Below are 52,062 nucleotides of genomic sequence, written 5' to 3' on the forward strand. Positions count from 1 at the left end.
ATTTGAGCCCAACTTAATCTACATCATCCACATTAACTCTACCCTCAAGCGATCTCCCCAGCGTCGCCATATCCGTATATTCGATATTTCCACCCATTGGAATACCACTTGCAATTTTAGAAATTTTGATATTTTTTTCCTTCAGGAATTTTGTCAGATATAGGCTTGTGGTTTCCCCTTCCAAATCAGGATTTAAAGCTAATATAACTTCCTTAATATCTCCATTTAACCGATTCATTAGTTTTCTTAAATTCAAATCTTCAATTGTAACTCCATTTAACGGATCAATCTTGCCACCTAAAACGTGATAAAGCCCATTATATGTTTCAGATTTTTCAAAGGCAATCACATCTCTTACACCTTCAACAACACAGATTACCTCCTTATCCCTTTTCTCATTGGCACAAATCTCACAAATGTCATTTTCAGATAAATTTCCACAAATCTCACAATGTTTAATATTTGTATGTGAATCTTTTATTATTTCCAACATTCTATCAATTTCTGCCTCACTTTTGTCTAAAACATCAAATGCAATTCTTGCTGCACTTTTTCTCCCAATTCCCGGCAATTTTGCGAACACATCTATCAAATCATCAAGTTTTTTCATATCTTTTATTTCACCCCTTTCTTTAAATATACTCAAATCTCTTTAAATTTAAACTGACAATTCAGATATTAACTTTCAAATTTAATTTTAAAATATTACTCTGCACTATTTTAAAAAGGGAAAGGTATAAAACCATTTCCCTCATAAAAATATTTATAATTGCTTGTTGTGTGTGCAAGTGTCAAATAATTAATTTTGTAATTATTCTCCAACTCTTTCTACTCTAAATGTATTAGTTGTTCCTTCTTTAGAGATTCCAGTTACCATTACTACTAAGTCACCTTTATTAGCTTCTTCGTGGTTAGCTGCAATTTCTCTTGCTCTTGCGAAGAAATCATCTGTTTTATCCAGTCCTTTTTCTACGTAAGCTCTAACTCCTCTTACTAACGCCAATTGTCTAGCAGTTTGTTCATTGTCTGTCAAAGCGATAATTGGTACAACTGGCCCATATTTTCTAATCATTCTTGGTGATCTACCAGTTTTTGTCCAACATACGATTAATTTAGCATCCAATGCTTTAGTTGTGCTTACTGCACCACTTGAAATTGCTTCTGTAACAGAAATTTCTGATCCGTCTGGAGTTTCAACTGTTTTGAATTTTTTAAATTCATCTGTTCTTTTTGAAATAGTAGCCATCATTTTAACGGCTTCTACTGGATATTTACCTTTTGCAGATTCTCCTGATAACATAACTGCATCTGTACCATCCAAGATAGCATTAGCAACGTCTCCAGCTTCTGCTCTTGTAGGACGAGGGTTTCTAATCATTGAATCTAACATTTGAGTTGCTGTAATAACTGGTTTTCCAGCTTTATTACATTTTCTAATCATCATTTTTTGCATGAATGGAACTTCTTCTGCAGGTACTTCTACCCCTAAATCTCCTCTGGCAACCATGATTGCATCACTTAATTCCAAGATTTCGTCAAAGTTGTCAACACCTTCTTGGCTTTCAATTTTTGAAATGATTTGGATGTTTTTTCCACCATTATCATCTAATACTTTTCTTACTTCAGCAACGTCAGATGCTTTTCTTATGAATGAAGCTGCTACAAAGTCAACACCTTGTTCACAACCAAATTTCAAGTCAGCAATATCTTTTTCAGCTAATGCCGGCAATCCAACTGAAACATCTGGCAAGTTTACACCTTTAGTTTCTCCTAATTCTCCAGTATTTGTAACAACACAGTGAACTTCTCCAGCTGCTTTATCAACACTTTCAACTTTTAATCCAACTAAACCATCATCTAATAAAACTGTAGTTCCTTCATATAAGTCATCAACAATTCCTGGATAAGAAACTGAAAATTTTTCAGCATTTCCAACGAAAGAATAATCAGTAGTAATAGTTACTTTTTTACCAGTTTCCAATACTACATCTTTTCCACCTTCTAATTTTCCAGTTCTGATTTCAGGCCCTTTAGTATCCAATAAGATTCCTATTTCCTTACCTGTATTTTTCATTACTTCCCTAATATTTTTAATTCTTGCTCCATGTTCTGCAAAATCACCATGAGAAAAGTTCAATCTCATTACGTTCATTCCGCTTTCCACTAATTTTGTCAACATTTCAATACTTTCAGTTTTTGGACCAATGGTACAAACAACTTTAGTCATTTTAATTTTCATTTTTCCTCCTAAAATTTAATTTAAAATTTTCATTGTCTTAAATTATCAATGAATTCTTACTTTAATGTAAGAGAGTTCATTTATTTTTTAAAAATTGTCAAACTTATAAAATTTATTATTTAACAATTATAATTATAATGATAACATATTTGCTATTGCATAATCAGATGCAGATGCTTTTGAATAATTTTCCCAAGCGTAAGATAATTTATGAGTTGTTACTTCTTCACTTTGAATTCCAACCATCAATCCACCTTTTCCTTCTTCAATTAATTCAACTGCTTTTACACCAAGTCTTGTTGCCAAGATTCTATCAAATGCTGTAGGTGCTCCACCTCTTTGAATATGCCCTAAGATAGTAACTCTTATACTTGTATCAACTTTTTTTGACAACTCATCTTTAATTTGTACAACATTTCCTACACCTTCAGCAACAACAATTATATCGTATAATTTACCTTCGGCACGTCTTTTTCTAATTACTTCGGCTATATCATCAATTGAGCTTTCAGTTTCAGGAATCATAACTCCACTTGCACCTCCAGCTATCGCAGAATAAAGAGCCAAATCTCCACAGTTTCTTCCCATTACTTCTACTAAGTATGTTCTTTCATGAGAAGTAGCAGTATCTTTTAATTTTGAAATGGCATCCAGTATAATATTTAATGCAGTATCATAACCAACTGTGTAATCAGTTCCAGCTACATCGTTATCAATAGTTCCTGGTATTCCAATTGTCTTAATTCCGTGTTCTTCATACAAATAATGTGCCCCATGGAATGAACCATCACCACCGATTACAACTAATCCGTCAATTCCATACTTTTTCAAATTAGCCGCTGCTTTTGCCCTAACTTCAGGATCTTTAAATTCCGGCAATCTTGCTGATAATAAAATTGTCCCTCCCTTATCAGCAATTCCACTTACATCCAGCAATGTCAATGGAAAGATTTGATCTTCAAGCATACCTTTGTATCCTCTTTTTATACCATAAACTTCCATTCCTTTGTTTATAGCAGCTTTAGTGACAGCTCTTATCGCTGTATTCATACCTTGTGAATCTCCTCCACTTGTTAAAATTGCGATTTTTTTCATCGTGTTTTTTCTCCTTCTATACATTATAATTACAAATTTATTAACTATAAAAATTCTTTATAAATCTTACATTTTTATATTAGCATTTTTAATTTCCATTGTCAAATAATTTTTAAAATTAATTTTATCTAAGCCTATTTTTAAATATCCTTATAATTTTTCAACTCATCAAAATATTATTATTTGCATATTATTAAAAATTAAACAAATATGACAGTCATTTCCTATGTATGGAGCACAATATCATCCATACTCATTCCATCTTGAACCACCCATTCCAGTGCCAGTCTACTAAAATATAAAATGCTCTCATTTACAATTCTTTCATATCCATCCAGTTTTATTTCAACATTTGCCCAATTTAACCTGTATGTATAGTCAAGCATATCCATAATTTTATTTTTGGAACGGATTTCACATTTTCTCGCAAATGATTTTAAATTTTCATTTTTTATTCCACTTATCAAAGCTGAAATGTCGCAAAATGTGTTAAAATCCTGAAATTCAATATCTATAACTGACAAAACCCAAAGTAACATTTTTGCTGCTTCAAGTCTAAAATAAAACTCTGCATTCATCTCCTTATCATCACTCGGATTTTCAATAAAGTCTTTTTCCCGCTCTGATAAAACTTGCTTAAACTGGTACCTCTTTTCAAAAATATCTACTATTGTAGCCAGTTCTTTTTGTCCATTTTCTTTTTTTTCAAGGTGTGTTTCTGCAGCAAGCCGTGTTATTACTACTGCTACAATTCTTCTTATAATATCCCATTTCTTGTGTATTTTCACATCTTTTTCGGATATATTCACTTCCATTTTTTCATCATACGGAAGTCCATTTCCCTTCAATATTTCAATATTTCTTTTTATTCTCCCAGTATCATCATCTGTCATTTCAATCTCATATTCAGAAAACATTTTTTGGGAAAGGGGCGGAATAAAATCTGAAATTTGCCATTTTTTCTCGTCCTGAACCATCCTTCTCCCATTATAATGATAATGATTCAAATTTTTTTGTATAATGAATCTATGGAATTCTCCTAAAAAATCTGCAAGCTGCTCCACCAACTTTGCTTCATCCTTCTCTTCTTCCTTATTTACTGCCTCCAAAATTATAAATAGATTGTTATATTCCAGGAACTCCTTTTCATCTATATTCTTAAAAGTTTCCGAATTTAATTTTTCCAGAAATATTTCCAGTGCTATTTGCTGCTTAAGAAGAAAATCCCGATTTGAATTTATCAATACAGTTATTTTTCTCCCATCCTTTAATTCAAGAAAAAATTTTTTCGTATTTTCAGTTAATTTTTCTCCATTTTCTGTCGTAACCGTTTCAATTTTATCAGCATTAGTTTCCAAAAAGTTTTTTAAAAGTTCCTCTATCGACTTCTCCTTTGAAAAGCATATTCCTGATTTTGTTTTTTTCTTTCGTTTAAAAAAATTCCACAGATTCATTTTTTTCCCTTTCTTTAAGTTTATTTTTTATCGCTTGAAATTATCCAGTTCCCTTTCAATAATCGAGACAACTGTCGTTTCCGCAGGTATCATACTCAAAATTTTCTGATACAGCTCTTTTCTTTTTTCCCTGCAAACTTGTAAAAACAATAGACATTCCCTTTTTTTCCTTAATTTTAAACTATATCCATCATTTAAATAGATATTGAAATTTATTATCCTAAAAGTTCCTTCACGAATAAGTATTCTCGTTAAAAGACACATTTTTACCTCGTCAATATTAAAATAAACTTCCTCCTTCCTTATTCTTTTTATAAAAGTAAATATAAATTCCCCATCCAGTTCTTCCAAATTTTCCACATTAAATCTAATTTTTCTCATAATTATCGCAAAAGTTATGTAAACTATATAAAAAATTAATATTATAACAGGTAATGGCAAATAAAATTTATTCATATTCTCCTCCCTTCATAAATTTTTGTTTACCTAAAATTATCTTTATTAAAGTGTTCTTCGTAACATCAAGTGTGTTTTTTCTTGTAATTAAATCTCAGCTATCTTTTATTTCGAAAAATATGTTACTGCCAATATTGTTTTCATATCACTTGACACTTTTGTAATATCCTTCACATCAACCCATACCACTTCCACTTCTTCCCCGTGATCAAGCGACTGTTCTATTGGTTCAATGCCATCAGATTTTAGTCTTGCACTAAAAAAGTATAATTTCTCAGTAGTATAACCTGGCGATACATATAACCCTTGCGGCAACTCCTCAATATCTGTAACGTCCTTTTCCAGATACCCAGTTTCTTCCCTTAATTCCCTGAAGGCAGCTACCCTAGGCTCCTCATTCCCATCAATCAGCCCAGCACAAGCCTCAATTTCATAATCCTTCGGCCCTGGCCTAAACTGCTTCACCAAAATAACCTTTTCCTTAGTTTCATTAAACAGTACAAAACAAACCGCATGAGATTTGTCCAAATACTCCAAGGTTATTCCTGTCGTAGGATGTATCATTTTTGCTCCTTTTAAAAATTTAAAACTATTGTCCATTTATTTATTGTATAGTAATAAAAAATACTTACCATACACTCCTTTCTTTAAAATTTTTAACATTCAGTAAAATTATTTTCTCTAGCTATTTTTTTAGCCAATTTTAAATTACTATTTGTATGAAAAATTAAATTTTGATATGTATGAAACTCCAAAACATAGTAACTATTATTATATTTCTTATACCATTCTTTCTTATAAGACACTTCGGCACTACAAATATTTTCTTTTCTAGTGACAGCATGAAATTTTATTTCTAATTCTTGATTACCATAAACGAGCCTCCCTTTATCATCTATTGTTGTATTTTCTGGAATTATCAATTCTATTTCATTCCACACTATTTTTTGTGTATTTTTTTCTAAAAGTTCTCTTCCTATTTTATCTTGTTTTCTTTCAGATTTAGTTACTTCTCCATATCCTTTAGCATTACGATGTGCCTCACGAATTGATTCGGCAATCATGTCACAAGAGTTTAATCCTAATAAAATACAAATAAATAAAATTATTTTTTTCAATTTAATTCCTCCTGTTAAACCTTTTAATTCTAAAAAATACTCTCAATCACAGTCAACCCAATTTCCTTCGCAAATTCCCTTGCAATTTCCATTTCCTTATCTTCCATCCTATTAAAATCGTGCGTATCTGAGCCAATTATGGCCCTTACATTGTACTGCTTCACAATTTCCCAAAATTCCTTGTATGGATACATATATCTGTCCCAGTCAGGATGTCGTTCAAATGTTTTTCTTATTCCATTTGCATTCACTTCCAGTGGTACATTCATTTTTTCAGCCGCTTTTGAAATCATATGTGCAGCTTTTTCACAACTTTCATCCCAAGTCCGATAATTTATTACATACAAATCCGGGTGTGCAATGTAATCAAATTTACTGCTTTCTATCGCTTCAACCATATATTTTGCATAAGCCAGCACATCTTCTCCTGTCTGTATCTTCCAAGCGTTATAATTTGTACTATCTTCGTCTTTTCTAAAGGCATGCAGTCCCAAAACAAGATAATCCAGTTTCTCCCTGTATTTATCATATTTTTTAATAAATTCTGGAAAATATTCAATTTCTAATGATTTATAAATCTTGATTTTATCTCCATATTTTTCCTGTGCTTCCTCTATTTCCTTCAAATATCCGTCAAAATCTTCTTCTTTCATTCTATTGTTTTCGTAATATTCAGGCATTGGAGCGTGATCTGAAATTCCCAGCTCTGTGTAGCCTTCCTTAATTGCCACTTTTACATAATCTTCCACATTTCCAACAGCGTGTTCACATCGGTAATTGTGAGTATGAAAATTTGTCTTATTCATAGTTTTCCCCGTTCTGCATTTTTTAAATTTTTTCCTTTGGTATATTTTACCAATTATTTTGAAAAAAATAAAGGTTTTAAATAAATTTATTTTGTTTTTAGTGAAAATTTTTGATATAATGTAAGTAAATTTTAAATATTTAAGGAGGAAATTTTTTGATTTCAACAAGTAATTTATCTGTCCAGTTTGGTGGACGAAAACTTTTTGATGAAGTGAATATTAAGTTTACAGAGGGGAACTGTTACGGTATTATTGGGCCGAATGGAGCTGGAAAATCAACATTTTTAAAAGTATTGACTGGAGAGCTTGATTCTACTTCTGGAGAAGTTATTGTAGAAAAAAATAAAAGATTGTCATTTTTAAAACAGGATCACTTTGCTTATGAAGATGAAGAAGTGTTAAATGTAGTAATGATGGGACATGCAAAATTATACGATATTATGCTGCAAAAAAATGCTTTGTATGCAAAAACTGAATTTACAGAAGAAGATGGAAATTTAGCAGCTGAACTCGAAGGAGAATTTGCAGAGTTAGATGGCTGGGAAGCTGAAACAAATGCTGAAAAATTCCTTATCGGATTAGGAATTCCCGCCGAATTACATCACAAACTGATGAAGGAATTAACAGAGCCTGAAAAAGTAAAAGTGTTGCTTGCACAGGCTATTTTTGGAAATCCTGATATTTTATTATTAGACGAGCCTACAAATGGACTTGACTTACATGCTGTAAAATGGCTTGAAGACTTTCTGATGGATTTAGAAAACACAACTGTGCTTGTCGTTTCACATGATAGACACTTTTTAAACAAAGTTTGTACTCACATTGCTGACATTGATTACGGAAAAATTAAAATGTTCGTTGGAAACTACGATTTCTGGTACGAATCAAATCAATTAATGCAGGAATTAATTAGAAACCAGAATAAGAAAATGGAGCAAAAGAAAAAGGAATTACAAGACTTTATCGCCCGTTTCTCTGCCAACGCCTCAAAATCAAAACAAGCTACGAGCCGTAAGAAACAGCTGGAAAAATTGCAATTTGAAGATATGCAGGTTTCTAATAGAAAATATCCATACATTGAGTTCAAGCCTGAAAGGGAAGCCGGAAACAATATGTTAAAAGTTGAGAACTTGACAAAAACTGTTGACGGGGAAAAAATTCTTGACAATATTTCATTTACAGTCAATACTGGAGACAAAGTTGTTATTTTATCCAAAAATGACATTGCCAAGACTACTCTTTTCCAAATTTTGGCTGGAGAGCTGGAGCCAGACTCAGGAACTGTCGAATGGGGAGTTACAACTTCACAAAGTTATTTCCCAAAAGATAACTCAGAATTTTTTGAAGATGTTGACTTGTCACTGATTGACTGGCTAAGACAATTTTCAACTGATCAGCACGAAGAATACGTACGTGGATTCCTAGGAAGAATGTTATTTTCAGGAGAAGAGGCAAGAAAAAAAGCTAAAGTCCTTTCTGGAGGGGAAAAAGTCCGTTGTATGCTTTCAAAAATGATGTTATCCAACGCAAACGTCCTATTATTAGACAACCCAACAGATCACTTGGATCTTGAAGCAATTACATCACTTAATAAATCACTAGAAAGATTTGACGGAACAATTTTATTTACAACACACGATCACGAATTTATCCAGACAATCGCAAATAAAATAATTGAAATTACACCAAAAGGCATTTTGGAAAAAGAAATGGAATATGATGATTATTTAAACGATGAAACTGTTGAAGCAAGACTGAATGAAATGTATAGTTAATACTATTTTCCGTTTAAAGAGCAGAAATAAAAGATTATGAAATTAAAGTTATTTTTTTAAAAGATTATGCTATTAAAATACCCTTTAATTAAATTTATCATTAAGTATCCATCTTAAAAACTTTTATAATTTTATTTATAAATATTATGATTAATAATGGTTTTTTCTATTTTTTTATTCAATTTTTTTTAACGTAAGGGCATCAGACGCCATGCCCTTACAACCCCGCTTAACGCAAAACTTTCTTATAAAGAAAAAATAAAACTCGCTCCGTAAAAACTACGCTCAGACAGTTATTTTTCCTTTAACGAAATTTTGCTTATTTAATATTTTCCAAATGTAAAAGCCTAAAACTTAAATATAATAATCTTTATAATTTAATATATAATGTCGTGATTTTTTTGGAATGAAAATGACTAAACACATTTATGTGTTTCTTTCGCCAGAACCTTTATAACAAATATGTTTTATAGAGTTGTTCTAATCTTTATTTGCGAAAGTGAGTGTCAGCGAGTTTCGTTTTCGTAGTAATCAAGGTGTATCCAAATAATAAATGTTTAGACTACTTTCCCAAATAAAATTTGGGAATATTTCAAAAAAATGCTTAGACGAGCCAGGGATAGTGCGTAGCACTTTCGCTATTCTCTTTAGTATGTCATTATTTAAATATACTAAAATAACTGTTATTGCGAAATAAAGGGAAATGGCGACTGATTTCCCTTGCTTTATAAAAAGAAAAAACATAAAAACTATAGGAAAAATATTTATTATAAGCAGTTTCTTTAAATGAAAGTCCCTTATCTGGATACTTAAGAATTAAATTTGATTTTTTTTAACGAAGTTATCAAATTAATTTTTAGCAAATTTTACTTCTATTTTTTAAATAAATTTTTGGATATAAAAATAGCAGGATTATATTTATTAATATTTCCTGCCATTTTTTTATAATTTATTCAAAGAAAGATATTTAACTCTTTTATTTTTTAGCCACTTGATTACCATAAATATAACCATATTCGTTCCCATTGTATCTTATGTAATACCAGTCATCATCTGTCTTGCTTATTGCATAAACTGTTTGTCCTTTTTTTAATCGAGTTTTTATTGTAGATTTTGTTGTAGGTTTTTCTCTTATGTTACTGTATCCTTCGCTTGAAGTTATAACAAGTTTTCCAACAATTTCTTTTAATTGGCTGTTGTGAATATAACCAGTAAATGATTTTTTAATATCACTGTCATAATACGTTACTTTGTACCATTCTCCAGATTTTTCATTGCTTTCCATTATATGCCCGTTTTTAACAGTTTCAATGACTTTGGAATCTGTAGTAGCAGATTGTCTTATGTTAATCGCATTATCTTTTGACGAAGTTATAAACGTAGTTCCCATTGAAATTGCACTAAAAATTACAGATAAAATTGAAATTAGAAATACTTTTTTCATAAAAAATCACTCCTCGGAATTCAAAATTTTTATTTATACATAACACTTGTTATTCTTAATAATATTATAACCTGTTTTTCAAATTTTGCAAGTGAAAATTGTAAAAAATTTAATATTTTTAAAATAAATTTCAAAAAATAATATAATATAACCCAAAATAAGCAATTTTGCTTTTTTTTACAAATCTTCCGGCCCAAATGAATGTGGTAACAATTCCTCCAATGAAGTAATTCTATACTTTCTATTCCTGTTTGTCAAAATTATAACTGTATCTTTATCTGAAAATTCTCTTATTACCTGCCTGCACGCTCCACACGGACTAATCGGCTCAGGTGTATTCCCAGTTACAACAAGCAGTTTTATTTTTTTCATACCGTGCGTAACCGCCGTTGTAATCGCATTACGCTCTGCACAAAGTGTAAGTCCAAAAGAAGCATTTTCCACGTTAATTCCTTTATGCTTATTTCCATTATCGTCAATTAGCAGTGCAGCAACAGGAAATTTAGAATAGGGTACATATGCTTTTTCCAATAAAAGATTTACTTCATCAACATAATCTAATATTTCTTTTTCACTTAAAATCATTTGCTTCCACTTCCCATCTTAAATAATTTTTTACCAAAATTTTATTTTAAATCATCAAACGACAGCTGAACTACATTACTTTTTAAAATTGAACTCAACTGTACTCCAATGAGCCGTACTTCATCCTTTTTTTCAAAAAATTCCAAATTTTCAAGGGTTGCTTCATATATTACGTTTACATCGTTTGTCGCACTTTTCAAAGTCTTTGAGCGGGTATGTGTTACAAAGTTGGAATATCGGATTTTTATTGTAACAGTTTTGGCAAATTCATTCTTTTCAATAAGTTTGTTACTTAATCTCTCAGACTGTTTTTTTAATTCAGCGTGCAATGCCAAAATATCATTTTCCGCCTGATGAAAAGTAACTTCATGCCCATAAGACTGTCTTTTCCTGTCCATATTTATTTCAGAAGAATGTAAGCCACGGACAGCATTATACAAATACTCTCCTTTACTTTCCCCAAATCTTTTAATCAGTTCATTTTTCTCAATTTCATAAAGCTGAAAAACATTTGTTATATTAAACAATTTTAATACTTCCCTTGTCTTTCTCCCAATTCCTGGAATTATTCCCAGCTCCTTGCTATAAATATAATCCAAGAAATGTTCACGGCTTCTAAATATGAAATAACCATTTGGCTTATCAATATCGCTCGCAATTTTAGCACTTATCTTGCTAAAACCTATCCCAACTGAACAAGTAAGCCCAGAATTGTCATAAATAAATTTTTTAAATTTTTTTATAAATCTTTCGATTTTTAAAATTTCATCCCTTTTATCAAGTTTTATATTTTTATTCCGAATAAATTCTGTAATATCAATGTAACCTTCATCAACAGAGGTAAATTCACACTTTTTCAAGATATTCCTTATTAATCCCTGTATCCTTCTGCCCTCTTCAAAATAAACACCTTTTCTAAGGCTTACAATAATAAGGTTGGGGCATAGCCGTTTAGCCTGAACTGTCGGCATAGCAGATTTTACACCATATTTTCTGGCTTCATAACTTGCCGTTGTAACAACTCCATGCCCTATTGCGATAGGCTTTCCTCGAAGCTCGCTGTTATCCCTCTGCTCAATTGCCGCAAAAAAGGCATCCATGTCATAATGTAGATAAATCTTTTCTTTTTCCATTATCAAAATTTCCTAAAATTGTATTGTTGGTAAAATCATATTAAATTCGCCATTTTCAATTTTATATTTGTAGGAAGCTAGATTTGCCAGCTCCAAACTGTGAGTAACTATTATTATCGACTGGTTTCTTTCCTGATTTATTTTCATAAACAGCTCATTTATCATATTACTTGTTTCTGTATCCAGATTTCCAGTCGGCTCATCAGCCAATATTATATCAGGATCGTTAATCATTGCCCTTGCTATTGCCACACGCTGCTTTTCCCCTCCTGAAAGCTCCATTGGCTTATGTTTTACACGATTTGCCAAACCTACAAGCGAGAGCAGTTCCTTTGCTTTTTTCTGTGCCTTATTTCTATTCATATTTTTATTCACAAGTGCAGGCATCATAACATTCTCAAGTGCCGTAAACTCATTTAACAGATAATGAAACTGGAAAACGAATCCTATTTTTTGATTCCTTATAGCCGTTTTTGCTTTTTCATTTTTATAATGAATTTTTTCGCCACCAATATAAATTTCTCCATCAGTCGGCTCATCCAGAAGTCCCAGTATGTTTAGAAGTGTCGTTTTACCGTTCCCTGATTTACCCTGAATTGAAACGAAATCTCCCTTGTTAAATGCCAAATTTACATTTTTCAGTACATGAATATTTTCAACTTTTGTCTTGTAGATTTTATTAACATTTTTTAATTCTATTATCTTATTCATACTTCAATGCCTCCACAGGTTTTAATCTGGCTGCTCTGGTTGCCGGGAAAATTGTTGATAGAAATACAACTATCAATGTTACCCCATAAATAACAAAAAGTTCTATCTGTGAAATATATAACGGCAGTTCCTCTAAATAATACGTTGTTACGTTTTTTATATAAGCTTTGAACAAAATTTTCAGCCCAATTAATACAAGTGGCGACAATCCGCTTGCCAGAAGCATTCCAAAAATACCGATTATTAATCCTTCTATTGTAAAAATTCTACGGATATTTTTATTTGTATAACCAATAGACTTCAAAATCCCAATATCCTTTATTTTTTCCCGCACAATCATATTTAAAATTACTGACACAGCAAAACTTGCGATGACTAAAAGTAAACTTAAAATGGCAATTAATACAAATTTTTCAAACTGTACAGCACTCAAAAGATTTTGGTTGATTGTTTTCCAGCTTATAATTCCATATTCTTTTTGATTAACTACATTTTTTACTTGATTTAATACCGTTTCCACTTTTTGCGGGCTGTCAACTTTTATTCCGATTTCTGTTGCAGCCGTATCTTGTTCTGCTAAAATTTGCATAGTTTCCAATGGAACAACAACAAGATTTGAATCATAGTCTAAAAATCCTGTTTTAAAAATTCCTCTTACAATTAATTTTAACTCTTTATTTTCAGCCGAAACAAGACTAATTTGCTGCCCAACCTTTAATCGCATTTCATATGCTAATTGTTCCCCGATTAAAACCGAATCAAGCTCTGCAATATTATCCTTCCCTTCCACAATTTTTAAATTCAACCCGTGCTTTACATCTTCAGGGCTAATCCCATTAGCAAGAACTCCTTTTGCAAAGCCCTCAAATCTTATTATAGACTGACTATTCATTTGTGGAATAACAGCTTTCACTCCTTGTATTTTCTTTATGTTATTTACAATTTGACTATAATTTTGAAAAAAAGTTTTTTGTTTATTTTTTATCAAAATATGCGGGCTCATTGTAAGCAATGAATTAATCATATTTTTTTCCAGTCCATTTGAAACAGTAAGCGAAACAATAAAAACTGTTACTGCAATAGCGACTCCAAGCACAGAAAATATACTTTGAAATTTTCTTTCAACAATATGCCTGAAAGCAATAAAAAATTCAACCATATTTTATTTTTTTCTCCTTTCACATAAATAAGTATCTTTTTATTTTATATCATTTGACATTTCACGTGAAATGTTGTAATTTTCCATCAATTCTGATTTCTGAGCCTTAACTTTCACCACATCCAGCACTATTTCATTACTATCTTCGTCCTCAAAAACAATAAATTCACTGTTTGTACTTCTAACTTTCTGCACAAAATCGTTAAAATCCTTATATTTTTGCCCATTAACCTTTGTAATTATCTTATTTTCAAGATCAGAATACCCAAGATTCACGTCAAATGGAAGAACTCTCACTAAAATCACCAATCCATTATAATCCTTAAACAGCTCTTCCCTATCATAAATTGCAGCAAGCGTATTTGTTGGACGGGCTTGTGAAAGTGCCGTAATATAATTTGTTGTAAGAGGCTCAAATATCAACCCTCCATATACATAATATGACGGTGCATCCTGTAATTTTGTACTTTTTACAACACTATATTTTATATCTGTTTTCTTTAATGTAACTTGCCCTTTTTGAACTTTTTTATCTCTTATGATTTCATAGCTCAAACTTTGTCCATATTTCTTTTCCTGATTTATAAAATTAAAGTCCGTTTTTTCATTTTTACGAAATTCAATCGTTCCATCCGATTCAATATCCTGCCCATCTAATTTTAATAATACATCATTTCTTTGTAAAATTCCATAAAATGGTGAATTTGTGAAAACTTTTTTTATAATAATACCTTTGGAATCGTTTTTTAATCCTAACATTTGACGTTGTGATGTACTTTCCAGTTTTGCCCATTGTATTCCTAATTTTGGTGGCCCGTCATAATTTCCATCTCTTACGTCCTCAAGGAAGTTTTCAAGTATATTGACAGGAATAAAATATCCGATGTTATCAGCTTGTGTAAGTCCGGCAAATGCCACACCCACAACTCTACTATTACTTAAAACTGGCCCTCCACTGTTTCCACTGTTAATCGCAGCATCAGTTTGTCCAATTAAAAATTTCTGATTTGTCAACGTATATGTATTATGCTCCATTCTCGACACAATACCTCTAGTCGTGCTTAGTTTATCCCCTCCAAGCGGATACCCATACACTGTCAAATTATCCTGAATTTGTGGCAATCTTCCTAATTTTAATGTAGTTGTTCCGTTAAAAAATGATTTATCTTCCACATCAATCATAGCCAGATCATATTCTTCCGATACAAATTTCACATTTGCCTTGTATTTTCGTGAATCCCCTTCTTTTCTAACTTGTAAGAATTTTTCATTCAATACGGCATGAGCATTTGTAATAATTCTGTTTCCATCAATTATAAATCCTGTCGCCGTCGAATTGTAGTCCTGCCCATTTTGCCAAGGTGACGCATAATTATACATCTGATGAGCTGCATAAACCTTTACAAGTGCCTTTTTTACCGAACCATCATCTGCAAAAATAAAACTGCACAAAAATATATTAAGTATTAAAATAATTTTTTTCATTTTAATCATTCCTTTCTAAAATTTTCAAATTATACTTGAATCTGCTTAAAATCAAACTGATAAAATTAAATAAATATATAGTCTAAGTGACATAATCATAACCTACAAATACGATTTTAAAGTAGCTTTGCAATTAAATGTCCAATTTTTCTCCAATCTGATTTTGTATTAATTTAAAAAATAATAATTCATTATTTATATTTAGTCTAATTTGTATTCTTTTTTTATCCTTCGTTATTATCTCCAAAACTTTATCCGCTCTTGTTGCACTAATTCTTCCAACTTTTACACTGGCTTTGTCAATATCTGCCATTTTTACACGTAATTTTTTCATTACTATTTCATTATTCTCAACAACTATTTTATAGCTAAATAGTACAAATGAAGCTGTAAAAACATATATAAGAAGAATTGCTATTAAAATAACTTTTATATGAGTCAGCTTTTCAATCCCGGTAATTCCTTTATATAGTGAATATACTGCAATAAACGCAATCACTATAAAAAAAATAGATGATGAAAGCATATATTTCCAGTTTGCCTTAAAAATATATTTATTTCTGTCATCTTCTATTTTATATTTTTCTAATCTGTCTTTTAATTGTTCTGTATTATTAAAATTGTTCATTGTTCTATAACTTATAAAATTAACTAAAATCTAGTCAACAATTTTATAAGTATCTTCTCCTTTTTTCTTCAAATTTAAATTATTTCTTGCAAATTTATCAGTATTATCATCATCATTAATACTTTTAGCCTGCTCTAATAATTTATTTTTTTTATCAGTAAGTTCCTTTATTTCTTTATCAGTCTTTTCCATCTTAGCTTGCATATTGCTTTTTCCTGAAAACACTTTTACACTTTGCCCGACAAAATGTATGACTAGGCATGCAAATACAATATTCCCAATAACAACAAGTTTTTTCATTGTTTCTCCTTTTTAAAATTTTTGATTTACTTTTTTTTATCATTTCTTATTTTTTCAATTTCCTTTACAAAACTGTCTAAACTGTCAAATTTTTTATAAACAGAAGCAAATCTGACATAAGCAATTTCATCTAAGTCAATTAAATATGAAAGTATCTTATCTCCCAGCTCACTGGATTTTATTTCGCCAGAATATTCAGTCAAAATTTCACGTTCAACCTTATCCAATGTTTCTTCAATTTTTTCATTATCAATATGCCGCTTTTCAAACGCCCTGATAATTCCATTATAAACTTTTTCACGTGAATACGGCTGTTTCCCTCCATTTTTCTTTATTACAAAAAGTGATAATTCCACCACTTTTTCATGAGTTGTAAATCTCTTTCCACATTTTTCACATTCACGTCGCCGTTTTATCGAATTCCCCTCAAAATAAATACGGCTGTCAACAACTTTGGTATTTTCATAACCACAAAATGGACATCTCATAATTTCTCCCTATCTTTTTTTAATATTAAAATAACTCTAAACTATTACAATAAAAATTAAAAATAATAATATTTAGAAATTTAAAGTTTGATTATTTTATTTAATTAAAGAAAAAATTTTTTTTATGGAGTTTAAATATATTTATTTGTTTTGACTTATTAATTAACCTCTTATTTCCTCGCTTCTAATAATTTCTAGAATTTCTTCGTTTGTAGCTGCTTTTAATAGACTTTCAACAAATCTGTCCTCTCTTATTAATCTTGAAATTCTTGCCAGAACTTTTAAATATTCCTGTGTTTTATTTTCCGGACATAAAAACATAAAAAATATATTCACATTTTCGTCATCTATCGAATTGTATGCAATCCCATTTCTCGAAATTCCAAATGTTATCATCAACTCATCCACAGCTTTTGTCTTTGCATGCGGCAATGCTATTTTTTTCCCAATTCCAGTTGAACCCATTTCTTCCCTTGCGAAAATGTCATTTAATCCCTGTTCTTCATTTTTTATTAAGTTTGTTTTTTTTAAATTGTTGTACAATTCTCTAATCACCGCATTTTTATTTTTTGATTCCAAGTTTAAATTTAAAGTATCAACTTTGATATAGTCTGCAATATTTTTAGCTTCCATAAAATTCCTCCATAATAAATTTCTTTATTTTTATTTCAACTTGTAAATTTCTATTTATGAAATTTTCAAAAATTATAGCCATTCTTCTCAAAAAGTCAGTATAATCCTCTAATTTTTCCTGAATTTCAAGAATATCTGAACTATTTTTTACAATTTTCAAAATCTCTTTATATTTTTGTAAATTTTCTTTTTTTTCTTTTTTCATTATCAAACTAATTTCCTCAATATCATAAATACCCTGTTCTATCATTATTCTTCGTAAAAATGATAACACAACATAATATTTATATCCTCTTTTCATATATGGAAGAATATCAATAAAGCTTAATATCTCCAGCAACTTATCAAAAAAATCTCCATTTTCATCTGTAATATAATAAATTTTATCTATGCTATCTAATACATACAGCGAAATTTCCAATTTTTCAATACTTTTCAAAATATTTTTAAAATTTTTTAAAATTTCAACATCTTTTACTACATAAAAATTATTTTTTTGTAAAAGTGTTATTTCAACTTCATTTAGCGGATTTAAAGAAACAATATTTCTTTTTTTTGATTTACGGATTCCATAGGCTGTTGCCATAATTTTCCCGTATTCCTTGCTAAAAAGTGTTACTAATAAATCCGCCTCTTTCATTTCTTTTTTTTTCAGAACAATGCAATTTGTCTTTATTATTTTCATATTTTATTTCACATTTACTCATTTACTTAAATTTATGTTACAAAATTTATATTTTTAAATTATCTGAAATTTGATAATCTGTAAATTATTTGGGAACTTCCGTCTGATACAGAAATTTTTGTTGGATAGCTGTATCCGTTTGAAGTTTTATAATCACTGAAGTTTACTGTGTTTCCACTACTTTTTATCGCTGTCAGCCAGTTATTTGAAAATGTGAATGTATTTCCATTTCTAGTTTGTGTTTTTTTAGATGTTATACCACGTAATTTATTAAATACTGCCAATATATTTGCTTCACTTTTTTCAACTTTCTGTGTTACAGTCTGTTTTAGTCTTGGATAATAAATTGTTTTTTTACTTCCACTAAAAGTATAAACTTCCCCTTTATTTGTTTTTGGTGCCGTGATTGTCAATTTCATTGTCCCTGAACTATATGACATCACATAGCTCTTGCTTCTTCTGTTTCCATTAATATTAGCGTCCTCAGTAACATTTACCGTAAAACTTCTCTTTTCCCAAAAATCCTTGGAAAAAGAAAACACTGATACCAATAAAAATAATAATATAACTTTTTTTGTTAATGTTAATTGTTTTAACATAACTAAACTCACCTCTTTTTTATTTTTTATAGCTCCTTTTTATATTGCTATTCTTTTATATACTAATACAAATTTCTTTAATTTGTTTGTGAATTTGCTTGGTTTTCCTGTTCCGCTTCTGCTTTTACCTGATTTTGTATTTGTGTATTAATAACATCATTGACACTCCATTTATAAACTAATACACTTTGAATATCAAATATATTGAAGTTTGATCTGAATCTAATTTCTTTCATTTTGTTAAAAGCATTTACGTCTGTTGTTCTGAATTTTCCTATTTTTATTCCTCTTGGTAAAACATCACTCACCCCAGAAGTTTCTATGTTAAATATTGTGTTTTTGTCTACCTTACCCTCATTATAGTTCTGTACGGAAAAAGTTCCGTTGCCGTTTCCACGCAATATTTGCTGATCAGTTCCATTTAACACAACACTTAATTTAGAAGTTTTACTTGTCAGCAATGTAACTTCTGAATATTCATCACTGACTTTTGAAATTTTACCGATAAGATAACCGTCAAACATTACTGGCAGATTTACTTTTATGCCTTGTGAAGCACCTTTGTTTATATACATCTTTTCTGAAGAATTTCCATTTTCCACAAGTGCCACATCTGCAGCTATAAATTCAGCGGGATTCTTTTGTCGCATTTCCAGCATTTGACGTAATTTTTCATTTTCCTGCTTTAAATATGCAAGTTCCATATTCTGAACTTTATTTTTTTGCAGTTCAAAATCCCTAGTTTTATTATTTTCAACATAATCTTCAATATAACTTATGTCATTAACTCTTGATTTCAATTTTAAAACTTGTGTGTACAGCATACTTTTTACTTTTACCAATCTAAAATTCACTGCCTGTGTTATTCCGTCAAGAAATGTAAATGAACTTGTAATCCTATTTTTAAAGGCAAATAGGACTATTATTATGATTACTATTATTAAAAGTGTTCTACCTGTGCTTTTTTTCTCAGAAAAATTATCCAAACTCATTATTATATAATCCTCTCGTTTATTATTTTAAAATTATATTTAAAAACCTCAGAAAAATCAAACTAATCATAGCTAAATAAGTCTAGTTTACTTAAAGTTGCTATAGCTTTTAAGTTTGGCTTTAAAGTGGTATTACTATAATAGCACATAACCTACATTATATCAAGTTTTTTTATAATTAATTTTTTTATACAATTTTGAAGTTTTAAAACATGCAAAACACTTTTAAAATTTATTTTCAAAAGAATAAAAACAAAAAAAAGACACTTTTGTTTGTGCCTTTCTTTTAATTAATTAAATATTATTCTTGCCCTACAACTGCTCTATAACGTCTTTGAAGTTTTGCATTTTTTTCAGGATTATTTTGTAAATAGAAGTTTACTTTTTCGATTACATCGTCAGTAGTGTGTGTTCTACCGTCATCTACATTTTCTACAACTTCTTCTACTGTTACTTCCTCTACAACTTCGTCAACTGGTTGAAAAGTCATTTTTTTGCTAGGTTTCTTTTCAGGTTTTACTTTTACTTCTTTTTCAACTCTTGACTGCTCCATAAGAGCTTCCTTTCTGTATTGTTCAAGAATTTTTTTTGTATCATTAGCAAAAGATACTACTGAAATAGCTGTTAATGCAACTAAAATAAGTTTTTTCATGTTTATCATCCTTTCATATGAATTATTAAAATATTAACTTTAAATCGTTAAATAATTTCAACTTTATTATACCAATATCTACAAAAAACTTCAAGAAAAAAATAAATATTTCAATTTTCAGTTACATTTTATTCAAAAAATTTTTTAAATAACTGCCAGAATTATTTGATATTTGAATTTTTTTATAGTACAATATGAATGATTAAAGAAAATTTAACTCAACACAAAAATAATATATTTTAAAGATTCTTTCAAAAAATAATTGACTGGAAAGGGCGAAATTTGTATGAAAATAAAAGAAAAAATTAAAATTGGAATAGATAAAATTGGATTTGCAATGCCAAAATATTTTTTGGATATACGGGATTTGGCGATTGGAAGAAATGAGAATGAAAATAAATTTGTGAAAGGGCTTATGCAAAGTGAAATGAGTATTGCACCTGTTACAGAGGACATTGTATCACTTGGAGCCAGTGCCGCTGAACAGATTTTAGACAAAGAAGATAAAAAAAATATTGAAATGATAATTGTCGGGACAGAATCAAGTGTTGATCAAAGTAAGGCGTCTGCTGTTTTTATTCATCATTTATTGAACATTCAGCCTTTTGCACGTTCTGTTGAAATAAAGGAAGCCTGCTACGGAGCAACTGCCGCTCTAAATTTTGCAAAAAACTATATTGAAAAAAACGAAAACGCCTCTGTTCTCGTAATTGCTTCAGATATTGCAAAATATGGAATTGACACTCCAGGAGAATCTACACAGGGTGCAGGAAGTATCGCAATGTTAATAAAAAAAGATCCAAGAATCGCTGTAATAAACGATGAAAATGTATGTCAGACACGTGATATTATGGATTTCTGGCGTCCAAACTACTCAGATTTTCCAATAGTAGACGGACATTTTTCAACAAAGCAGTATCTTGACTGTCTTACAACAACATTTGACAAATACAAAAAAAGGTACAATCAAGATTTATCTAATTTTAGTGCCTTCTGTTTCCACCTTCCATTCCCAAAACTTGGATTAAAGGCAATTAATTCCCTTTTGGAGAAAAATGTGGAAAAGGAAATTAAAAATATGTTTCTGGAAAAGTTCCATACTTCAATAGTTTATGGAAAAAGAGTTGGAAATATCTACACAGGCTCTCTTTACTTGAGCTTGTTATCATTGCTTGAAAACTGTGATAACTTGAAAGCTGGCGACAAAATTGGAATGTATAGTTATGGAAGCGGTGCTGTTTGTGAATTTTTTAATCTAACCCTTGCAGATGGCTTTAAAGCTCACTTGCGAAATAACAGATTAGATGATTTTGACACTAGAAAACAATTATCAATAAAAGAATACGAAGCTATGTTTTTTGAAAAAATAATTTTAGATGAAGAAGGAAATTGTGATTTTTCAAATAGTAAATTTATTCAGGAAAGTGATAATGCGTTTGTGCTGGAAAAGGTTGAAAACCATAAAAGGATTTACAAAAAAATAAAATAAATTTATCTGAAAGGGGTTAATTAATATGAATTTAGAAGAACAACGGCAGTTTATTTTATCTGGAAAAGTTTACAATGATTTAACTCCGGAACTTGTAAAAGCTAGAGAAAATACTGTTTTTTTGACAAACAAATATAATGAAAGTTTTGGAAAGCCATCAGAGGAGCGTGAAGCAATCCTAAAGGAACTTTTGAAATCAATTGGAAAAAATGTGCATTTTGAGCCAACATTCCGATGTGAATTTGGATTTAATATTACAATCGGAAATAACTTTTATGCAAATTTTGACTGTGTAATGCTTGACGGCGGTGGAATTGAAATTGGAGATAATGTCCTTTTTGGCCCAAGAGTAGGAATTTACACTTCCAATCATAGTATTGATGCCGAAGAGCGAATAAATGGAGGCTGTTATGCCAAACCTGTAAAAATCGGAAATAATGTCTGGATTGGTGCGGGAGTCCACATTAATCAAGGAGTTACAATCGGAAACAATACTATTATCGGCTCTGGAAGCGTTGTCACAAAGGATATTCCAGATAATGTAATTGCAGCAGGTGTCCCTTGCAAAGTTATCAGAAAAATAACGGAAAAAGATAAAACTGGCTACAAACCTTAAAATTTAGACTATATTTTCACTCAAGCATTAGAATTTAACATTTTTTTGGTGCTTGAGTTTTATTATAAACTCAAAACGAAAGGAACTAATTTTAAATATGAAAAAAGAAAATCAAAAAAAATTAAACTGGCTTGGATTTCAAAAAAAAGGACGACTTGAAAGAATACAAATGTTAAAAGATAACGGTTTTTTAACTGATGAATTTGAACAAATTCTGAAAAAAAACGAGAACTTGCCACTGGAAACTGCAAATCAGATGGCTGAAAACGGGATTGGAACCTTTGCCTTGCCATTCAGCATTGCTCCAAACTTTGTTATTGACGGAAAAGATTATGCTGTGCCAATGGTTACCGAAGAGCCGTCTGTTGTGGCTGGATGCAGCTATGCAGCTAAAATCATTGGAAAATCTGGCGGTTTTACAACAAAGATTTTAGACAGGAAAATGATTGGACAAGTTGCATTGTATGATATTTTGGACTTTGATAATGCAACTTCGATGATTTTGGAAAACAAAAATGAGATTCTAAGAATTGCAAATGATGCCCATCCTTCGATTGTGGCACGTGGCGGCGGTGCAATTAATATTGAAGTAAAAAATATTGATGAATTTTTGATTGTTTATCTGATTGCCGATGTAAAGGAAGCCATGGGAGCAAATATCTTGAATACAATGCTTGAAGCAATAAAAAGTCCACTTGAAAATATTACAAATGGAAAGAGCCTTATGGCAATTTTATCAAATTATGCAACTGAATCCCTTGTAAAAGTCGAATGTGAAGTAAATGTAAAACTTCTTAGCAGCTCAATGGAAACATCTATTGAAACTGCAAAAAAAATAGAACTTGCGAGCAAATTTGCAAAACTTGACATTTACCGTGCAGCAACTCATAATAAAGGGATTTTCAATGGAATTGATGCTGTAGTAATCGCTACTGGGAACGACTGGCGTGCAATTGAAGCTGGAGGAAATGCCTTCGCTGTGAAAAATGAAAAATATGAAGGGCTTACAACTTGGACTTTTGATGAAAGCACAAATAAATTAAAGGGAGAACTTACCCTTCCAATGCCAATTGCAAGTGTAGGTGGCTCAATAGGACTAAATCCAAGCGTAAAAGCCGCATTTAATATTTTAAAAAATCCTGATGCAAGGACATTGGCAAGCATTATTACATCAGTAGGACTTGCTCAAAACTTTGCCGCAATAAAAGCACTTGTTACAACTGGAATACAGCATGGACACATGAAATTACAGGCTCGTTCGTTGGCACTTTTTGCTGGTGCAGAAGGAAAGGAAATTGATATTGCTGTGGAAAGGCTCTTGGAAAGTGGTAAAAGTATTAATTTAGAAAATGTGAAGGAAATTTTGGAAGAAATAAAAAATACAAAATAAAAGTATAAGAAAAATAGAAAAGAGGTAGTTTAGTCGCTACCTCTGTTTAATTTATATTTATTCTTTTTCCTGTTTCCAAAAATATTTTTTATTATTTTTATTTTAGAAAATACCTAAATTATTACATCATTCCTGGCATTCCCATTCCACCTGGCATTCCACCAGCTGGAGCTTCTTCCTTTTCATTTCCAACAGCAACTTCAGTTGTCAATAATACTGATGATACTGATACTGCGTTTTGGATTGCAGAACGTGTTACTTTGGCAGGATCGATGATTCCAGCTTTTACCATATCTACATATTCTTCTTTTGCGGCGTCAAATCCCGTTCCATTTTCAGAATTTTTTACTTTTTCAATTACAACACCTGCGTCAATTCCCGCATTGATAACAATTTGTCTAAGCGGTGCAGATAATGCTTTTTTCACGATTTCCACTCCAAGCCCTTCTTCGCCTTCCAATTTGAAGTCTTCGATAGCTTTTGCAATTTGAATCAAGATTGTTCCTCCTCCAGGCACAATTCCTTCTTCCACAGCTGCTTTTGTCGCATTCAAGGCATCTTCAATTCTCAATTTTCTTTCCTTCATTTCAGTTTCAGTTGCAGCCCCAACTTTAATTACAGCTACTCCCCCAGCTAATTTGGCAAGTCTTTCCTGTAATTTTTCCCTGTCATAATCAGAAGTTGTCTCAGCAATTGAATTTTTAATTTGTCCAATTCTTGCCTGAATTTCATCTTTTTCTCCAAGTCCGTCAACAATAACTGTGTTATCTTTAGTAATTCTAACTTTTTTAGCTTGCCCCAAGAAATTGATGTCAGCAGTTTCCAATTTGATTCCTTTTTCTTCAGAAATAACTTCTCCACCTGTCAAAATCGCAATATCCTGTAACATAGCCTTTCTTCTGTCCCCAAACGCAGGAGCCTTTACAGCGGCAATATTCAATGTTCCACGAAGTTTATTTACAACAAGAGTAGCAAGTGCTTCCCCTTCTACATCTTCAGCAATTATAAGCATTGGACGTCCTAATTCCACTGTTTTTTCCAAGATTGGCAATAATTCCTTCATATTTGAAACTTTTTTATCTGTGATTAAAATAAATGGATTGTCCATTTCCACAACCATTCTTTCAGAATCTGAAACCATGTAAGGCGATAAATATCCGTTGTCAAACTGCATTCCTTCCACAACTTCCAAAGTTGTATCCAAAGAACGTGCTTCTTCAACAGTAATAACTCCAGATTCTCCAACTTTTTCCATAGCCTGAGCGATTAGCTGCCCTATTTCCGCATCTCCTGCTGAAATTGCTCCAACTTGTGCGATTTCTTCATTTGATTCCACTTTTTTAGCTCTTTTTGTAAGCTCTTCAATAACTTTTTTAGAAGCAAATTCCATTCCACGTCTTATAAATACAGGATTTGCTCCAGAAGCTACCATTTTTAGCCCTTCTTTGATTAAAGCCTGTGCCAGTACAGTTGCAGTAGTTGTCCCATCTCCTGCCACATCATTTGATTTTGTAGCTACTTCCTTTACAATCTGTGCCCCAAGATTTTCAATTGGATCTTTAAGTTCGATTTCTTTTGCAATTGTAACACCATCATTTGTAATCATTGGTGCTCCAAATCCTCTGTCTAAGACTACATTTCTTCCTTTTGGCCCAAGTGTAATTTTTACGGCGTCAGCTAGTGTGTCTACTCCCACTTCAAGTGCTTTTCTCGCATCTTCATTAAATTTTATTATTTTTCCCATTTTTAATTTTCTCCTTCTAAATTTTGTAATTTTTTTATTGTAGAATTTTAAACTTTCTATTAATTACAATATTTTTATAATATTAATTTCTACAATTTTCTTTGGTTAAATTTTAATATAAAAAAACTATATTTATTGAATTTTTGTATTATCGCTTTTAAAATTATCCAAATTTTTGTAAATATTTATTGCGAAATTCTTTTATTTACATAATTTTATATTTTTTATTATTCAACAATTGCCAAAACATTGTCTTTTTCTAAGATTAAGTAACTTTCTTCTCCATCCTTAACTTCCGTTCCAGAATATTTCTCAAAAATTACTTTATCCCCTACTTTAACTTCCTCAATTTTTGAACCAACGGCTAAAACTTCTCCAATTATTGGTTTTTCCTTTGAAGCTGTCCCTGGCAATACAATTCCACTTTTTGTAACTTCTTCCTGCTCTGTCTGTTTTATTAAAACTCTTTCTCCCAATGGTTTAATTATCATTTTTTCCTCCTGTTTACATTTTTAATTTAAATTTTTTAGCACTCTGCACATTTAAGTGCTAACAACATAATAATACATTTTTAAAAATTTTGCAAGTCTTTTTTTCAATTTTTTCATATTATTTTTATTTTTCGCTGCACTTGGCTTGACAATATGTCAGCTTTATGTCATAAATTGTTTCTGATAACATTTGCTTTTTCGTTTATTTTGATTTTTTTGGTAAAGATAAATTTCAAATGTTAGAAAAAATGACTCATTTCTGAGCCATTTGATTTTTTTATTTTTTACTTTTATCTTTATAATAACTTTCCCGTATTTCTTTTAAGATTTTTTGAGCCTTGTCATTTTGCTCTTTTGTATGCCTTACAGCTTCGACATTTCCTTTACTGTCAGATTTTATTGTGATTTTATCTGTACTTTTGGGAGTCTTTGCTGGCTTAGCTACTTTATTTCCGCTAAAATAACTTGCTCTTGCTGCTTTTAATGCTTTTTTTGCTCTTTTCATTTCCTCGGGTGTCAATTCACGTTTTACAGTTGGCGCTGGCGGTTCATATACCGGTGCTGTGTTTGTTATTCGTACTTTTTGTTTGTCCTTTGCCTTTGTTTCTTTTCGCTCAATAGCCTGCTGTTTTTTTTCTGTTTTTTCTTCAATTAACATTTTTTCACGTTCGGCTTTTTCCTGCTGGAGCAATCTTTCGCGTTCGGCTTTTTCTTCAGCCAGTTTTCTTGCCTTTTCTTCCTTTTCCCTAGCTTTTTCCGCTTCAATCTGCTCCTTTTGATTTTTGTAGTAATCATCCCTCACTTTTCTTAAGATTGTTTGTGTTCCAATAGCTAGCAATGGGATTCCTACTGCCAGAATTGAAGTTATAATTATCAATTTCTTTTTATTCTTCATAACATTCCTCCTGATTTTACTTTAAAAATAAAGTAAATTAAAATATACTTGAATTATTTTAAAAAAAAATATCAACTATATCTTACCTACTAAATAGTACCATATTTATTTTATTTTTTCAATTTATTTTTACTTATATTGTTTTTAATAAATCCCAAAATATTTCGCCTAATTTTTTAAAAACCTTTGTAGAAGAATAACAAATATATTAAATTGCCTTGCTTTTTTATTTAGAATATGTTATTCTTTGCTTGTAAAAATATTGAAATATGTTTAAATGAAATAGGAGGTAAAATGGCTTTAATTATACAAAAATATGGTGGAACTTCCGTTGCTGATGCAACACGTGTAAAAGAAGTCGCAAAACGAGTTGTAAAGTATAAAAAAGCTGGACATGATGTAATAGTTGTTGTGTCTGCTCCAGCTGGACGGACTGACGCATTGATAAAAAGGGCGTATGAATTGTCAGCTTCCCCAAACAAACGTGAATTTGATATGCTTTTGACATCAGGAGAGCAGATTTCTATTGCATCACTTGCGATTGCGATTGCTGATTTAGGCGAAAAGGCAGTTTCATTAAATGCTTTTCAAGTTAATTTTAAAACAACATCTGTGCATACAAAGGCTAAAATTATTGACATTGATACACAAATTATACAGGAAAAGCTGGATGAGGGAAATGTAGTGGTATTTGCCGGATTTCAGGGAATTACAGAAAATAATGAGATTACTACGCTTGGACGTGGTGGTTCTGATACAACCGCTGTTGCATTGGGAGCGGCTCTTAATGCTGATGAAGTGGAAATTTACACCGATGTTGACGGAGTTTACACGGCTGATCCGAGAATTGTAAAAAATGCAAGAAAGCTAAAAACAATTTCATATCAGGAAATGTTGGAACTGGCTGCCTCAGGGGCAAAAGTGCTTCATCCAAGATCAGTCGAAATTGCTGCCAAATACGGTATAAAGATACATTTACGTTCATCATTTGATGATTCTACAGGAACGATTGTCCAAAGGGAAGAGGGATTTGATGAAATAGGAAATCAAAACATTGACACAAAAGGAGAAGCTATGGAAAAAGTAAAAATCGCAGGTATCACATCTTCTAAAAACGAAGGAAAAATCACACTTTTTGGAGTGCCTGACAAACCAGGAATCGCTGCAAAAGTATTTTCCAGACTGGCAAAGGAAAAAATCAATACTGACATAATTTTACAAAGTTCAAGCAGAAATAAAGAATTAAATAACATTTCATTTACTGTAAAAAGCGACGACTTGAAGGAAGCTGTTGCCATTTCAGAGCAAATAAAGGAAAAAATTGGAGCGGAAGGTGTTTCTTTTGAAGAAAAAATCGCAAAGGTTTCTGTCGTTGGAATCGGATTAAAAAGCCATTATGAAACTACATCTGAAATTTTTGACATCCTTGCTGAAAATAACATAAACATTGATATGATTTCTTGCTCTGAAATTAATGTTTCGTGCATTATTCATGAAAAAGATATAGATAAGGCTGTAACTGCACTTCACAAAAGATTTATCGAAATTGATGATTAATGAAGAATGAAAAGGACAAAAAATAAAACAAAAAACAGATAACCGAAAGGGAGGACTTTAAAAAGTATGAAAATAGGAATTATTGGATTGGGAACTGTCGGAGAGGGAGTTCTTAAAGTATTAACAAACGAAAAGGAAAGCATTTTTGAAAAATCAAGAGCCGATATTAAAGTAAAATATGCCTGTGATTTAAACATTAACCGTGATTTTTCTTTTGATTTTGACAAATCAATCCTTATAAACGACTATAAGAAAATCTTAAACGATCCTGAAATCAAGATTGTTGTGGAGCTAATCGGTGGAGAAACTATCGCAAAACAAATAATTATCGAGGCCTTTGAAGCTAAAAAAAGCGTTGTTACAGCAAACAAGGCTTTAATCGCAAAATACGGAGTGGAATTATTCCAACGTGCAAAACAAAATGGCGTATCATTCCTGTTTGAAGCTGCTGTTGGTGGAGGAATCCCTATTGTAACACCTTTAATGGAAAGTCTGGTTGCAAATACAGTTACTGAAATTCGTGGAATTATGAACGGAACTTCAAACTATATTTTAACAAAAATGAAAGAGGACAACTTGTCATTTGATGAAGCATTAAAAATTGCCTCTGAGAAAGGTTATGCAGAAGCTAATCCTACATTTGACGTGGATGGAATTGATGCGGGACATAAAATCAACATCCTTGCCTCACTTGCCTACGGAGGTTCAATCAAGTTTAAAGATATGCAATTATCAGGAATAAGAGAAATCAGCACTGTTGACATCTTCTCAGCAAACCATCTAAACTCAACAATAAAATTAATAGCAAGCTCAAAATTATTGTCTGAAACATCAGCACAAATTTCAGTAGAGCCAACATTAATTCCAAATAGTGAAATTTTAGCAAAAGTTGACGATGTTTACAACGCAATAGAAACAACAGGTTCTTACACAGACAAGACTTTATTCTATGGAAAAGGGGCGGGAATGGATCCAACTGCCTCAGCTGTAGTGGCAGACATCGTAAAAATTGTAACAAGAAATCACATTGAATCAGATTATTTCTTTAATTCTACAAAAGTATTTGAAATTGTAGACTCAAACACAATAAAAAATTCTTACTACATAAGAGTTTCTGATGACTTTGACATAGAAAATTCACCATTTGAGCTAATAAATCAAATTGAAAGTTACTACATCATCTTGACAAATAATATTTCAAAAAATGAAATTAATGAGATTTTGAAGGATGCGAAGGAAAAGCTTGTATTAAGAATTATGAAATAGAATATTTAAGAAAGACTAACTATAAAAAGGAGCAGTAAGACAATTTTCATATTGGCTTTTAATGGAACTTTAGGTTATGATATTCTTGAGGGAATTGATTATTTATCAACCGTGAAAGAAGAACCTAGTTGCGGAGAACTCGCTTTTGCTATCTTTATGAACAATTTAGAGGTAGATTCAGAAGGAAAAGTCTTAAACTATAAGTATTGTGAAAATCGTGCTGCAGAATATATTAAAAGTTATCATAATCCGAATTTCATTATGACTCCTAAACCGGAACAATGGGAAACTGATCTTCATCCAGTTAGTGAAGAGAGTTACACTTATTAATAAGCAAAAAATCAGGAACGCAATTTAATTTTTAAGTTCATTCCTGATTTTATTTTACATAAATTTTAAATTAATTATTTTACAATGTTTAAAATATCCTGTGCAATCTGCTCTTTTGTTAATCTATTACTTTTAAACGCCACATCTGGAGCCACTCTATCAGTAAATTCTTTCTTAATACCATAATTTAACACTTTCATATCAGAAGTTCCATAAAATCTCGCAATTTTTTCTCCAAATCCACCGTCAATTACACCATCTTCCAATGTAATAACTAATTTGTGTTCCGCTTTTAATTCGTTTAACAATGTTTCATCAAGCCCTGAGGCATATCTTGGGTTAATTAATGTTGCATTGATTCCATTTTCTTTTAAAAGCTCTTTTACTTCTTTTCCTAATTTGTAAAAGTTACCTAACCCTAAAATTGCCACGTCTTTTCCTTTTTCAGTAACAAGATATTTATTTAAGTCGCTAAAATCTTTTTGTACGTTCCCTGTATCTTCTGACAATTGAGATGGCACTCTTATCGCAACTGGGTGTCCTTTGTATTCGATTGACCATTCTAACATTGCGAAGTATTCTTCCTTGCTTGTTGGAGCTAGGAATACGATGTTTGGAATATTTGACACTAATGAGATATCAAACCAGCATAAATGAGTTACATCGCTCATTCCGCCTAGTCCCCCACCGAAAATAAGAATGGTAGCTGGATTATTATTTATTGCCAAATCTTGTGAAAGCTGATCATAAGTTCTTTGAATAAATGTACTGAAAACTCCGTATATTGGTTTTCCGCCATTTTTAGCCATTCCTGAAATCATCGCCACAGCCTGCTCTTCTGCAATTCCAACATCAATAAACTGTTTTGCAAATTTTTCTCTTCTATCCTTTGTAAATCCTAAAACAGTCGGTGTTCCAGAAGTTACAACAGCTACTGTCGAATCTCTTTCCATTTTATCCATCAGAAATTCAGCAGTATCGTTACTTAACCCGCCAGAATAATTTACTTTGCTTTCTCCTGTTTTTGGATCAAAAGGCATTCCATAGTGCCAAGTTTCCTTATCCTTTTCAGCGTAAGACAGCCCTTTTCCTTTTTGAGTATGCACGTGAACGACTATCGGATGGTTAATGTCTTTTACCCTTTCAAAAACTTCTATCAGAGCGTCCAAATCATTTCCTTTATCCACATAAACATAGTCAAGCCCCAACGATTTAAAATAATTATTTTGAGCCTGTCCATTACTTTCTCTTAATTCTCTTAAATTTTTGTAAAGCCCTCCGTGATTTTCAGCAATCGACATATCATTGTCATTTGCAATAATAATCATATTTGTACCAAGTTCAGAAGCCACATTAAGCCCTTCGAATGCCTCACCGCCACTAAGAGAACCATCCCCAATAATTGCAATTATATTTTCTTTTGCACTTCGTAAATCTCTCGCTTTAGCAAGTCCAGTAGCCAAGCTCACAGATGTTGAAGTATGCCCTACTTTAAAGAAATCATGCTCACTTTCATCTTGATTGGTATACCCCGAAACTTCCGAATACTTATCCAAATCTAAAAATCCAAATTTTCTCCCAGTAATAATTTTATGTGGATAACATTGATGCGAAACATCAAACACAAATTTATCAACAGGCGAATTAAACACCTTGTGCAACGCAATTATTAACTCAACTGCTCCAAAGTCAGGCCCCACATGTCCCCCTTTATTACTAACTCTGTGAAGCATTGCCTCCCTAATATCCTGAGCCAGTACAGCCAATTCTTCTTTATTCAATTTTTTCAAATCCTCTGGCGAATTTACCTTTTCTAATGCCATCTTTTCCCTCCTAAAATTATTATTAATTAAAATATTTTTAGTAAATTACTGTTGTCCAGTTTTAAAATATAAATTATTATTTTTGAGAATTTTATCACTTATTTTAATATCTAAACTATTAAAATCCACACTGTTAGCAATAAATCTACGAATTGTACTTTTTTAATTCTATTTCTTTTGAATCCAATATTTCCATCATTAATTTTTTAAATAATCTTCTTAAAATTTTATCTTCGATTGAATCAATGTCATTGTTTATTTTATATTTTAAATTATCTAAATAATCCATCAAACTGTCTCTCAATAATTTTCACTACATTTACACCCAGATTTTAACAAATATCCCTTATAATTTCAAATGCTTTTTTCTTATTAGTGATTATGCCTTTTAGTAATGCCTGATATTTGTAAAATGTGCCTTTGTAAATTAAAATTATTCAAATGAAATTACTAACTTTTTACCAAATGCAGCTGCCAGCTTTTTCAATGTTTTTAATGAAGGATTAGCATTTCCATTCTCTATTTTACTTATATCTCCCTGAGTTATCCCCGTCAAATCCGACAATTCTTTCTGCGTAATATTTTTATCTTTTCTTGCCACAATAATTTCTCTTATAATCTGAAATTCAGCCTCAAGACTCTCATATTCTTTTCTAAATTCTTCATCTTTTAACTGTTCATTCAAAGAATCTCTAAAATATCTACTCATTTTCTTCACTCCTTTTCAATTTTTATGTGTTATATCATATAAAAATTTTTATTTAATTCTTTAACAAATCTCAATTTCAGAAAAAATAATATCAATTACATTCTCCAAAATATCTTCAGGAACTGATTCAACAAATTTATATGGCCTTGCATTTATATCAAGTGCCTTTATATGCTGGCACATAATAAATCCTGTTGTAGTTGTACGTTCATCTAAACCTACATGAAGTGGAAAATCACTTTCTGTATTTGTAATAGGACATAAAATAGTTAAATTTGTCTTTTCGTTAAAAAAATTATTACTTACTACAAGAGCAGGACGATAACCAGCCTGCTCATGTCCTGCTTGTGGATTAAAATTTATTTTTATAATATCTCCCTGTTTTACCATATTTCCTCCCCTTTTGGTTCTCCCCAATCTATTTCCTGAGCTTTATACTCTCCTTCATAATTTGCAAAAAGCTCTTCTATGCTTTTTCTTTTTCTTTTATTTTCAGCTTTTCTGATTTTTATGTTACCTTCTTCCACAATAATTTCTAATTTATCATTATTTTCCCATTCCAAAAGTTCCATAAGAGTTTTGGGAAGTCTTATTCCCTGTCCGTTTCCCCATTTGGAAATAGTTGTCGATAATGTCATAAAAATCCCTCCTTTATCCGTATATATATAGTATATACATTAAATTATAAAAAGTCAATATTAATTTTCATAAAAATCAAAAAGACAAACCTTTCTAACACTAGATTCCCCAATAATCCTCCAATGTCAAAAGATTTGTCCTAAAAATATTATTTTTTATAATACGAAAGTTTAAAGTTAATTAAATTTTTTCCCATTAATAAAGATTTCAGCTTCAGGATTTGTTGAATCAAACCATGCAAAGTTTCCATTTTCTGCCTTTCCGTTTTTCATTGCCAACGTAGTTACTGTCAGTTGATTATCCCAAATATGCATAGCTAAATTATGATCTAAATATATGTCACCGCTAATTTCCTTTTCTTTACCTGATTTATCTCTTGAAAAACATCCAAGTACATATCGCTTATCGATAAAATCTATAATTTCATATACTGGAAATTCGACATATCCATAAAATGACCTACGTCCTATTTCATATAAAAATCCTCCTGGTATTATTCTGCACTCTATATAATTTACTTTAGTTCCTGTTCCTTGCAAATCTCTATGTTTATATATAGCATTTCTTTCTCTCGAATATATATCCTTTTCATATTGATAATCATTTTTATCAAAAGGATTTACAATGATTTTAGTTCCATATTCATCTGTTATTAAATACCCCCTAGTTCCACCACTTTTCCCAGAACTATTTGATGAAGATGATGAATTGCTTGATCCAGTTCCAGTTATTGCATTTTTTAATTTTTTCCAAAAATCTGCCTTTGCTGGGATTGTTACTGCAAACAGCATTAATAATGTTGTTAAAATTAGTCTTTTTTTCATAAAAAATCCCTTTCGTTCTTTGCTTTATAATTATATTTTTTTATTCTACTCTAAAAATTTATTTTTACTCAAAATTTTTTCTTTTAGCTTCTTGCCTTTCTTTAATTTCTTTTGCTTCTTTTTCAGTAATTATTCTTCTATCAGGATGCACACCTCTATTTCTTTGCAGTTCATACGTACTTAGAGTTTCGCTATCTTGTTTATCTCGTATATAAAAACTTGTAATTCCTAAAAATTTAAATAAGAAATAAAGTGCTACCCCCATCAATGCTAATGGTAATGCAACCACTATTAAAACTGCTGTTCCAATCATTTTCAAAAGTAAAAGTATATATTTTTTTGTAGTTGTAGCTTCTTCTCTTCCAATATTTTTTTTATCAGTTAAATACTCTTCAGTTTGTACCATAAAAATACTATAACTTCCAAATAAAGATGAAGATAATATTACTACACACCCTATATCTCTAAACGGCCAATTTAATCTGGCAAATTCTCCAAGAATAATATATGCAACTATATATACAGCTCCTGCAACAAAAAATAAAAATATCCCAACAGCTATACCAAAAAGTCCATAAAGCATAGCATAAGTAATCCAGACTTTCCCCTTTGTAACGCCTTCAATAGGTTTAAATTTAATTGATTCAACTATCCCATAAAAATATAACGCAATAATAGCCAGTACAATAATTTTTGTTATTATAGAAAATTCCATTATTGAAAAATAATTTGAAATCAAAAAGTTCAAATATTTGTTAAAAATATTTAAAATAAAGTTTTCAGGCACAACATTCTCCTTTCTGTGATATTATTTTTTATTTAATTTATCATATCTTTTTGCCAACTCAAGAGTTCTATTTTTATAAATTTCTGTTGTGTCATTAAGAAACTCTATAATTGCACCATTTCCAAAACCTTTTGATTCTATTCTTTCCTTATCAAGATTAACAACCTTTTTTTCTACATTTTTTTGTTCTAGTGCAAGTTTTTTTCTTTCCGACTCAGAAACTTTTTTTGAATACAAGTTATAAATTTTATTCATTTCTGCTTTCCAGGACTTATCCAATTTATCCAGTATATCAACTGCTATTCCCAATGGCTCGCTATCTGCTTCCGCTCTTAATTTTCTTTCTATCGGAGTCATCTTTTTTAATACATCCTGTTCATATCCTGCAAATGCCACACAACTTAGCATAACTCCTAATAATAAAATCATTTTTTTCATAAAAAATCCCTTTCCTCTCTTATATATTTTTATTTTTATAAAATTAATTTAATATCGTAAACCCTTCCGAAGCCATTGTTGCTTCCACTTCAGCCAAATTATTGTACTGATCTCCGCCATAACTATTCTTAGGCTTTAAATTTTCATAAGAAACGATGTTTTTATTTTTGTCAAGAACAATGTTACCTATTCCGATTGCTTCAAAACTTTCGCCTGCAAAAAATCCAGTTGTAGTTTTTTGAATGAAATATTTGATTTCCAAGTTTCCATCTTCGTTTTTCTTATAATATATATTTGATAAATTAAAGTTATTGTATTTGTCTGCTTCCACTTTCTTTTCAAGTTCTTTTTGTGCCACTTTTGTTACATAATTTTTCAAGTCTTTTACTTGATTTACTTCTGTGGCGTATTCTGGAAGCCCTTCAACTTTTACTTTGAATTTTGTGTTTTTTGTACGGATTTTCATACGTTTTGCTGTTTCCTTGTCGTATTCTACCGTAACGTCTACTACATCCCCATTTTTTAGCCCTTCTGCCTGAGAAAATACAAAATTAACTTGTCCAGATTCTGCAAATTCATCAGTTTTGCTTGGCTTTTTACCAGTTCCTGCAATTTTTTCCAGTGGAGAATTAGGATTTACAACTGTTGTCGCCACAGCTTTTCCTGAAACTCCGTCAATTTGGACTGTATAGTATTTGCTTGCATCAAAAGTATTTAAGAATATAAAGTTTGCACATATATAATATATTGCAATTAATCCGACAGCTCCCAATCCGATGGCTTTATATTTTTTCTTTTTTTCAGGATCCAATGCGTTTATTTTTTCTATTCCTGTATTAATCTCAGATTTTATATCGTCAGTTTCTATATTTTTCCCTTTAAAAACAAAGAGATAATTGGTTACCGCTGAACCTAGAGCTGCTATAAATGTTCCAACTATCGAAATTTTTACCAGCCCAAAATTTGGTGCTGAGCCTGTCAATGCTCCAAATGCACCTGAAATTGAAGTAAGAGCCTTTATAACGCCATTTACTGAATACATTTCCAGCAGTCCAAAAATTATTAGTCCGCCAATAAAGTAATAATTCAGATTTTTTAATTTCTGAATATTATTTTCCTTTTTTGCTTTCAGGTAAATCAGTACAGAAACAGCAATTATGGCAATCATAATTAAGTTCATTATCCCCTGCATCGTTTTTGCCTGCGACAAAAATCCCATTCCCTCTCCAAGAGTTTTTACTCCCGAATTAAACATACCTTCCAAACTTCCTGAACTGGCATTATCCGCAAAATCCTTTGCATTGGAATTTAATCCGTTTGCTTTTATTCCGCCGTAAAGTAGCATAGCCGACACGACAACGCTTAACCAGAATATTATTTTCAAGAAAAGTTTATTTTCAGCATTATCTTTTGCCATAAGATTATCCAAAAATCCCTTTTGTAAATTATTATTAAAATTACTTGCAGGATTATTTGCAACTGAAATATTTTCATTTCCTTGAATATCATTTTGAACATTATTTATATTATTTTCAACATTTTTATTATTAACTGTATTGGCAAAATTATCAGTGTTGTTTCTAACAGACACATTGTTAGCCGCACTAGCTGCATTACCAGTCTTATCAAATACAATGGGATAATTTTTTAACAATGTCATCAAAGAAAAAACAAGACATCCTAAAATTCCAACCAGATATAAAACTATAATCAGATTTCCAAATATATCCGCAATTCCCAATTTTCCAAGTATAACCAAAATAATTATTCCAGATTGGCAGATTGCCAGCCTAAACGGATTTGCATAATTCGGAAGTTTCATTTTTCCTATAACATTTGATTGTAACGCATCACTTCTTATTTTAAATACGGCAACAATATTTATTATATTTGCAACTCCAAACACAATAAGGACAATAATTATCAAGCCTAGCGAATTATATGCCCCCTGTGCTTCCCCCAGCAATCCGCCAAGATTTCCACCACCAATCTGTCCAAAAATACTGAACATTTTCACAAGTACAAATGCCAGCACTCCAAAAATTATTGCACTTAGCCAGAACAGCAGTTTTATTTCCCCAACTTGTATTAAACTGCCTGTCTTCTGATTATTTATGTTGTTTCCTACAGAATTATTTGCATTGTTCTCTGTATCATTTATATTTTTATTATTATCCATTTTTCCTCCTAAATATAGTAAAATTATTTTAAAATTTGAATTGAAAAGCTACGACTATTCTTTTTCTTTCAATATAAGAACAAATCTTTTTTCTTCCGGGCTTAATATTTCATCACTGTCATATATGCCCCTATACCAGCTTTTTTGTGAAAAATAACTTGCATATTTCGGATTTTTAAATTTATACCCTTTTTTAGCAAACATTGTATTTCTTATATATCCTATCTTTTCTTTGGAAAAAGTATTCAATATCGCTGTATTATTTTTGTGCATTACTTCATCGTATACTCTGTCCAAAAGTTCCAAGTCGCTGTCTTGTCCAGTTGGAGCAGGTTGAGGCTGTGTCGCTGTATTTACAGGAGCTGGAGCAGGTTGTGGAGTTACAGCGGCATTTTGTGGCATTTGAGATGCTGCAACCGAAGCATCAAGCAGTTCTCCAAACATTCTCATTCCATTGCTAAATTCCATATTAATATCAGCAAGTTCCCGTATTTCAGACAATACTTCGCTTTTATCACTCTTAGAATCCATTTTATATTTTTTCTCAAGAATTTTTCCTTGCGTTATATCATAAATATACTTAACCTTGTAATTTCCGCCATTTTCGGAAATTATTGAACTTATTGACTGCACATTTTCCTCTTCCACATCCGCATTCAGATTATCAAAAATTTTCCCATTTATCTCCATTCTTCCAGTCGCATTCTCAAGATTTATAAAATACGAATTTTTTCCATACTTTGTACTAACTGTGGCAGGAGTCTTTTTTGACATATATGAATTTGAATTAGAATCAGCAGTCAAACCAATTTCAGTAGTTATACCATTTTCTGTTACAGAAAAACTAACCAGATTTCCTTGCTTATAAACTTCAGTTCTCTTTATTCCACTTAACTTATAGTTTATTTCTGCTTCCCCTTCAATTTTCCCATTACTTACGTAAATATACCCACTTTTAACGTTATTATCAAATATAACTTTACCATTAAAAATATTCCCCTGATAATAAATAAAATCATTCTCTATTTTAAAGTCCGCCTGATTTAACGCAACCGTCGGCCCTTGCGGATTTTGTATTTTTTCCTGTTTAACTGTGCTGGCAGTTGCAGAATTTTTACCATTTCCAGTTTCATCTTTCTTATTGCCGCAAGATATTATAAAAGCAAGCATAAGAATTGCTACTCCTAATTTTTTCATAAAGTTTTACACTTCCTTTCTGAATATTTGTATTTTAATAATATTGTTCCTAACTATTTATGATATGTCTCTAATTTATAAAAACCATAATTTAAAAATAATTTATCTTACTTAATTACAGGATTTTTAAAAAATTCCCTTATTTCTTTTGGATTCCTGTTAGATTCAAATTCTTTAGAAACTTCCAAGTTTTCAACAAAACTTAACTTGCTTTCAGAAGGAACCTTGCAATTAGTCTTGTAGTATTTCACAAGAAAATCGTTGTCATTTAATTCAGTATATTTCTTTGCAGTTTTCTTGGCATCTCTGGATATTTTTAATAAATATGAGCCTATAATATCTGTAACAGGATCATCTTTAAATATACGATAGTGAACAAATAACATTCCTATTGAAGAACAGTAAGGCTTGCTCCCGAAAAGTTCAACAGTTCCCTTATAAAATTCTTCAGTTAATCCTTTCATTTTGAAATCCTTCAATGTCTGGAAAAAGTAGTCTCTATTCTCAACATTCACTTTATAAGTTCCATCCTGCAAAATAAATCCTGAAAATTTGTCCACTTTATTTGAAGTTACAATCTCATCATTTCTATAAACTCCATCCCGAATCAATCTTCCTTTATTGTTATAAACTTGAAATGCCCCATTTTTAGTAAATATAATTGATACAACTAAAACACGTCCTTCATTTTTTTCTCTATATGAAGCCTCAACTTTTTCTACAGTTTCAATATTTCCTTCTCTTTTATGATATGTCATTATTCCATTATATCCAGAAGTTTGAGTATATGTAAAATCTAAACTTCCGTCATGTTTATATTTCTTTAAAAGTAGTATTATGTCATCTTTATAAATTCTTGCTGATTGTAGTTGCCCATCATCATAGTATGACTTTCCTTCCCCTTCATATTTTTCATTCTTGATTTCATTTTCCAAATAAACTTGTCCATTATCATAGTAAACATAACTTTTTCCATTCTGTTTTCCATTTTTATAAAAGTAAACTCCTATTATCTTTCCTTTGTGATTAGCAATTCCAACTCCAGCAAAATTTGTACTAGGATTAATTACTTCTCCATTTTTGCTTATCTGAAGATTTGTTATAGCATTTACATCAATATATTTAAGTTTATTATAATTACTCAATCTTGAAAGTCCCTTTACCGTTCCCAATTTTACTCCAAATGAAATCGTGCTTATCATAAGAGCTGCTACTAACATCATTACTTTTCCTAGATAATTTTGCACTTTTGAATTTTTTTCAAAAAAATAACATCTCATTTTAGTACCTCCTATTTTTATTAAAATTATTTTATTACAAAATTTTAAATTATATTAAAGTTTAGTAAAACAAAAGCTGTTTTCAAATTTGATTTTTAGTTTTTTCGCTTAATATCTTCAAACATCAAATTATTTTTTTAGTTAAAAAATACTCATTTTTCCTATAATATTTACAATTTATCATGATAACTCCAATATTTATCAAATTAAATCATAATATAATTTTCATAATAAAATTTAATGAATTATATCACACCATTCTAACAATACCCTTTCATTTTTTTTTTTTTGATTAGAACATTTAATTTTTATTAAAATAATTGTTGAAATATTGTAATACACCCTGATAAAATAACTTTAAAATTATGCAAAAAATATGTTGACAATAATTATAAAATATAGTAAACTATATATGAATAGATGTTCATATGTTTAAATAAAACAAAATTGATAAATAAAAAAAACGGAGGTTAGGCTCATGAAAACTAATGAATGTACGCTGTTTATTGAAGGGGTAGACTGCCCTAACTGTGCTGCTAAGATCGAACGTAAATTAAATACGCTGGAGAGAATTAAGGCGGCTACTGTTGATTTTCTTGGGAAAAGGGTTATTGTGGAGTCTGAGAATTTTTCACAGGATGAGCTGGCAGAATTTATTCAGGCTGAAGTGAATAAAATTGAGAACGGAGTAAAGATTTCTACCAAAAAACTTCATGCTCACAGCCATAGCCATTCACATGCCCATGCCCACTCCCATGATCACAGCCACTCTCACGCTCATGGAGAAGAAGATACTGATAAGATTAAGAAAAAATTGTTAATTGGCGGAATTTTATTTGTTTTAGGAATTTTTATTCCAAAACCTTTATTTATTCCTAAATTTGCTGTTTTTTTAGTAAGTTATTTAATAATTGGTGGCGATGTATTGCTTTCTGCATTAAAAAATATTTTAAAAGGACAAGTTTTTGATGAAAACTTTTTGATGGCAATTGCAACAGTTGGAGCATTTGCTATTGGAGAATATCCCGAAGGTGTGGCTGTTATGCTGTTTTATCAGCTTGGAGAACTGTTTCAAGGCATCGCAGTTAATAATTCGAGAAAATCTATTATAGCATTAATGGATATTCGTCCAGATTATGCAAACTTAAAAACTGACGATGGAATAAAAAAAGTAAATCCTGAAGAAATAAAAGTTGCTGACATTATCGTGGTAAAACCAGGAGAAAAAGTGGCTCTTGATGGAAAAATTATAAATGGAAGCTCAACTTTTGACACTTCTGCCCTGACAGGAGAATCACTGCCACGTGAAGCAAAAACAGGAGATAACGTCCTAAGTGGATTTATAAATAAGACTGGACTTATAGAAATCGAAGTTACAAAGGTATTTTCTGAATCAACTGTTTCTAAAATACTTAACTTGGTGGAAAATGCAAGCAGTAAAAAATCAAAGACAGAAAATTTCATTACAAAATTCGCAAAATATTACACTCCAGCAGTTGTAATTACAGCCTTGATTATGGCAATTTTCCCTCCATTATTAATTTCAGGTGCAACATTTACCGACTGGATTTACCGTGCTTTAATATTCCTTGTTGTATCTTGTCCATGTGCTTTAATTATCTCTATTCCATTAGGATTTTTTGGTGGAATTGGCGGTGCTTCAAAACACGGAATTCTGGTAAAAGGTGCAAATTATCTGGAAGCATTGAACGATGTGGAAAGTATCGTTATGGACAAGACTGGAACTTTAACAAAAGGTGTATTCAAAGTTACTGAAATTAACGTTGAAAATAATGTAAAAATAAATGATTTTGAAAATAATAAAACTGACTTGACACAACCCTTATTATTAAAATATGCTGCACACATTGAAAAATTTTCTACTCACCCTATTGCCCAGTCAATAGTGTCTGAATATGAAAATTCTGCTACAAAAACTGATGAAAGCATTGTAAAAGATTTTGAAGAAATTTCAGGATTTGGAATAAAAGCTAACATAAATAATCATCAAGTCTTGGCTGGAAATTCCAAATTAATGAACTCTGAAAATATTGAATTTACTGAAAAAGAAAATTTAGGAACCGTAATTTACATTGCATTTGACGGACAATATATCGGAAATATCCTGATTTCTGATGAAATAAAAGCAGATTCTCCAAAAGCAATCAAAGGAATGAAAGCTAATGGAATAAAAGAAATTGTAATGCTAACAGGTGATAACAAGGCAATTGGTAAAAATATCGCCCAAAAACTTGGAATTGACAAAGTGTTTGCTGAACTGCTTCCAAATGAGAAAGTTGAAAAGCTGGAAGAAATTTACAAGACTAAAAGTGAAAAAGGGAAAGTTGTATTTGTCGGAGATGGAATAAATGACGCTCCTGTACTTGCCAGAGCCGATATTGGAATCGCAATGGGAGGTGTCGGAAGTGATGCCGCCATCGAAGCTGCCGATGTTGTAATAATGAACGACGAACCTTCAAAAATAGTAACTGCTATGAAAATAGCCAAAAAAACTAAAACAATCGTTTGGCAAAACATTACTTTAGCATTTGCTGTAAAATTAATTGTCCTGCTTCTAGGACTTTTCGGTGATGCAACAATGTGGGAAGCTGTATTTGCCGATGTTGGCGTTGCCCTGCTTGCTGTATTAAATGCAACTAGAGTTTTAAAATATAAAGTAAATGAAAATTATTAATTGAAAATATTTTTGGAAATAAATAATTTTTAAACAAAAAAGTGCACTTTGAGGATAAATAAATATCTTTAAGTGTACTTTTTATTTATTTCATACTATTCCCCATTTATATAGCGAATATTTCTAGTTTCTAATGTTATTTAGCATTGACTATGAATTTTTTCAAAAAAAGACTGTCCAAACAACAGCCTTTTCTATCATATTATTATTTAATATTTTTTCAATTTTTATTAAAATCTTCCACCAATATCTTTTCTAAAATACATTCCCTTAAAATTTATACTATTCAAAAGTTTATACGCCTTTTTCTGTGCTTCTTCCAATGTATTTCCCAAAGCTACGGCATTTAATACTCTTCCACCATTTGTCAACAATTTTCCGTCTTCAACTTTTGCTCCACAGATAAACACTTTGTTGTCAGCAGTTTCTTTAAAGTCAAGAACTCCTGTAATTTCATCGCCTTTTTTGTAACTTTCTGGATAACCTCCAGCAGCGGCTACTACACAGCATGAATGTAATGGTTTCCAGCTAACTTTAACTTCCGATAATTTTTTGTCAAAAGATTTTTCTATTAACTCAAGTAAATCATTTTCAAGAAGTGGTAATACCGCCTGAGTTTCCGGATCTCCCATTCTCATATTGTATTCAAGCAGATAAACGCCCTTTTTCGTAATCATTAGCCCAAAGAAAATCACTCCCGCAAAATCCATTTCTTCGGCCTGCATTCCCTTCAAAGTTGGCTCCATTATGTCTGACTTAAATTTTTCAAAAATTTCATCCGTAACAAAAGGATTTGGACTGATAACTCCCATTCCTCCTGTATTTAACCCAGTTTCATCTTCTCCAATCTTTTTGTGATCCTTTGCTGATAATAGTGGCACAATAATTTTGCTGTCTGTGAACGATAAAATCGAAGCCTCCACTCCATCCAGAAATTCTTCGATTACAACTTGACTTCCAGCATTTCCAAATTTCTCATCAACCATTATATCTTCCACAGCCTTAATTGCCTCATTCAGATTTTGAGCAATAATAACACCTTTTCCAGCTGCAAGCCCGCTAGCCTTTATAACCACAGGAAAATCTTTCCAGTTATTCAAAAATTCCTTAGCTTTTTCAGAATTATCAAAAATTTCATAAACTGCCGTCTTTATCCCGTATCTTTTCATAAAATCCTTAGAATAAGCCTTACTTCCCTCAAGAATCGCAGCCTTCTTATCAGGCCCAAATATTTTCAGTCCATTTTTATGAAATTCATCCACAATACCTTGAACAAGCAATTCCTCACTTCCCACAACAGTCAATTCCACATTGTTGTCTCTTGCAAACAAAATATACTCATCAATTGAGCCTAATTTCACACTTTCTGCATTTGGCAGCATTTCTACGCAGGCATTTCCTGGAGCTATAAAAATCTTCTCCACCTTTTCATTTTGAGAAAGTTTCCAGGCAATCGCATGCTCCCTTCCACCAGCACCTACAATTAATATTTTCATCATTTCCTCCTTCAGCATTTCTACATTTCTGACTAACCTATATTTTTCACATCTTTTGAATATATTTTATCATATTTTTTCACAATATTAAATGCAAAAGCTAGAAAAATTTTAACCTATGCTCATTTTATATTTCCAATTCCATTAAATAATCCACCTGCTCATTTTCCACCAGCACAAACACAATTAATTTGTTTAAATATTTCAAACCACAATAAAAAATCAAATACACCTGAAACTTTTACAATTCAATATCAAATTGATACCCATCATCAATAAGCGTATAATCAATATTATGAATTTGACATAATTTTAACACTTTGTCATTATCTCTCAAAACACTTTCCAATGTGCAATAACTATCATCTATCCGACTTTCAACAACATTTGCATGTTTTTTTATATCATCAAAATGCTTATTAATGTAATTTTTACTCATAACCAGACAAATACATCTTATATTTTCTAAATATTCTTTTTCAAAATCTTTTTTCCAGTCAAACGAAATATAGCACCCTTCAACAATAAAATTCTGCTTATTTTCAATAGCCGTTTTTATCATTTCCGAAACAATTGGCCATAACAAATCTGTTAATTCCTCATCACTGCTCATAGCCGTCAATTCGGTATGCCCACTTCGTATAAGCCCCATTTTTAAATGATCAATAGATAAATACGGATACTTATATTTCTCAAGTAGGGTTTGTGCAAGTTTAGTTTTTCCAGTATGAGAAGCTCCCATTATTAAAATTATCATTTTCCCTCCTAATTCTCATCAATTATCAAATGTTGTGGACAATCAAGTAACCAACATTCATTTTCAAAAAACATAAATATTTCTACCTTAGGCTTAAAATCTGTATTCAATATTTTTTCCAGCACTAAATTAATGTTTTTCAATTTCTGTTTTTCATCTTCTATCATTTCCAAAAGTTCTTCTTCCGTTGTATCTTTCCGATATTCTTCATCAGTCTTGATTTCTTTAATATTTTGAAAAATTTCTTTTTCAGCTTCTTTCAATATTTTGTCTATTTTCTCAAATTTATTCAATTGTTTCAAAGAATAAAGATACGGTGCCATATAATTTGCTTCTAAATTAAAATTAACATTCTCTGCATATTTACAATATTTTTCATAATTACCACATAAATAATATAAATCTTTTATATCACCATTATCAATGGTGTTAAAACCTTCATACGTCAACCAATTCAAATATTTTTCATAATCTGTTTTCTCCAGCATTTCAAACTCTTTTATTTTTTCCAAAAGTTTTTCTATATTTCCAGTATCTTTATTTCCTAAATAAATTTTACAAAGATCTCTGTAAAAATGATATTTAATATTGTCTAGATTCTCTATTAACAAATCATCTAAAATTTTTTCAGCTTTTTTATATTCTTTATTTTGAATCAAAATCAGTGCATATCCATAACTGTATTTTGTTTTATCACTCATTTTGCAGGCAATTTCTATATTTTCAAGAGATTTTTGATATATTTTAGCATAAAAACAAATACCTGCAAGTCTGTAATAAATGTCTGCATTATTTGAATTAATTTTTATTGCTTTTTCAAGATAATCAACAGCCTTTTCTTCCATACATCCCATATCTTCACACAAATAAGCCAAATCAGCATATATTCTAAACTTTTCATCTTCTGTCAAAATATCAAAATTCCTTTTCAAAAATGTTTCTAAAATTTCTATACCGTCGCATTTTCTACTCAAATAGCAAACTCCCGCCAACTGACAAACGACTGAAACATCCTCAGGATTTTTTGTGGTTTCTTTCAACAAGTATTTCCTATAATTTTCAAGTGCAGCATCATATTCTGTTCTATCTTCATTTCCCATTTTTTCCCATATTTTATAAATATATTTTTTCATACCTTCATTCAATTTAACTTCAATATCCAACTTCATCTCCCGATTTTTATTTTACACTTATTATAACATCTTTTGCCAAAACAAAAAAGGCTACAATTTTACTTGTAACCTGTATTCTTTCACAATTTATTTATTCTGCTTTTAAATTTCATAATGTATCCACATACTAATGATATTTATTCTTTTCTCTTCTTCTATAACTTCATACACTAGCCTGTGCTGTTTATTAATTCTTCTTGAATAGTAAAGTTTCAAATCTTTAGTTAAAATCTCATAGGACGGTGGTGTTTGAAAAGGATTTTTCTTTATAAGGTTTATTAATTTTTCCACATTATTTTTTAATGCTGGAAATTGCTTTATTTTCTCTTTATCCTTATTAGCTTTTTTCAAAATATAAATTTTGTATTCTTCTACCATTCAAAAGCCTCGTAATCTTCATCAGAAGCATTTTTTGCCGCTTCAATTTTTTCTTTCAATGTTGGATCTGATAACAAGTATAGAGTTTCTAATAAACCATTATATTCAGCTTCGCTAATGATAATAGCATTTCCTTTTTTAGTATTCACATTGATAACATCATTATAATCAATTGCCGACTCTAAATAAGAAAATAAATTTTTTCTCAAATTAGTTGCATTTGTATTTGTCATAAAAATCACTCCTTCCATCTGTGTACACAATACAGTACATCATCATAAAAGTCAAGCAACTTTTTATAATTTCTATTTTTTTCTGCTTTTTATAATTTTCTCAACACTTTTAATAACTTCATAGTCATTTTCATATAATTCCACATTTTTTCCAATAGGAACATACCACAAAAATTTTGAGAAATAATCTTTCAGTTTTTTATCTGAAAAATCATAACCTTTCAACGCATAAGGATAATTTTTCATTATGTTCAGATCAGCATCAGAAATCTTCTTTAATTCATCTTCTTTTAATAATCTTGCGTTATAAGCTGCCTGCATCAAATCATCTGTATATCTAAAACCTTTTTCAGTTTTTTCAGGAAAATAATCCTCAAGGTTCAGATTACGTATTTCTCTTAATCTAAATTCATCTTTAGGACTGAAATCCTTTGTCTTGAAACGTAAATATCCTTTTTTTAATTTTGCATAAAGAACTCTACTTTTTACATTATCATCATATTTTTTATATCTGTAATCAATATTTCCTTCCCCAATTAATTCCCAATCATATTTTTTATATCCGTAATCAATATTTCCTTCCCCAATTAATTCCCAATCCACTCTTTTTCCATTTTTCATCTTTATCTCCGGTATTTCAATAAAAGCATTTCCTGGCTCGACAATCACTTCAAAATCATCCACTTTCTGATTTTTCCATTTTGAAATAGTCGTCCATACATAGTTAAAATCATTAGAAATAGAACCCTCGATTCCACCATAATGATAGCTATGCTCAACTACATTTTCACCCTTCTTAAAATTTGCCTTGAAAAAATAAACATAGCTTTTTCTGTAATAATCAGCATCCGCCTTTGCTTTTGCTTTATCATATTCCTTAAAATATTTCTTTATTTCTTCAAGCTGTTTAATATCTTTCGGAAGAAAATCTGTCAATTTATATGTTTTCATACTTACATTTTTTCCATTTACAGAAGTTTTAAAATTTCTGAAATTATAATCTTCGTTTGCTTCTTCTCTGTTCTCTGGATCACTAAGCCATTCTTCCTGTCCGCTTTCAGGTGTAATAAATCCAATATACCTCTCACCGGCCTCAGGACTGTCAAATACAAATTTTACAGTTACTGTCATTCCCTCTGCCATTCCATAGTCGGCTTTAACACTTTCCTTTTTAAAATGTATTTTTTCACTCTTTATGGCTATATCCGATACATTCATCGGAACAATATGTCCACCTTGCGATCTAAATTCATAATCATTTGCCAGTAAATTTACTCCAAATACGGATATTATACAAAATAATAAAAATATTTTGATTATTTTCATGACTATCATCTCACTTTTTTCTAAACTTTTATAATCTTAAATAAATAATTTCTATATTTATTTTTTCCTATTTTTTATAATCTTATCCACACTATTGATAACTTCATAGTCATCTTCTCCCAATTCTACATTTTTTCCAATTGGAATATACCACAAGAATTTTGAAAAATAATCTTTCAATTTTTTATCTGAAAAATCATAACCTGCCATTGCATAAGGATAATTTCTCATTATTTTCAAGTCTTCATTAGTAAGTTCTTTAAATTCATCCGCTGGTAAATATTCCGCACGGTAAGCTGCTTGTGTTAAATCATCTCTATATTTAAAGCCTTTTTCAGTTTTTTCAGGAAAAGCGTGATTACCATTTATATATGCTATTTCTACTAAGCTAAATTCATCTTTAGGCTCAAAATTTTTTGTCTTAAAATGCAAATATCCATTTTTTAATTTTGCATAAAGCATCCTATATTGTCCATCTCTATCATAATAATCTTTATATCCGTAATCAATATTCCCCTCTCCAACCAATTTCCACTCTATATTTTTTCCATTTTTCATTTTTATTTCAGGTATTGCAATCAAAGCACTTCCCGGCTCAACAATTACTTCAAAATCATCCACTTTCTGATTTTTCCATTTTGAAATAGTCGTCCAAACATAGTTAAAATCATTAACTCCAACACCGCCACTTCCATCGTAACGATAACTATGCTCAACTACATTTTCACCCTTCTTAAAATTCGATTTAAAATAATAAACATAGCTTCTTTTATAGTAATCAGCTTCCTCTTTTGCCTTTTCTTCATCATATTCCTTAAAATATTTCTTCACTTCTTCAAGTTTCTTTACGTCCTTTGGAACAAAATCGGTTAGTCTATAGGAAACTGTGTTTACATTTTTCCCATTTACAACCGTTTTAAAATTTTTAAAATGATTTACTTCATCCCACTCATCATTCCCGCCTTCGGGCGTAATAAACCCAATATATTTCTCCCCAGCCTCAGGACTGTCAAACACAAACCTAACAGTTACCACCATTTCACTCTCTAACCCATACTCACTCTTCACCTTTTCCAGCTTAAAATGCAGCTTCTCACTTTTTATAGCAATATCAGACATATTCATTGGCACAATATGCCCACCTTCCGAACCAAACTCCCAGTCATTTGCCAATAAATTCAATCCAATAAGAAACATTAAACAAAATAATAAAAATACTCTGATTTTTTTCATAGCAACCACTCCTGTTTTTTATTAATTTTTTTGTTTTTCATTATAAATTATACCCTATATTAAATTTTAGTCAATATATTTAATTTTTATTTTTGAAAATATAAATCACAATATTATACTAAACCTCGTTTAAAAATAAGAATAAGTTTTTATAATAAGGTTAATTCATAATCATTCAATTAAATTGTTTTTTATTATTTTTTAGATATTTTGATTAATAGATATTTTTTCATATTATTATGCTTTTTCTTTATTTATTTTCGTAGGATTGCTCATTGCCGCAAATCCTTATCTTGCAGTAAAGATTTATCCTAATAATTAAAATTGTGGCAAGATTGTTATGCAATAACTGTTACAACTATTAATTTCAGAACTTTCAATATCAATATCTTCAAATTCTTTTAAAGCAGAAAATAAATTGAATTGAAAACTTAAAAATAATATTTTAAAAATTATTTTTTTAATTAGAATATTTATTCAGTTATTTTACAATACTCATATTTATGATTTCTATCTTCCCCTTGCGAACTATACTCATTTTTCACTTTAAAATTTCTAGCGTCTGCACCATTAATTCTTTCTCCAAGGCAATAAACTTCTTTATCATCTTTTACATAATACTCATTCAAAACCTTCGTTTTATTAACATTCAATTTTTCTAATTTTTTTACTTTTTTAGAAAAGTCTGAATCTGAGATAAAATAAACATTGTGTTTATCTTTCGCATAAAATCCATTTAGTCCTTTCACATCGCTAATTGCCTCAAAAGTTTCTGCATCACTAATTCCTTCTAATTTTTGCCCAATGTAATAGACATTGTGTTTATCTTTTAAAATAATATCAGTTATTGCTTTTGCACTATTTGAATCTGAATTTTCGATTTTTTGTTCTCCATAATAAATATAATTCTTGTCTTTTCCATAATTTTCTGTCAATTCCTGAAAACTTGCGGCATCTGCACCTTCAACTTTCATATTGCCGTGATTGCTATTATAGTAGACAATTTTGTCATCTTTTAGGTAATTTTTCTTTATAACTCGAAATTTATCTGGATTTACTGGTAACTTTTCCACTGTAGTTGGCTTAGATACATTGTAAATATCTATAAAATATACACCTTTGTCATTTTTTACATAATCATTTCTCTCACCAATTAAGGAAAAATTTTTGGGACTTATATTTAAAGGCTCATCAATGTTATATACGTTGTTATCATCAATTTCCAAAAGTCCTATGACAGTTCTACCTTTTTGAGCCATATTTTCGCTTGGTTCTTTAGATGTGTTTTTATTGACACCCTTCACTTTTTCCCCCTCTAAATAAAAACTGTTTTTATCTTTTGCATACCCGTCATTCAAAACTTCAAAACTTGAAATATCTGCTCCCTTTATTTTTCTGTTTTCAAAATAAATGCTATTTTTATCCTTTGCATAAGAATATCCTAGTTCTTCAAAAGTTTTAAAATCAGCTCCTTTTATTCTTTGAGCATCATTTAATACATAATAAATCCCATTTTTATCTCCGATATAACGGACACTATTTTTATCAGGCGAATTAAATACTTTTAAAGTGATAGAATCTATCTTTTTTCTCAAGTTTTCGTTTTCAATAATAAATTCATCATCATCTTCTAGATAAATTCTATCTCCCATATTATAAACAAAATTTTTATCTTTAGAAATATTTCCTTTAACAATCACAAAACTTGCTAAATCAGCTTCATATATTTCATTTTTCTCAAAATAAACCCTATCCTTATCCTTTCCATATTCACCATTTATATCCTGAAAAGTATCCATATCTGCTGGAAAATACTGAATATCCAATACTCTATAAAAATTCCCCTCCTTTTCAATTTCCCTAAAACTTTTTTTCACTTCTTCCAAATCAGAATAAGACTCATCTTGCCTATAATAAACTCTTCCATTCTTTTTAATATACTCTCCAAATCCAATATTTCCTAATAAAATTGCTAATACTAACACTTTAAAAATATTCTTTTTCATAAAAAATACTTACTCCTTTTCATTTTTTTATTTTTCACTGCTAAATATTTCCTATCTTTAGCTATTTTTATATTCAAATATGTTTTATTCAACAAATTATACCACATTTTTTATTTTAAAGTCTTTTAAAATTTTAAAGTAAAAAAAATAAGAGCCTGAATACTCTTATTATACATTAATATTATATTTTATAGAAGATGATGGTGGGACTGGTGGGGATCGAACCCACAACCTACCGATTAAGAGTCGGTTGCTCTGACCAGTTGAGCTACAGTCCCATATTGACTACGTTAATTAGAATATCATAATTTTAAAAATTTGTCAATACCTTAATTTCAAAAAATAGGGTAATCGCATGTTAAAATTTTCTTTTTTAAAATAAATAATCTTATCCAAGTATAGTATAATAAAGAAAAAAGGAGTCGTGCCATGAAACTGGAAATATTGAATTTTTTTGAAAATTTGGAAGATACTAGAAAAAATAAAGGAAAAATGTATAAATTGAATGATGTCATCATAATGTCGATTTTTGCTATCCTGTCTGGCTGTAAGGATGCCACTGAAATTGAATATTTTCTTGATCTTAGGCAGGAATACTTCACTCAGTTGCTGGATTTAAAGCATGGAACACCTTCCCATGATACAATTTCGCATATTTTTAGAATCATAAAGCCG

53 protein-coding genes and 1 tRNA gene are annotated in these 52,062 nt (G+C 30.5%); 9 read left to right on the forward strand and 45 right to left on the reverse strand.

Annotated features, from left to right (window positions below; genetic code table 11):
• Positions 1-13: 13 nt before the first annotated feature.
• The 8 genes from recR to K324_RS0111690 form a co-directional block, all read right to left on the reverse strand.
• Positions 14-610, reverse strand: coding sequence for a recombination mediator RecR (gene recR / locus K324_RS0111655; protein WP_026749283.1), 597 nt, complete (start codon positions 608-610; stop codon positions 14-16).
• Between the two features lie 201 nt (positions 611-811).
• Positions 812-2,239: a pyruvate kinase PykF gene (pykF, locus tag K324_RS0111660; protein WP_155282872.1), complete on the reverse strand. Its 1,428-nt coding sequence runs from the start codon at positions 2,237-2,239 to the stop codon at positions 812-814.
• Between the two features lie 132 nt (positions 2,240-2,371).
• Positions 2,372-3,334, reverse strand: coding sequence for a 6-phosphofructokinase (gene pfkA, locus K324_RS0111665; RefSeq protein WP_026749285.1), 963 nt, complete (start codon positions 3,332-3,334; stop codon positions 2,372-2,374).
• Between the two features lie 224 nt (positions 3,335-3,558).
• On the reverse strand, positions 3,559-4,788 hold the full coding sequence (locus K324_RS0111670; RefSeq protein ID WP_026749286.1) for a DUF4272 domain-containing protein: 1,230 nt from the start codon (positions 4,786-4,788) through the stop codon (positions 3,559-3,561).
• Between the two features lie 27 nt (positions 4,789-4,815).
• The gene (locus K324_RS0111675; RefSeq protein WP_026749287.1) at positions 4,816-5,244 is read right to left on the reverse strand and encodes a hypothetical protein; all 429 of its coding nucleotides are present in this window, start codon (positions 5,242-5,244) and stop codon (positions 4,816-4,818) included.
• Positions 5,245-5,349: 105 nt separating this feature from the next.
• On the reverse strand, positions 5,350-5,844 hold the full coding sequence (locus K324_RS0111680; protein ID WP_026749288.1) for an NUDIX hydrolase: 495 nt from the start codon (positions 5,842-5,844) through the stop codon (positions 5,350-5,352).
• 56 nt (positions 5,845-5,900) lie between these two features.
• Positions 5,901-6,362, reverse strand: a complete 462-nt coding sequence (locus K324_RS0111685; protein WP_026749289.1) for a hypothetical protein — start codon at positions 6,360-6,362, stop codon at positions 5,901-5,903.
• A gap of 29 nt (positions 6,363-6,391) precedes the next feature.
• Positions 6,392-7,168, reverse strand: a complete 777-nt coding sequence (locus K324_RS0111690) for a histidinol-phosphatase (RefSeq protein WP_026749290.1) — start codon at positions 7,166-7,168, stop codon at positions 6,392-6,394.
• Positions 7,169-7,323: 155 nt separating this feature from the next.
• On the opposite strand from K324_RS0111690, the gene K324_RS0111695 reads away from it, so the two are divergent.
• Positions 7,324-8,943, forward strand: coding sequence for an ABC-F family ATP-binding cassette domain-containing protein (locus K324_RS0111695; protein WP_026749291.1), 1,620 nt, complete (start codon positions 7,324-7,326; stop codon positions 8,941-8,943).
• Between the two features lie 976 nt (positions 8,944-9,919).
• Here K324_RS0111695 and K324_RS0111700 read toward each other — a convergent pair.
• The 14 genes from K324_RS0111700 to K324_RS0111765 all read right to left on the reverse strand — a co-directional run bounded on the left by K324_RS0111700 (position 9,920) and on the right by K324_RS0111765 (position 20,437).
• A complete protein-coding gene (locus K324_RS0111700) occupies positions 9,920-10,387 on the reverse strand; it encodes an SH3 domain-containing protein (RefSeq protein ID WP_026749292.1) in 468 nt (155 codons plus the stop codon).
• Between the two features lie 177 nt (positions 10,388-10,564).
• On the reverse strand, positions 10,565-10,972 hold the full coding sequence (gene cdd / locus K324_RS0111705; RefSeq protein WP_026749293.1) for a cytidine deaminase: 408 nt from the start codon (positions 10,970-10,972) through the stop codon (positions 10,565-10,567).
• 41 nt (positions 10,973-11,013) lie between these two features.
• Entirely contained in the window at positions 11,014-12,105 is a 1,092-nt protein-coding gene (dinB, locus tag K324_RS0111710; protein WP_026749294.1) for a DNA polymerase IV, read from the reverse strand.
• 12 nt (positions 12,106-12,117) lie between these two features.
• Entirely contained in the window at positions 12,118-12,816 is a 699-nt protein-coding gene (locus K324_RS0111715; RefSeq protein ID WP_026749295.1) for an ABC transporter ATP-binding protein, read from the reverse strand.
• On the reverse strand, positions 12,809-13,975 hold the full coding sequence (locus K324_RS0111720; RefSeq protein WP_026749296.1) for an ABC transporter permease: 1,167 nt from the start codon (positions 13,973-13,975) through the stop codon (positions 12,809-12,811). The genes K324_RS0111715 and K324_RS0111720 overlap by 8 nt, the downstream gene beginning before the upstream one ends.
• Positions 13,976-14,014: 39 nt before the next feature.
• Positions 14,015-15,460, reverse strand: coding sequence for a S1C family serine protease (locus K324_RS0111725; RefSeq protein ID WP_026749297.1), 1,446 nt, complete (start codon positions 15,458-15,460; stop codon positions 14,015-14,017).
• Positions 15,461-15,593: 133 nt separating this feature from the next.
• Positions 15,594-16,088: a BCCT family transporter gene (locus K324_RS0111730; RefSeq protein ID WP_026749298.1), complete on the reverse strand. Its 495-nt coding sequence runs from the start codon at positions 16,086-16,088 to the stop codon at positions 15,594-15,596.
• A gap of 30 nt (positions 16,089-16,118) precedes the next feature.
• Positions 16,119-16,388 carry an FtsB family cell division protein gene (locus tag K324_RS0111735; RefSeq protein ID WP_026749299.1) on the reverse strand — a complete coding sequence of 90 codons (270 nt, stop codon included), beginning with the start codon at positions 16,386-16,388 and terminating at the stop codon, positions 16,119-16,121.
• Positions 16,389-16,414: 26 nt separating this feature from the next.
• Positions 16,415-16,876 (reverse strand): transcriptional regulator NrdR, encoded by a 462-nt coding sequence (gene nrdR, locus K324_RS0111740; protein ID WP_026749300.1) that lies wholly within the window; start codon positions 16,874-16,876, stop codon positions 16,415-16,417.
• A gap of 162 nt (positions 16,877-17,038) precedes the next feature.
• Positions 17,039-17,509: a PTS sugar transporter subunit IIA gene (locus tag K324_RS0111745; protein ID WP_026749301.1), complete on the reverse strand. Its 471-nt coding sequence runs from the start codon at positions 17,507-17,509 to the stop codon at positions 17,039-17,041.
• Positions 17,499-18,194, reverse strand: a complete 696-nt coding sequence (recO, locus tag K324_RS0111750; RefSeq protein WP_026749302.1) for a DNA repair protein RecO — start codon at positions 18,192-18,194, stop codon at positions 17,499-17,501. The genes K324_RS0111745 and recO overlap by 11 nt, the downstream gene beginning before the upstream one ends.
• Positions 18,195-18,253: 59 nt before the next feature.
• Positions 18,254-18,793: a hypothetical protein gene (locus K324_RS0111755; protein ID WP_026749303.1), complete on the reverse strand. Its 540-nt coding sequence runs from the start codon at positions 18,791-18,793 to the stop codon at positions 18,254-18,256.
• 77 nt (positions 18,794-18,870) lie between these two features.
• Entirely contained in the window at positions 18,871-19,785 is a 915-nt protein-coding gene (gene mreC, locus K324_RS0111760) for a rod shape-determining protein MreC (protein WP_026749304.1), read from the reverse strand.
• Between the two features lie 301 nt (positions 19,786-20,086).
• Positions 20,087-20,437 (reverse strand): hypothetical protein, encoded by a 351-nt coding sequence (locus tag K324_RS0111765; protein ID WP_026749305.1) that lies wholly within the window; start codon positions 20,435-20,437, stop codon positions 20,087-20,089.
• A gap of 286 nt (positions 20,438-20,723) precedes the next feature.
• Here K324_RS0111765 and K324_RS0111770 point away from each other — a divergent pair, with 286 nt between their 5' ends.
• The 3 genes from K324_RS0111770 (at position 20,724) to K324_RS0111780 (ending at position 23,932) form a co-directional block, all read left to right on the forward strand.
• The gene (locus K324_RS0111770) at positions 20,724-21,926 is read left to right on the forward strand and encodes a hydroxymethylglutaryl-CoA synthase (RefSeq protein ID WP_197738416.1); all 1,203 of its coding nucleotides are present in this window, start codon (positions 20,724-20,726) and stop codon (positions 21,924-21,926) included.
• Between the two features lie 25 nt (positions 21,927-21,951).
• Entirely contained in the window at positions 21,952-22,542 is a 591-nt protein-coding gene (locus K324_RS0111775; RefSeq protein WP_026749307.1) for a sugar O-acetyltransferase, read from the forward strand.
• A 97-nt stretch (positions 22,543-22,639) separates the two neighbouring features.
• Positions 22,640-23,932, forward strand: a complete 1,293-nt coding sequence (locus tag K324_RS0111780; protein WP_026749308.1) for a hydroxymethylglutaryl-CoA reductase, degradative — start codon at positions 22,640-22,642, stop codon at positions 23,930-23,932.
• A gap of 121 nt (positions 23,933-24,053) precedes the next feature.
• Here K324_RS0111780 and groL read toward each other — a convergent pair whose 3' ends face one another.
• The 3 genes from groL to K324_RS0111795 all read right to left on the reverse strand — a co-directional run bounded on the left by groL (position 24,054) and on the right by K324_RS0111795 (position 27,062).
• The gene (gene groL, locus K324_RS0111785) at positions 24,054-25,676 is read right to left on the reverse strand and encodes a chaperonin GroEL (RefSeq protein ID WP_026749309.1); all 1,623 of its coding nucleotides are present in this window, start codon (positions 25,674-25,676) and stop codon (positions 24,054-24,056) included.
• 227 nt (positions 25,677-25,903) lie between these two features.
• Positions 25,904-26,167, reverse strand: a complete 264-nt coding sequence (locus K324_RS0111790; protein WP_021745275.1) for a co-chaperone GroES — start codon at positions 26,165-26,167, stop codon at positions 25,904-25,906.
• Between the two features lie 277 nt (positions 26,168-26,444).
• Positions 26,445-27,062, reverse strand: coding sequence for a hypothetical protein (locus tag K324_RS0111795; RefSeq protein WP_026749310.1), 618 nt, complete (start codon positions 27,060-27,062; stop codon positions 26,445-26,447).
• A 294-nt stretch (positions 27,063-27,356) separates the two neighbouring features.
• Between K324_RS0111795 and K324_RS0111800 the strand changes: the two genes are divergently transcribed.
• The 3 genes from K324_RS0111800 (at position 27,357) to K324_RS14910 (ending at position 30,215) form a co-directional block, all read left to right on the forward strand.
• Complete coding sequence (locus K324_RS0111800) at positions 27,357-28,619, forward strand: aspartate kinase (protein ID WP_026749311.1); 1,263 nt, start codon at positions 27,357-27,359, stop codon at positions 28,617-28,619.
• A 66-nt stretch (positions 28,620-28,685) separates the two neighbouring features.
• On the forward strand, positions 28,686-29,885 hold the full coding sequence (locus K324_RS0111805) for a homoserine dehydrogenase (protein WP_026749312.1): 1,200 nt from the start codon (positions 28,686-28,688) through the stop codon (positions 29,883-29,885).
• Between the two features lie 51 nt (positions 29,886-29,936).
• Entirely contained in the window at positions 29,937-30,215 is a 279-nt protein-coding gene (locus tag K324_RS14910; RefSeq protein ID WP_197738417.1) for a DUF7677 family protein, read from the forward strand.
• Between the two features lie 74 nt (positions 30,216-30,289).
• Here K324_RS14910 and K324_RS0111815 read toward each other — a convergent pair whose 3' ends face one another.
• From K324_RS0111815 to K324_RS0111865, 11 genes are all read right to left on the reverse strand, one after another.
• Entirely contained in the window at positions 30,290-32,038 is a 1,749-nt protein-coding gene (locus tag K324_RS0111815) for a 1-deoxy-D-xylulose-5-phosphate synthase (protein ID WP_026749313.1), read from the reverse strand.
• Between the two features lie 145 nt (positions 32,039-32,183).
• Complete coding sequence (locus K324_RS15880) at positions 32,184-32,327, reverse strand: hypothetical protein (protein WP_155282881.1); 144 nt, start codon at positions 32,325-32,327, stop codon at positions 32,184-32,186.
• Between the two features lie 144 nt (positions 32,328-32,471).
• A complete protein-coding gene (locus tag K324_RS0111825; protein WP_026749314.1) occupies positions 32,472-32,747 on the reverse strand; it encodes a helix-turn-helix domain-containing protein in 276 nt (91 codons plus the stop codon).
• Positions 32,748-32,807: 60 nt separating this feature from the next.
• The gene (locus K324_RS0111830) at positions 32,808-33,137 is read right to left on the reverse strand and encodes a type II toxin-antitoxin system PemK/MazF family toxin (protein ID WP_026749315.1); all 330 of its coding nucleotides are present in this window, start codon (positions 33,135-33,137) and stop codon (positions 32,808-32,810) included.
• Positions 33,131-33,385, reverse strand: coding sequence for an AbrB/MazE/SpoVT family DNA-binding domain-containing protein (locus K324_RS0111835; protein ID WP_026749316.1), 255 nt, complete (start codon positions 33,383-33,385; stop codon positions 33,131-33,133). The genes K324_RS0111830 and K324_RS0111835 overlap by 7 nt, the downstream gene beginning before the upstream one ends.
• A gap of 177 nt (positions 33,386-33,562) precedes the next feature.
• On the reverse strand, positions 33,563-34,210 hold the full coding sequence (locus K324_RS0111840; protein WP_026749317.1) for a hypothetical protein: 648 nt from the start codon (positions 34,208-34,210) through the stop codon (positions 33,563-33,565).
• Positions 34,211-34,274: 64 nt separating this feature from the next.
• A complete protein-coding gene (locus tag K324_RS0111845) occupies positions 34,275-34,997 on the reverse strand; it encodes a hypothetical protein (RefSeq protein ID WP_026749318.1) in 723 nt (240 codons plus the stop codon).
• A 21-nt stretch (positions 34,998-35,018) separates the two neighbouring features.
• Complete coding sequence (locus tag K324_RS0111850; RefSeq protein ID WP_026749319.1) at positions 35,019-35,435, reverse strand: hypothetical protein; 417 nt, start codon at positions 35,433-35,435, stop codon at positions 35,019-35,021.
• Positions 35,436-35,478: 43 nt separating this feature from the next.
• On the reverse strand, positions 35,479-37,614 hold the full coding sequence (locus K324_RS0111855) for a hypothetical protein (protein WP_026749320.1): 2,136 nt from the start codon (positions 37,612-37,614) through the stop codon (positions 35,479-35,481).
• A 54-nt stretch (positions 37,615-37,668) separates the two neighbouring features.
• Positions 37,669-38,811 (reverse strand): YARHG domain-containing protein, encoded by a 1,143-nt coding sequence (locus tag K324_RS15295; protein WP_051354462.1) that lies wholly within the window; start codon positions 38,809-38,811, stop codon positions 37,669-37,671.
• 107 nt (positions 38,812-38,918) lie between these two features.
• The gene (locus K324_RS0111865) at positions 38,919-40,091 is read right to left on the reverse strand and encodes a toxin-antitoxin system YwqK family antitoxin (protein WP_026749321.1); all 1,173 of its coding nucleotides are present in this window, start codon (positions 40,089-40,091) and stop codon (positions 38,919-38,921) included.
• Between the two features lie 478 nt (positions 40,092-40,569).
• Between K324_RS0111865 and K324_RS0111870 the strand changes: the two genes are divergently transcribed.
• Positions 40,570-42,786 carry a heavy metal translocating P-type ATPase gene (locus K324_RS0111870; RefSeq protein ID WP_026749322.1) on the forward strand — a complete coding sequence of 739 codons (2,217 nt, stop codon included), beginning with the start codon at positions 40,570-40,572 and terminating at the stop codon, positions 42,784-42,786.
• Positions 42,787-43,016: 230 nt separating this feature from the next.
• Here K324_RS0111870 and purD read toward each other — a convergent pair whose 3' ends face one another.
• The 9 genes from purD to K324_RS0111915 all read right to left on the reverse strand — a co-directional run bounded on the left by purD (position 43,017) and on the right by K324_RS0111915 (position 51,665).
• A complete protein-coding gene (gene purD / locus K324_RS0111875; RefSeq protein ID WP_026749323.1) occupies positions 43,017-44,282 on the reverse strand; it encodes a phosphoribosylamine--glycine ligase in 1,266 nt (421 codons plus the stop codon).
• Positions 44,283-44,523: 241 nt separating this feature from the next.
• Positions 44,524-45,039: a zeta toxin family protein gene (locus tag K324_RS0111880; protein WP_026749324.1), complete on the reverse strand. Its 516-nt coding sequence runs from the start codon at positions 45,037-45,039 to the stop codon at positions 44,524-44,526.
• Between the two features lie 8 nt (positions 45,040-45,047).
• A complete protein-coding gene (locus K324_RS0111885; RefSeq protein ID WP_051354463.1) occupies positions 45,048-46,208 on the reverse strand; it encodes a tetratricopeptide repeat protein in 1,161 nt (386 codons plus the stop codon).
• Positions 46,209-46,313: 105 nt separating this feature from the next.
• Complete coding sequence (locus K324_RS0111890; protein ID WP_026749326.1) at positions 46,314-46,589, reverse strand: Txe/YoeB family addiction module toxin; 276 nt, start codon at positions 46,587-46,589, stop codon at positions 46,314-46,316.
• On the reverse strand, positions 46,583-46,822 hold the full coding sequence (locus K324_RS0111895) for a type II toxin-antitoxin system Phd/YefM family antitoxin (protein ID WP_026749327.1): 240 nt from the start codon (positions 46,820-46,822) through the stop codon (positions 46,583-46,585). The genes K324_RS0111890 and K324_RS0111895 overlap by 7 nt, the downstream gene beginning before the upstream one ends.
• Positions 46,823-46,894: 72 nt before the next feature.
• Positions 46,895-48,148 (reverse strand): YARHG domain-containing protein, encoded by a 1,254-nt coding sequence (locus K324_RS0111900; protein ID WP_026749328.1) that lies wholly within the window; start codon positions 48,146-48,148, stop codon positions 46,895-46,897.
• A gap of 57 nt (positions 48,149-48,205) precedes the next feature.
• A complete protein-coding gene (locus tag K324_RS0111905; RefSeq protein ID WP_026749329.1) occupies positions 48,206-49,381 on the reverse strand; it encodes a YARHG domain-containing protein in 1,176 nt (391 codons plus the stop codon).
• A 473-nt stretch (positions 49,382-49,854) separates the two neighbouring features.
• Positions 49,855-51,387, reverse strand: coding sequence for a DKNYY domain-containing protein (locus tag K324_RS0111910; protein WP_026749330.1), 1,533 nt, complete (start codon positions 51,385-51,387; stop codon positions 49,855-49,857).
• 201 nt (positions 51,388-51,588) lie between these two features.
• Positions 51,589-51,665 (reverse strand) — tRNA-Lys (locus K324_RS0111915).
• A 151-nt stretch (positions 51,666-51,816) separates the two neighbouring features.
• Between K324_RS0111915 and K324_RS0111920 the strand changes: the two genes are divergently transcribed.
• On the forward strand, positions 51,817-52,062 hold a 246-nt coding region (locus K324_RS0111920), incomplete at its 3' end, for a transposase family protein (protein ID WP_026749331.1).

Source organism: Leptotrichia trevisanii DSM 22070 (genome assembly GCF_000482505.1).
Classification (GTDB): Bacteria; Fusobacteriota; Fusobacteriia; order Fusobacteriales; family Leptotrichiaceae; genus Leptotrichia; species Leptotrichia trevisanii.

What these genes read in the sequence shown, in the direction of transcription:
- recR (WP_026749283.1), bottom strand. Translation starts at nt 610, where the DNA reads ATGAAAAAACTTGATGATTTGATAGATGTGTTCGCAAAATTGCCGGGA.
- pykF (WP_155282872.1), bottom strand. Translation starts at nt 2,239, where the DNA reads ATGAAAATTAAAATGACTAAAGTTGTTTGTACCATTGGTCCAAAAACT.
- pfkA (WP_026749285.1), bottom strand. Translation starts at nt 3,334, where the DNA reads ATGAAAAAAATCGCAATTTTAACAAGTGGAGGAGATTCACAAGGTATG.
- K324_RS0111670 (WP_026749286.1), bottom strand. Translation starts at nt 4,788, where the DNA reads ATGAATCTGTGGAATTTTTTTAAACGAAAGAAAAAAACAAAATCAGGA.
- K324_RS0111675 (WP_026749287.1), bottom strand. Translation starts at nt 5,244, where the DNA reads ATGAATAAATTTTATTTGCCATTACCTGTTATAATATTAATTTTTTAT.
- K324_RS0111680 (WP_026749288.1), bottom strand. Translation starts at nt 5,844, where the DNA reads ATGGACAATAGTTTTAAATTTTTAAAAGGAGCAAAAATGATACATCCT.
- K324_RS0111690 (WP_026749290.1), bottom strand. Translation starts at nt 7,168, where the DNA reads ATGAATAAGACAAATTTTCATACTCACAATTACCGATGTGAACACGCT.
- K324_RS0111700 (WP_026749292.1), bottom strand. Translation starts at nt 10,387, where the DNA reads ATGAAAAAAGTATTTCTAATTTCAATTTTATCTGTAATTTTTAGTGCA.
- cdd (WP_026749293.1), bottom strand. Translation starts at nt 10,972, where the DNA reads ATGATTTTAAGTGAAAAAGAAATATTAGATTATGTTGATGAAGTAAAT.
- dinB (WP_026749294.1), bottom strand. Translation starts at nt 12,105, where the DNA reads ATGGAAAAAGAAAAGATTTATCTACATTATGACATGGATGCCTTTTTT.
- K324_RS0111715 (WP_026749295.1), bottom strand. Translation starts at nt 12,816, where the DNA reads ATGAATAAGATAATAGAATTAAAAAATGTTAATAAAATCTACAAGACA.
- K324_RS0111720 (WP_026749296.1), bottom strand. Translation starts at nt 13,975, where the DNA reads ATGGTTGAATTTTTTATTGCTTTCAGGCATATTGTTGAAAGAAAATTT.
- K324_RS0111725 (WP_026749297.1), bottom strand. Translation starts at nt 15,460, where the DNA reads ATGAAAAAAATTATTTTAATACTTAATATATTTTTGTGCAGTTTTATT.
- K324_RS0111730 (WP_026749298.1), bottom strand. Translation starts at nt 16,088, where the DNA reads ATGAACAATTTTAATAATACAGAACAATTAAAAGACAGATTAGAAAAA.
- K324_RS0111735 (WP_026749299.1), bottom strand. Translation starts at nt 16,388, where the DNA reads ATGAAAAAACTTGTTGTTATTGGGAATATTGTATTTGCATGCCTAGTC.
- nrdR (WP_026749300.1), bottom strand. Translation starts at nt 16,876, where the DNA reads ATGAGATGTCCATTTTGTGGTTATGAAAATACCAAAGTTGTTGACAGC.
- K324_RS0111745 (WP_026749301.1), bottom strand. Translation starts at nt 17,509, where the DNA reads ATGGAAGCTAAAAATATTGCAGACTATATCAAAGTTGATACTTTAAAT.
- recO (WP_026749302.1), bottom strand. Translation starts at nt 18,194, where the DNA reads ATGAAAATAATAAAGACAAATTGCATTGTTCTGAAAAAAAAAGAAATG.
- K324_RS0111755 (WP_026749303.1), bottom strand. Translation starts at nt 18,793, where the DNA reads ATGTTAAAACAATTAACATTAACAAAAAAAGTTATATTATTATTTTTA.
- mreC (WP_026749304.1), bottom strand. Translation starts at nt 19,785, where the DNA reads ATGAGTTTGGATAATTTTTCTGAGAAAAAAAGCACAGGTAGAACACTT.
- K324_RS0111765 (WP_026749305.1), bottom strand. Translation starts at nt 20,437, where the DNA reads ATGAAAAAACTTATTTTAGTTGCATTAACAGCTATTTCAGTAGTATCT.
- K324_RS0111770 (WP_197738416.1), top strand. Translation starts at nt 20,724, where the DNA reads ATGAAAATAAAAGAAAAAATTAAAATTGGAATAGATAAAATTGGATTT.
- K324_RS0111775 (WP_026749307.1), top strand. Translation starts at nt 21,952, where the DNA reads ATGAATTTAGAAGAACAACGGCAGTTTATTTTATCTGGAAAAGTTTAC.
- K324_RS0111780 (WP_026749308.1), top strand. Translation starts at nt 22,640, where the DNA reads ATGAAAAAAGAAAATCAAAAAAAATTAAACTGGCTTGGATTTCAAAAA.
- groL (WP_026749309.1), bottom strand. Translation starts at nt 25,676, where the DNA reads ATGGGAAAAATAATAAAATTTAATGAAGATGCGAGAAAAGCACTTGAA.
- K324_RS0111790 (WP_021745275.1), bottom strand. Translation starts at nt 26,167, where the DNA reads ATGATAATTAAACCATTGGGAGAAAGAGTTTTAATAAAACAGACAGAG.
- K324_RS0111795 (WP_026749310.1), bottom strand. Translation starts at nt 27,062, where the DNA reads ATGAAGAATAAAAAGAAATTGATAATTATAACTTCAATTCTGGCAGTA.
- K324_RS0111800 (WP_026749311.1), top strand. Translation starts at nt 27,357, where the DNA reads ATGGCTTTAATTATACAAAAATATGGTGGAACTTCCGTTGCTGATGCA.
- K324_RS0111805 (WP_026749312.1), top strand. Translation starts at nt 28,686, where the DNA reads ATGAAAATAGGAATTATTGGATTGGGAACTGTCGGAGAGGGAGTTCTT.
- K324_RS0111815 (WP_026749313.1), bottom strand. Translation starts at nt 32,038, where the DNA reads ATGGCATTAGAAAAGGTAAATTCGCCAGAGGATTTGAAAAAATTGAAT.
- K324_RS15880 (WP_155282881.1), bottom strand. Translation starts at nt 32,327, where the DNA reads ATGGATTATTTAGATAATTTAAAATATAAAATAAACAATGACATTGAT.
- K324_RS0111825 (WP_026749314.1), bottom strand. Translation starts at nt 32,747, where the DNA reads ATGAGTAGATATTTTAGAGATTCTTTGAATGAACAGTTAAAAGATGAA.
- K324_RS0111830 (WP_026749315.1), bottom strand. Translation starts at nt 33,137, where the DNA reads ATGGTAAAACAGGGAGATATTATAAAAATAAATTTTAATCCACAAGCA.
- K324_RS0111835 (WP_026749316.1), bottom strand. Translation starts at nt 33,385, where the DNA reads ATGACATTATCGACAACTATTTCCAAATGGGGAAACGGACAGGGAATA.
- K324_RS0111840 (WP_026749317.1), bottom strand. Translation starts at nt 34,210, where the DNA reads ATGAAAAAAAGACTAATTTTAACAACATTATTAATGCTGTTTGCAGTA.
- K324_RS0111850 (WP_026749319.1), bottom strand. Translation starts at nt 35,435, where the DNA reads ATGAAAAAAATGATTTTATTATTAGGAGTTATGCTAAGTTGTGTGGCA.
- K324_RS0111855 (WP_026749320.1), bottom strand. Translation starts at nt 37,614, where the DNA reads ATGGATAATAATAAAAATATAAATGATACAGAGAACAATGCAAATAAT.
- K324_RS15295 (WP_051354462.1), bottom strand. Translation starts at nt 38,811, where the DNA reads ATGAAAAAATTAGGAGTAGCAATTCTTATGCTTGCTTTTATAATATCT.
- K324_RS0111865 (WP_026749321.1), bottom strand. Translation starts at nt 40,091, where the DNA reads ATGAGATGTTATTTTTTTGAAAAAAATTCAAAAGTGCAAAATTATCTA.
- K324_RS0111870 (WP_026749322.1), top strand. Translation starts at nt 40,570, where the DNA reads ATGAAAACTAATGAATGTACGCTGTTTATTGAAGGGGTAGACTGCCCT.
- purD (WP_026749323.1), bottom strand. Translation starts at nt 44,282, where the DNA reads ATGAAAATATTAATTGTAGGTGCTGGTGGAAGGGAGCATGCGATTGCC.
- K324_RS0111880 (WP_026749324.1), bottom strand. Translation starts at nt 45,039, where the DNA reads ATGATAATTTTAATAATGGGAGCTTCTCATACTGGAAAAACTAAACTT.
- K324_RS0111885 (WP_051354463.1), bottom strand. Translation starts at nt 46,208, where the DNA reads ATGAAGTTGGATATTGAAGTTAAATTGAATGAAGGTATGAAAAAATAT.
- K324_RS0111890 (WP_026749326.1), bottom strand. Translation starts at nt 46,589, where the DNA reads ATGGTAGAAGAATACAAAATTTATATTTTGAAAAAAGCTAATAAGGAT.
- K324_RS0111895 (WP_026749327.1), bottom strand. Translation starts at nt 46,822, where the DNA reads ATGACAAATACAAATGCAACTAATTTGAGAAAAAATTTATTTTCTTAT.
- K324_RS0111900 (WP_026749328.1), bottom strand. Translation starts at nt 48,148, where the DNA reads ATGAAAATAATCAAAATATTTTTATTATTTTGTATAATATCCGTATTT.
- K324_RS0111905 (WP_026749329.1), bottom strand. Translation starts at nt 49,381, where the DNA reads ATGAAAAAAATCAGAGTATTTTTATTATTTTGTTTAATGTTTCTTATT.
- K324_RS0111910 (WP_026749330.1), bottom strand. Translation starts at nt 51,387, where the DNA reads ATGAAAAAGAATATTTTTAAAGTGTTAGTATTAGCAATTTTATTAGGA.